The following is a 57,671-nucleotide window of genomic DNA, read 5'->3' on the forward strand; positions in this document are numbered from 1 at the left end:
TTTTTTTATGCGCACTACCAATGACTCATATTTTTGCTTTGACTGCCTGTGGCCTGCTTGGCATGCGCAAGGGCGCCAAATTATTGTTAGTAGCAAATCCTCGTGACATCACTGGCTTTATTAAGCTGCTAATGAAGCACCCAGACATTAATATTTTTCCAGGTGTTAATACCTTATTTCATGCGCTGATCCATCGCCCTGAATTTAGTAAAGTGAAGTTGCCCAATCTCTTAGTCACTATTGGCGGCGGTATGGCAGTTCTAAGAAAAACTGCCGAACTCTGGCAAAAAATGATGGGGGTACCGATTGCTCAGGGTTATGGCCTTTCGGAAACTTCACCAGTGGTGTGCGTCAACACACCTTTTGTTAAAGAATTTACTGGCTCGATTGGTATGCCAGTACCAAGCACAGATGTATTGATATTGGATGACGACGGAAAAGAAGTTCCTTTTGGCACGCCTGGAGAGATCTGTATTAAAGGTCCGCAAGTGATGGCGGGTTACTGGAATAGGCCTGAAGAGACGGTGCAATTTATTACCCCAGAGGGATATTTCAAGTCTGGCGATATTGGCATCATGAGCCCAGAGGGTTATGTGCAAATTGTAGATCGCAAGAAAGATATGATCGTTGTTGCCGGCTTTAAGGTATTTCCCAATGAAGTTGAAGAGGTGATTTCATTAATGCCAGGCGTAAGAGAATGCGCGGTCATTGGATTTCCACACCGCAAGCTTGGTGAGATTGTGAAGGCCTATATTGTTATAGATAAACCTGATCTCACTGAGGCTCAAGTCATTCAGTATTGCAAAGAGCAAATGACGAGTTATAAACGCCCTAGAAAAATTGCCTTTATTGATGAAATGCCAAAGTCGAATGTTGGCAAGATTCTTCGTCGCCACTTGCGAGACTTATAAAGTTACAAACCGCCACCAAAGCGGTATTGCCAAGAAATACCATATAGGTCGTAACTATTATTTGTCCTGGAGTATGCGCCAGTGCTCGCTGATAGCCGGATAGAGTTATGTTTATTTACTGGGTAGGACATCGTGCTACCAAAGCGCCAGTTTTCTTGGTTTCCATTAATCGGATTTCCGTTTAGATAGGATTGCCCACCAGTGAAGTAGGTTGCATCTACAGAGATCCAAGCCGTATTCTGAAAGTAATAGATCGCGTGAGTCTGAGTTGAGTAGACTGGATTTTGGGATAGCGAGTTCCCACCCGTAAAGTCGGTATTGCTGGTGTAAAAGATGCCGGCACCAGCTAACTCTAATCTCCATGGGCCAAGTGCCTTCGATACGCCAAGACCTGGCTGGATAAACCAGCGATTGGCACCTACATTAATCAGTTGATTGTCGTTGTACTTACCCCATGGTACAGATGCCGCAAGACTCACGCCTACAATGAGATCTTGCTGATAGCCTTTAAATTGATCAAGAGTTAACGCTGGAGCGCCATAGAGGTTAATTGCGGCCTTGATAAGCGGGTCAGAGAGACCTTCCGTGCTGGCATTCACTGTTCGCCCGCCAATACTGCTTGATCCACTCAGTTGGCCATAAGGAAGAACTAGGGTGATTTTTCCGGATTGACCGCCGGCATCAAAAATATGGGTGAGACCCATGACCTCGCTAGTGAGCGTGTAATTTCCTGCTTTTGCTTGAGCAACTCCAGCGCTGATGAAGTTAATGCCTACTGGTGCATTGGAATAAGTGCGTGCCTCGATTTCTTGTGCCTGAGGTAATCCAGGTAATAGCGAAATAAATGCTGCAACAAGGCAAGACAATATCCAGCCACTTCTACCTTGAAGAGAGAAGGCTGAATTGAGCATCAAGAATTTCAGACCGTAGTCTTATTTACTTGTTTTTTTGTTTATTGCCAAATAAGATTTCTAAAGTGGCAGGACTTCCAAGCATTAAGCTCATGCCAGTTAATAGAAGATACGGCCAGACAATTAACCAATACACAATTGACATCGCTACTACCCTCAATGGATTTGATTGACCAAATTCAGCCATGGAAGCAAGGAATGCTTTTCCATGAATCAATCCGTGAACGCCAGCCTCTAAATAATTTAATCCCAAAACAACCAGTAGATAAATCACGGACTCTAAAAAAAGTGAGCCAACGATGCCATCCGTTTTGTTCACTTTAATTGGAAAGGCGACCTGAGCTAGCAACATGAACTTGGCACATATAGCTGCTTTAAATAGGGCAAAACCAAAGATGGATAGGGGAATAGGGCTCTCATCTAGTGAGGCAGCTCCTAAAAAAGCAATCGCACAAAACCAAGTCCCGAAGTAAACGGTCAACTGAAATGCCTTTACAAATTCTTCCTTTGCTTTTTGTTTAAAGGTATGCGTGGGAGCTGAATTTGGTGATGTTCCGTTCATGAAAACTTTCTAAGAAAATAGATTAGCAGTTACTGCAAGAGCCGCCAGCCTCAACAGGGGCGGGTTCTTGGGTATAGCGTGCAATAAATGCATGCTTGCTCTTTAGCGGTAATTTAATCCAGACAAAGTGACCCGATCCCGGGGCAACATCAATGGGTTCGCCTTTGAGATTCCACATGGCATCGAGCACCAGATCTTGATTGCCTTCGGGCTCAATGATTTCTAATTTATCGCCGATTGAAAAACGATTTTTTACATCTACCTTGACGCGACCAGAGGCCTCATCAATTTCTAAAGTTTCGCCAACATAGAGGCTTCTGCCGGAGAGGGAGTGACCGCGCATATAGAGTTGATATTCTTTATCGTGGTGACGCTCATAAAAACCATCTGTATAGCCACGATTTGCAAGACCCTCTAGATTACCAATCAGAGACATATTCATGGGGCGACCAGCTACTGCATCATCAATCGCAGTACGGTAGGCTTGGCAGGTACGAGAAACGTAATAGGGTGACTTGGTGCGACCCTCAATCTTGAAGGAGTCCACCCCCATCTTGGTCAAGCGTTCAATATGCTCAATCGCACGTAAATCTTTTGAGTTCATGATGTAGGTGCCATGCTCATCTTCTTCCATGGGCATCAAATCATCTGGACGACGCGCCTCTTGAAGTAGGACTACATCTCCGCTGGTATTTTGTTGGCCTGGCTTGACTTTGTAATCCCAGCGACAGGCATTGGTACAAGCACCTTGGTTAGAGTCGCGATGTGACATATAGCCAGATAGCAAGCAGCGACCTGAGTAGGCAATGCATAAAGCGCCATGAACAAATACTTCCAATTCCATTTCTGGACAGTCTTGACGAACTTCTTCGATTTCATCAAAAGAAAGTTCACGCGACAGAATGACGCGGCTGATGCCAACAGAGCGCCAGAACTTCGCAGAGGCGCCATTCACAGTGTTAGCTTGAACTGATAAATGAATCGGCATATCTGGCCAAGCTTCTCTAGCCATCATGATCAGACCGGGATCCGACATGATCATGGCATCAGGTTTCAATGCAACTACAGGATCCATGTCTTTAATGTAGGTGCGCGTCTTGCCGCCATGAGGAAGTAGGTTAGAGACTAGATAAAACTTTTTACCTAAAGCATGCGCGGTATCAATACCTTCTTTGAGTGTCTCCATTTTTCCGAAGTCGTTATTACGTACTCGGAGTGAATAACGTGGCTGTCCGGCATAAATGGCGTCAGCACCAAAGTCAAAGGCGGTACGCAGCATGGAAAGGCTGCCGGCAGGAGCTAGAAGTTCAGGGATCTTAGTCATGGGGGCTATTTTAGTGAATACAGGCATTCTTGGTAGATTTGCTGTAACACCGAGCTCTAAAGGCGGCTAAGCCCCAATTTATTGAGTTATTCCAGGTAAATAAGCCAGTATGCAGAGTATCCTACGGGGTCTGTGGACAGCATTGCAAAAATTGAACAGGGAGCCTTCCCTTAGATCGTCCACCCGAAATTGAAGGCACTCATTAAAGAATCAGAAAGAACTCCAATGACAAAACTCACATCCAAGTCAATCTTAAAAAAAGCGAGTGGCATTTTGGCGCAAGAGTTTGCTATACCTAAGGACATCGCCTGGGCCTGGGTCACCTTATTGCTATCGCAAGATGAGCAAAAGCGCGATAGCGAAGAAAAACGCTATGCCCGCATTGCAGAATTCGAAGCCTGGATTACGGAACTCAATTTACCAACCGACCCAAAAAATCCTGCAAGTACTGCAGTAAGTCCAGAGTCAGTAAAAAATTTCGCCAGAAATGTATTTGAGTGGCCGCATGAATACATCTTTGAAGAGCCTGTAGCAGCTAAGCATCCAGACTCCAAAGTCACATACAGCGATACGATCACTAAACCCATCTTAGATGCCATTAAAGATGCTGGTGGATCTGATGACCGCCCTCAGCTCATTGCCATATTGGAGGGTTACGCAAAAGAAGGTAAAGAACCATTTGCAAATGTGACAACAGAAGGGATTGAATGGAAGGGCAGCAATTGGTCTGAGGGCGACAAGCTGAATCTGCTCACCATCAAAACCCTTAATAACCGCCTCGCTAATCTAAAAAAGAAGGGGTTGATCTAGGCTAAACCACTTCACCCAAGTCGCGAAAGAAAAAACCACCTAAAAGGTGGTTTTCTTGTATCTGGCTCCTCGACCTGGGCTCGAACCAGGGACCTACGGATTAACAGTCCGGCGCTCTACCAACTGAGCTATCGAGGAATAAGCCGATATTATAGCAAGATGAAATCACTCACCCCAACTTCTATACAGATACCCAAAGTATTGACCATTGCCGGGTCCGATAGCGGTGGTGGCGCGGGTATCCAGGCGGACCTCAAAGTCATTACAGCCCTTGGCGGATATGGGATGACAGTCATCACTGCTATCACTGCCCAGAATACTTTGGGGGTGAGCCGCATTCAGGATATTGACCTTGATGTGGTGGAGGCTCAGATCGATGCCGTATTCATGGATATCGGGGTGGACATCGTCAAAATCGGTATGTTGGCCAGTCCAGAAATTGTTCGTACTGTGGCATCAGGCCTCAAGCGCCATGGCGCCAAAAGAATCGTTTTAGATCCAGTATTAAGAGCTACATCAGGCGCTAGTCTCGGTGGTGACGATACTGCCCAAGCCATGATTGCAGATTTATTCCCAATGGCAACATTAATTACCCCCAATCTTGAAGAGGCCGGCCTACTTTTGGGTCGAGAGCTTGCTGGTGCGGCAGATTTTCAATTGGCGGCAGAAGAGTTGCTCGAGATGGGTCCTCAGGCAGTCTTGATTAAGGGTGGGCACCTCGATAAATCCCATACTCAACTGACCGATTTCCTCATGTGGCGAACGATTGAAGATGGCCTTGAGGTAGTTCAGTCAAAAGAATTCAAACACTACCGAGTTAATACGGCTAATACCCACGGTACTGGCTGCTCCTTGGCTTCAGCCATTGCAACCTATTTAGCGGGTGGCCACGATTTGCCGCACTCTGTGGCGAAGGCAATTTCTTATGTTGAAGCAGGGCTTGAGGCAGGGCGTTTCTTAAGTATTGGTGAGGGACCTGGCCCTTTATGGCACATGCATGATTTTTATAAAACTGCATTGCCGGATGAAGAGGGTAAGTATTAATTAAGCCTAGGTTTAATACTTTAGGTTTTCATTAACTCTTGTAAGTGTTTCACTGCAGACTTTGGATCACTTGCGCCGCTAATTGCTCTGACAACAGCAACTGATCCCACGCCACTTTGTGCCACCGCATGAATACTTCCCTCATCAATGCCGCCAATAGCGACAAGCGGATAGTGATTCATTAATTGAGTATATTTATATAAACGTCCTAAGCCTTGGGGTGCTGTAGCCATCTTTTTAAGATTGGTTGGAAAGACTGCACCCATCGCTATATAGCTTGGGCAGAAGCGATCGGCATAGATCATCTCGGCATAGCCGTGCGTACTGAGACCCAAGCGTAGTCCTGCAGACCGAATGGCATCAAAATCGGCCGTTTCTAAATCTTCTTGGCCTAGATGAATACCATAGGCACCAGCCTCAATTGCCTCTTGCCAGTAGTCGTTAATAAAAAGTAAGGTTCTGCTACCTTTAACCGCTTCAACTGACTCCTTAATTTGCTTTTTAATCAGTTTTTTATCTTCGGATTTAAGACGCAGTTGAACTGTTGGAATCTCAGCCTCAACCATCCGTTTTACCCAATCGGCATCGGGCATCACAGCATATAAACCTAAACGCTTTGGACATTCTGCAAAGGCCTTGGGATTCATATTCCGAGTCCAAGGCAACAGATCGAAATGTTCTGGTCTGGATGGCCACTTAAAGGGATTGAAATTACCATCTTGATGAACCATGCGGGACCAGGCTTTGCCTAAGGCTTTGGCATCACATTCAATGAAGCCCATGTCAATTGCGGCAACTGTACCCGCTAACTCGTAATGATCAGCTGCCTGTTCATTATCAATTTTTGGTGGAGGTGATGACAAGCTGTATGCCGGAATGGGCAAACACAAATCATCCTTGATATGGGCTGCAACAATTTGATCCGCAAGGTCGCGAACTAAGCTCATTAGTTTTGTCTTTTAACTTTGATGCCAGAAAGGTGTGCCAACCAAAGGCGTGCTCGCTTGAGCTGACTGCTGGGCTTTCATAGCGCCAGAGAGGTAGGCAGTGCGACCGGCATCAACTGACATTGCAAACGCTTTAGCCATAGCCACTGGATCATCGGCTAGCGCAACGGCGGTATTGAGTAAAACCCCATCAAAACCCCATTCCATTACGCTACATGCGTGGGAAGGTAAGCCTAAACCAGCATCCACCAGAAGTGGCACTTTCAAACGGTCACGTAGAAGTTTTAACGCATAAGGATTTAATGGGCCTTGACCCGTGCCAATCGGTGCAGCCCAAGGCATCACTGCCTGGCATCCGACATCGACTAAGCGCTGGCACAAAATGAGATCTTCAGTGCAGTAAGGTAGTACCTTAAAGCCATCCTTAATTAAGGTTTCTGCAGTAGAGACTAAACGCAAAGTATCGGGTTGCAGTGTGTAGTCATCACCGATGAGTTCCAACTTAATCCAGTTGGTTTCAAATACTTCGCGCGCCATTTGCGCGGTAGCAATCACTTCTTTAGGACTATGGCAACCTGCAGTATTGGGTAAAACCGGCACAGCCATTTTTTTTAAGAGTTCCCAGAATCCAGAATGTGCTTCAGTTGTTGAGGTGCCTTGCCTGCGAAGACTCACCGTAATCATTCCGGGATTAGATTGCTTCACGGCATTCTCTAAAACTTGTGGAGACGGATAACGTGATGTCCCGAGTAATAAACGGCTAGCAAAAGTCTCCCCATACAGCACTAATGGGTCTGCAGTATTTAAAGGGTTCGGTAAAGGGGCTGTCATCTTAATCAAGTACTTTTTATCTGTTTTTCTATATTCATCTCGGACTTAGCCACCAGTCACAGGAGAAATCACTTCCATTTCATCGCCTTCGCGCAATACTTCTTCGGCATGTTTAGCCTTAGGAACAAATTCATAATTGATCGCAACAGCAAATGGCGGTTGTGCATCAATCATGACCAGCACATCATCAATCGTGCTGTTATCCGGAACCTCTTTAGCAACTTGATTCACCATTATGCGCATGCGCTCAGCTCCAGATGGATCGAACCCGTTAGACCTAAGCCCAGTTTCATAGCGGTAGGACTCGATCCTGAGCCCAGCACCTCTAATGCGCAATCTAAAATAGCCGGCGAGATCATGAAGCCATGACGATAGAGACCATTGATCATCATGAGATTGGCTTGATTTGGTTTGTGATTAACGGATATCTCCGGCAAATTATCTTTCAGCGTAGGGCGACACTGTGTTGCCATCTCTAAAATACGGGCTTCAGCAAACCCACTGTCAACGGTATAGACCGCACTGAGTAATTCCATAGCGGATCGAACACTCATAGGAGATAAATCCTCAGACTCAATTTCTGTTGCGCCAACAACATAGACGTCATCTTCTTTAGGCGCAATGTAAATGGGGTAACGCGGATGGATGAGGCGAGTAGGGCGACGCAGTTTGACTTCAGGCGCATGCAAACGAATAACTTCGCCACGAACGCCACGTAAATTCTTAGCGGCATCTTTGGCACCAAGACCGCGACAATCTATAACCCAATCAAAACCATTCCCTGGATTGCGCAGTTGCTCTGGGTCAGTAGATTGATTCCAGTGACATGGCACCTTCATTAAGGTGAGTTCGACTAATAAAGCCTCCAATAACTGGCGGTTATCGAGTTGACCTTCATTGGGAAGATAGAGGCCTTGAGTAAAACGCTCAGCCACACCGGGCTCTATTTCTGCAAGAGATTGGCTATCTAATTGAATTGGCTTAGCAAGCGCCTGGTTTTGAGCGCAATTGCGCTGTAAATGGGAAGTAAAGCGTTCTGCATCACTAGCATCTTGACGATGCCACAAAATCAAAGTGCCATCTTGCTGAAAGAACACGGGCTTTGCTAACTCATCGATAAGTTGCTTCCAACGAGGCAGGCTATGTATACCCATGCGCACAACCTCATCTTCCGTGATGGCGGATTCTGCGAGTGGAGCCAACATCGCAGCAGCAATACGTGCAGCCGAATTAGCAGCATCTGAACCACCTTTCTCAAACAGGTCTACACGAGCACCGCGCTTAGCAAGTGCGACCGCTAGCAACCGACCCATGAGGCCGGCGCCAACGATGGCATATTTGCCGTTTGAGAACGTGCTCTTCACTTACTGATAAATCTCGCTACCGCGCTTACGGAACTCAGCTGACATCTCTTCCATACCTTTTTGAGGATCGGTAGAGGCTTCCGCGGTGATCGGAATGACTTTCGCTTTCGGATTGCCATCTGCATCCAAAGTTGCTGCGTAATCACGCACTTCTTGAGTGATCTTCATTGAGCAGAACTTCGGTCCACACATGGAGCAGAAGTGCGCAATCTTGGCGCCTTCAGCAGGCAAGGTGGCGTCGTGGTATTCACGGGCACGCTCAGGATCTAAGCCGAGATTAAATTGATCCTCCCAACGGAACTCAAAGCGCGCTTTAGATAAAGCGTTATCGCGTACTTGAGCACCAGGCAAGCCTTTAGCCAAGTCAGCACCATGAGCAGCAATCTTATAAGTGATGATGCCGGTACGAACATCCTCTTTATCTGGCAAACCTAAATGTTCTTTTGGTGTGACATAGCAAAGCATTGCTGTACCGTACCAACCAATTTGCGCAGCACCAATACCGCTGGTGATGTGATCGTAGCCAGGAGCGATGTCGGTAATCAATGGTCCCAGGGTATAGAAGGGCGCTTCTAAGCAGTGCTTTAATTCCTCGGTCATATTTTCTTCAATGCGCTGCATTGGAACGTGACCAGGGCCTTCAATCATGACTTGCACATCATGCTTCCAGGCTTTGGCAGTCAACTCGCCAAGAGTATGGAGTTCGCCAAACTGCGCAGCATCATTGGAGTCAGCGATGCAACCGGGACGCAAACCATCGCCTAAGCTAAATGACACGTCATAGGCTTTCATGATTTCGCAAATCTCATCAAACTTCGTATAGAGGAAGTTTTCTTTATGGTGAGCTAAGCACCACTTGGCCATGATGGAGCCGCCACGAGAGACGATGCCAGTAATACGGTCAGCAGTTAATGGAACATAACGCAGCAATACCCCAGCATGAATAGTGAAGTAGTCCACACCTTGCTCAGCTTGCTCAACTAAGGTATCGCGGAACATTTCCCAGGTGAGGTCTTCTGCAATGCCGCCGGTCTTATCAAGAGCTTGATAAATAGGAACGGTACCAATCGGAACTGGTGAGTTACGAATAATCCACTCACGGGTTTCATGAATATGTTTGCCAGTAGAAAGATCCATGATGGTGTCTGCACCCCAACGAATCGACCACACCATTTTTTCTACTTCCTCATTAATCGAGGAGGTCACGGCAGAGTTACCTAAGTTGCCGTTAATCTTCACGCGGAAGTTGCGACCAATAATCATGGGCTCTAGTTCTGGGTGATTGATATTGGCTGGGATGATTGCGCGACCAGCAGCGATCTCGGAGCGCACAAACTCACCAGTAACAATGTCAGGCAAATTGGCACCATAGCTCTTGCCTGGATGTTGCTTGAGAAGTTGTTTGTATTCAGGGTTCTTGCGCAGTTGCTCCAGACCCATAGACTCACGTAAAGCAACGTATTCCATTTCAGGGGTCACGATGCCTTTGCGGGCGTAATACATTTGACTCACGTTCTGACCTGCTTTAGCAACACGCGGAGGATTAATGTGAGCAAAACGTAAATTCTGTGTCGCTGCATCTTGTGAGCGCGCAACGCCGTACTCAGAACTTGGCCCTGCTAATTGCACTGTGTCACCACGTTCTTCAATCCAGTTCTTGCGCAATAAAGGCAAGCCTTTTTCAAGGTTAATCACAATATCGGGGTCGCTATAAGGCCCTGATGTGTCGTAAACCGGAACGGGTGGGTTAGGGACTATTTCTTCACCTACGCGTGTTGATAACTGCTCAATCATGCGAATCGGTGCTTTGATGTCTGGGCGTGAACCCTCTAAATAGGTTTTTGTGGAGGCGGGATAGGCAAATTTTTGGCCAAAGTCACGCTCCAAGCTCTTAAGGCTGGGAATCTCTTGTTTAGATTTTGTATTGGTATCGCTCATGTCCATCTCCTGACTGTAATTAGATGGACGAAACCGGGTGACGGTCTGATGGAAAACTCCCCACGCCAGCATTACCTGGATCGGGTTAAAGGGTCTTTCTCAGCGCCTCGTAGCAAAAATCACTAGAAGGGCACCCCTGTTTCATCCTTAGGACTAATTTAACCACGAAATCACGCCAAGTTGTGTGACCGAAATCAAGTAGAGAACAGAAGGCAAGTCTAGAGCTGGAAAATCTAAGCCGCTTTTATATTGCGCAAAATGAAATCTGCCGTGACAAATGCGGCATCGCTAGTGAATTCATCGGCCAGAATACGGGCTGCAGCCTCTGAAAGCGAGATTTCAATAAAACCACTGACCTCGCCATCATGATTGGTGGGTATAAAGTTATCCGCAAGCTCTAAGTCATAAATGTAGAGCTGCTCGTCATGAAATCCTCGCCCTGGAATGGGGCGGCGCATATGAATGCGGCCAACCGGCTCTATTTGATCAGCAATCTGCGGTGGAACACCGGCTTCCTCCCATAATTCTCGACGGGCATTAACCCAAGGAGTTTCATCTGCGCCGATGCCGCCTGCTGCCAGGTTATCTAGGCGACCTGGGTCAGTCTGTTTAGTTTCGCTGCGACGGCCAAGCCAGAGATTGCCAGCCTTGGTATAGCCATTAATGTGGGTTGCCATGCTCTGAAAGCCAAAAGTACGGAAGGCTGCACGCTCTAGACGGAAGTATTCGTGTCCATTTTGGCCAATCCAAGCAAAATCTTCATGCCTCCAGCCCGGAATAAACCCACCTTGGTGCATCCGATCGGCCAATTTCGCCAGACTCTGTGAGAGTACTAAAGGCCTTGCATGCTGAATGCTGAGTCGATCATGACCAATCCCGATATGAGGGATTGGGTTTTTAGCCAAGGATTCTTGTAAATAGGCAGTGAATTCAGGGTTAAGGTGCCCAATAATCTGTCCAGCTGAGCTTTCCCCAGAAAAATGGATGGGCAAGAAATCTGGTGGGGCAGATCTTGCAGCATTTTGGAGCATCTCCTCTAAAGCGGCGACGGTGCTGGTGCTGAGTGTATTAGTGAGCCTGTGCATGTTCTCAGTGTAAGAGAAATTAAAAATACTGAAAAAGTAGTCTAAAAATCTATAAATGAATTCGAATTGTCAACAGATCTCGATTTATTTTTTTGTCAGAAACAAATGCTCATAATTTAGGCAAGCTAGATCACTCTATACAAATCTATGACTTACGAAAACTTTTAGGTATTTATCCACAAAACCTGTGGATAAGTTTTATATTTTTTTAAGTGGTCCCGCCGACAGGAATCGAACCTGTATCCCACGCTTAGGAGGCATGTGCACTATCCATTGTGCTACGGCGAGAGTAAAAATAAAAAACTATTTTTGAAAAAAGATGTTAAGCGTAAAACATTATCCACTGATTACCAACCACACATTGCCCACACTGAGTTGGTGATTGCAACCATTGTGTCTGGAGCAAAGTAGGCAGAAAAAATAATTCCCAAAGCAATGCTTGCAAATAGATATAAAAATAATTTTGGGATGGGATATTTTTTTTGCATGAAGTCTTAGGCCATTACAGTGCGTTCAAGTGCTCGCTCTTTTACGGGAAGATTAACTAAGAATGCAAACATTCCTAATGCGATAGCGATATTCCAAACAATCAGATAGGAGCCGGTGCGATCAAATAAGTATCCACCAAAGTAAGCGCCGCAAAAGCTGCCTAGTTGATGAGAAAAGAATACCAAGCCTGAAAGCATGGTGAGGTATTTGACGCCAAAGATTTGCGCCACAATGGCATTCGTCAGGGGGATTGTGGAGAGCCAGAGAAAGCCCATGATTGCAGCGAAGATGTAGGTAGAGACTGGGCTGAGAGGTAGCCAAATAAAGGCTGCAATGGCAATCGATCTACTGATATAGATACCTGAAAGCAGGTAGCGCTTCGGAAATCGTTGTCCCAGAATTCCGGCACTGTAGGTCCCAAAGATATTGAAGAGTCCAATTAAGGCAAGTGCAGTTGTTGCAACTGCAGGTGCGCCCACATCGGGGTAGATTTTGGATAAATCTTTAAGATAAGGTGCTAAGTGAACAGCTATAAATACCACCTGAAATCCACACACAAAATATCCCAAGGTAAGTAACTTGAAACTCGGGTTGCGGATTGCTTCTTTTAAAGCTTGCTTGATAGTTTGATCGTTGCCTTGATGTTGATTGATTGCCTTGGGTTCACGCAACATAAATGCAATCGGAATCATGAGGCTGGCCATGAGTGCCAACATCAGCAGCGCATCATTAGCACCAAAGCTACTGAGTAATCCTTGCTCAACCGGAATCATGAGGAACTGTCCAAATGATCCTGCAGCTGCAGCAATGCCCATTGCCCACACTCTTTTTTCTGCAGCAACGTTGCGACCTAAGATTCCATAGATCACACTGTATGTTGTTGCAGTTTGCGCAAGACCAATGAGTAATCCACCAGCTAGTGAAAAATTCAAGGCATCTGTGGAGATGGCCATGCCAGCTAAACCGAGTGCATAAAGTGCACCACCAGCGACCATGATTTTGAATGCACCATAGCGATCTGCTAATGCGCCTGTAATAGGTTGAACTGCACCCCAAATCAAATTCTGTAATGCGATAGTTAGCGCGAAAGTTTCACGGCCCCAACCGTTTTCCATTGTGATTGGTAAATTAAAGAGACCAAATCCATGGCGTATCCCCATGGAAAAAGTTACCATCAGGCCGCCAAAAATCAGTACCTGCGTCAGAGATAGTTTTTGGCTTGTCGTGCTCAGTGACATTGGGTTTAAGTAATCCCTTTTTCTTTCAGCGTGGCAATAGCCTGAGAATCAAGACTAAGGCGCTCCCGAAGTATTTCATCGGTATGCTGACCCAAGGTGGGTGGAGCCATACGAACCTCTACCGGGGTCTCTGATAGACGCATTGGGCTACCAACGAGCTTCATAGTGCCTGCCGTAGGGTGCGGAACATGGATTTGGACGCCACGGGCCTTTACTTGCTCGTTATCAAACACTTCTTCAAAGTTGTTGATTGGCCCACAGGGTACGTTTGCCGCCTCTAAGAGGCTAATCCATTCAGCCTTTGTTTTACGGCGAGTCATCACTTCTAGCAATGGAATCAATGACTTACGATTCTCAACGCGGATTGGATTATTAATATAGAGGGGGTTTTCAGCCAAATGGGCCTCGCCACCAGCTGTGACAAAGTGCTTGAACTGCCCATCGTTGCCAACTGCCACAATCATCCAACCATCTGAGGTCGGAAAGGTTTGATAAGGAACAATGATGGGCGAGGCATTGCCCCAGCGACGAGGTACTTTATCTGAGCATAAATAGGCGCTGGAGACATTGGCCATTACTGCAATCTGGGTATCAAGGAGAGCCATATCAATATATTGACCCTGTCCCGTTTTATCTCGATGGACGACCGCAGCCAAAATAGCGGTGCTGGCATACATACCGGTAAAGATATCGGCAATGGCGACCCCCGCTTTTTGTGGGCTAGCCCCCGGAAAGTCATCTGCTTCCCCGGTAACACTCATAAAACCACCCATTCCTTGGATGATGAAGTCGTAACCAGGGCGATGCGCATAAGGACCATCTTGACCAAAACCAGTAATAGAACAGTAAATCAGGTCAGATTTGATCTTTTTGAGGCTTTCATAGTCCAGACCGTATTTGGCTAGATCACCCACTTTGTAGTTTTCAATGACGACATCTGACTCTTTGGCCAGTTGGCGAATGATTTCTTGACCCTCAGGCTTACTAATATCTACCGTAATAGAGCGTTTATTGCGATTAATACAGATGAAATAGGCTGTTTCTGAGGTGTCATTGCCCTGGGCATCCTTCACAAATGGAGGACCCCAGTGCCGGGTGTCATCTCCAACGCCTGGGCGCTCCACTTTAATGACATCTGCACCGAGATCGGCGAGGTTTTGTGCGCACCACGGGCCGGCAAGAACACGGCTGAGGTCTAAAACACGAATATGACTTAAGGCTCCCATCCATCAATTTTGGCATGAATATAGGGGTAATTGATGAAAATTCGGGTTTTGTTTCAGACATGACTACAATTTCCGCGCATGGCTACACGTAAAACTTCCGAATACAGCGAATCATCCATTCAGGTTCTAAAAGGTCTTGAACCCGTCCGTCAGCGGCCGGGAATGTACACCCGCACCGATAATCCCTTGCACATCATCCAAGAGGTACTTGATAACGCTTCTGATGAGGCTTTAGGCGGATTTGGTAAGCAAATCATCGTGACTTTGCATACCGATAGCAGTGTGAGCGTGGAAGACGACGGTCGTGGAATCCCCGTTGGTATGCATCCAACTGAGAAATTACCCGTTGTAGAAATTGTCTTTACCCAACTTCATGCTGGCGGTAAGTTTGAAAAAGGTACTGGTGGCGCCTATGCTTTCTCTGGTGGTTTGCATGGTGTCGGTGTTTCTGTAACAAACGCCTTATCGAAGCGCCTAGAGGTCACTGTCTGGCGTGAAGGCCAAATTTCTACTTTGACCTTTGCTGATGGCAAGGTCATCGAAAAGCTCAAAACTAGCGCTGCTGGTAAAGAAGATAAATCTCACGGCACCCGTGTGCGTGCATGGCCAGATGGCAAGTACTTTGATAGTGCGGCCATCCCGATGCCAGAACTCATTCGGCTCTTGCGTTCTAAAGCGGTATTGCTGCCAGGCGTCAAAGTCACCCTCATTCAAGAGAAGTCTGGCGAGAGTCAAACTTGGCAATATGCCCAAGGCTTACGCGGTTATTTAAATGAAGCAATAGCTCAAGCTGGCCATGGCCCAGAAGTTATTCCACCATTTGAGGGGGAGCAATACGCCACCGGCAATGGTGATGATGATTCCTTTGCTGAAGGCGAGGGTGCAGCCTGGGTTGTGACCTGGACTGAAGATGGACCACCGGTGCGTGAGAGTTACGTGAACTTAATTCCGACTCCAGCAGGCGGAACCCATGAGAGCGGATTGCGTGAAGGTCTCTTTAATGCCGTCAAAGGTTTTATTGAGATGCATGCTTTGCAGCCTAAGGGTGTGAAGCTCATGCCTGAGGACGTGTTTGCCCGCGCCTCATTTATTTTGTCTGCCAAAGTATTGGACCCACAATTCCAGGGTCAAATCAAAGAGCGTTTGAACTCCAGAGATGCGGTACGCTTAGTTTCTGGTTACGCCAAATCGGCACTTGAGCTTTGGCTGAATGAGCATGTGGATTACGGTCGTAAATTAGCAGACTTAGTAATCAAGCAGGCGCAGGCACGAACCCGCGCCGGTCAAAAAGTCGAGAAGAAAAAATCCTCTGGTGTAGCAGTTCTACCTGGAAAACTGACCGACTGTGAGAGTCAAGACATTGGCCTTAATGAAATCTTCCTTGTTGAGGGTGATTCAGCTGGCGGCTCAGCCAAGATGGGTCGTAATAAAGAGTATCAAGCGATTTTGCCTCTGCGCGGTAAGGTTCTTAATACTTGGGAAGCGGAGCGTGATCGCTTATTTGCAAACAATGAAGTGCACGACATCGCTGTTGCGATTGGCGTAGATCCCCATGGCGCTAACGACAGTCCTGATTTGTCGAATTTGCGTTATGGCAAAGTCTGCATCTTGTCGGATGCGGACGTCGATGGAGCCCATATTCAGGTATTGCTATTAACTTTGTTCTACAAGCATTTCCCGAAACTAATCGAATTAGGTCATGTGCATATTTCTAGGCCACCATTGTTTAGGGTGGATGCACCAGCACGTGGCAAAAAGCCTGCACAAAAAATCTATGCGCTAGATGCAAATGAACTCCAAGCTATTGAAGATAAGTTGCGCAAAGATGGCGTAAAAGAATCTGCTTGGCAGATTTCTCGCTTCAAAGGTTTGGGTGAGATGAGTGCTGAGCAATTGTGGGATACGACTTTAAATCCAGATACCCGTCGCCTCTTGCCGGTGACCTTGGGCACCTGGACGGAAGATGAAACAATTAAAACAATGGATATGTTGATGGGTAAATCCGAATCCGGGGCGCGTCGTGATTGGTTAGAAGAGCGCGGTAACGAAGTGGAGGCGGATATCTAATGGCGATTAAAAAAACTCCAGGCGGTAACAAACCAGTAGAGCAAGCGGACTTGTTTGCAGGTGAACCTATTGAAATGAATGTTGTTGAAGTTGACGAGCCAATTACTGCTGAAGCAGGCGGCCCGAAAGATCCTCATGATCCAAAAAAGATTGAGCTCAATGAAGATGACAAAGACAGCCTCACCTTGGCAGTCTATGCTGAGCGGGCTTACTTAGATTACGCAATCAGCGTTGTTAAGGGCCGCGCCTTACCCGATGTATCGGATGGTCAAAAGCCAGTACAGCGCCGTATTCTGTTCTCAATGAGTGAGATGGGTTTACGCGCTGACGCTAAACCTGTGAAGAGTGCTCGCGTGGTTGGTGATGTTCTCGGTAAGTTTCATCCCCATGGCGACCAATCTGCCTACGACGCATTAGTGCGTCTTGCCCAAAGCTTTTCACTGCGATATCCGCTGATCGATGGTCAGGGTAACTTTGGTTCACGTGATGGCGATGGTGCGGCAGCAATGCGTTACACCGAAGCGCGTTTAACCAAGATTGCTGGACTCTTACTCAGTGAGATTGATGAAGGCACGGTGGACTTTGCACCGAACTACGACGGATCTTTTCAGGAGCCTAAGTTATTACCAGCACGCTTACCCTTTGTTCTATTGAACGGAGCATCCGGTATTGCGGTAGGTATGGCAACAGAAATCCCTTCACATAACTTACGTGAAGTCGCTAGCGCGGCGATTGCTTTAATGAAGTCTCCGAAGATGAGTACTTCAGAACTATTGGAGATCATGCCTGGCCCAGACTATCCAGGTGGTGGTCAAATCATTTCTTCCTCGGCTGAAATTGCACAGATTTATGAAGCAGGTCGTGGTAGCCTCAAAGTTCGTGCTCGCTGGTCTATTGAAGAGCTAGCTCGTGGCCAATGGCAAGTTGTGGTGAATGAGTTACCGCCATCCACATCATCTCAACGTGTATTACAAGAGATTGAAGAAATTACCAATCCAAAAGTGAAGGTTGGTAAAAAGACATTAACTCCTGAGCAAAACAATCTCAAATCCACCATTTTGAATGTTCTCGATGGTGTACGTGACGAGTCGAGCAAAGATGCCGCTGTGCGTTTGGTATTTGAGCCTAAGAGTAAAAATATTGACGTTAATGAGTTCGTCAACTTATTACTGGCGCATACATCCTTGGAATCCAATGCGCCAATGAACTTGGTGATGATTGGTACCGATGGTCGCCCACGTCAAAAAGGTCTCAAAGAGATTATTGCTGAGTGGATTTCTTTCAGAGTTGGAACTGTTACACGACGTACTCAGCATCGCTTGGGTAAAGTCAACGATCGGATGCATATTTTGGAAGGACGCCTCATTGTTCTTCTCAATATTGACAAGGTCATTAAGATCATTCGTAATAGCGACGAGCCTAAGGCTGACCTCATTAAAGAATTTAAGCTGAGCGATCGTCAAGCCGAAGATATTTTGGATATCCGTTTGCGTCAGTTGGCTCGACTGGAAGGCATCAAGATTGAGCAAGAGTTAAAAGAGCTCAAGTCTGAGCGTGATGATCTTGAAGGTTTATTGCAGAGCGATACCGTATTACGCAAGCGCATTATCAAAGAAATCGAGTCTGACATGAAGGATTTTGGCGATGATCGCCGTACCTTGATTCAGGAAGATAAGCGCGCTGTTGCCGAGACTAAGGTATTGGATGAACCAGTAACTGTGATCGTGTCTCAAAAGGGTTGGGTACGTGTACGCCAGGGTCACGAGCATGATGCAACGCAGTTTGGCTTCAAAGCGGGTGATGCTCTCTACGGCACGTTTGAGTGCCGCACAGTTGATGTGATGCAAGGCTTTGGTAGTGATGGCCGTGTCTATACAGTTCCCGTCAGTGAATTGCCAGGCGCTCGTGGAGATGGTTCGCCATTAACAAGCTTTGTGAACTTGGCAGCTGGATCGCAGATGGTGGCCTACTATGCCGGTCAATCTGATGATCTTGTACTGATCTCAACTCGATCTGGTAATGGCTTCCTAGCAAACGTTGCAGACATGACTACCCGTAATAAGGCTGGTAAGTCATTCGTTGGCATCGATAGCAAATTCCCAGGCGGTGATGCACCGCTCGGAGCTGCTAAGGTGACTGCTGGCATGAAGCAAGTTGCCTGCTTATCTGAAAGCTCTAAGTTGCTAGTTTTCCCGCTCGATGAACTCAAGCGTTTACCTACTGGTGGTAAAGGTGTGATTTTGATGGGCTTGGACGATAAGGAGAAACTGGCTTCTGCAATTGCGGTGGGTGCTGATGGGGCGACTTATTCTGGTGCTGGTCGTGCAGGCAAGCCAACAGAGTTGAGTCTCGACGCAAAAACTCTGAAGTCTTTTGCAGGTAATCGCGCTCGTAAGGGACACTTTGTAGAGCCAAGACTCAAGGATGGAAAGCTAAAAGCGAACTAAGATTCTTCGCTCAGCTTCTCAGAACTTAAAAAATCCGGTCATTATCTGATCGAATTTTTTATTATCAACTCAGACTTTCTTGGGGATTGGTAGGCCGTACTTAACTGAAATCACTTCAGCCAAAATAGATACAGCGATTTCTGGTGGGGTTAAGGCGCCAATAAATAGGCCAACAGGACCATGGAGGCGTTCAACCTGTTCCTGTGTCACATCAAACTCGAGCAAGCGGGCTTTACGTTTCTGAGTATTGATTCTGCTACCCAGCGCACCAACATAAAAAGCGGGAGACTTTAATGCCTCCATTAAGGCCATGTCATCCAGCTTCGGATCGTGCGTTAACGCAACTACAGCTGTATGAGAGTCAACCCCGATTTCTAGGAGGACGTCATCCGGCATGCCCTTGATAAATTGAATGTGCTCGCGATTAATTCCTTCTGCATACTCCTCACGTGGATCAATCACAATGACTTCAAAGTCAGAGGCGAGCGCAAAATCAGCGGTATAAATCGAGAGTTGGCCTGCGCCAATGATGACCATGCGCCAGCGTGGACCATAAGTAGTTTTCATCAGTCGCTCATCACAGATGAAAGCCTCATTACGATCACCAGCATTTAGCGTCGATTTTCCTGTTGAGAGATCAACCGTGCGCGAAGTGATTTGGTGATTAGAGATGGATGTCAAAATGGATTCCAGAATCGCTAATTCCGGTTTTGGTTCTACCAATAAGCGTAGCGTTCCACCGCAAGGTAGGCCAAAGCGGGCAGCTTCTTGTTGGCTAACCCCGTAGATCACCATTTCAGGCAAATCCTTTGTGAGGATTTCAGTTTGGACACGTCGAATCAAGTCATCTTCTACACACCCGCCAGAAACCGATCCAGTAACTTGTCCATCGCCACGAATAGCCAACCAAGAGCCTATGGGCCTTGGAGCAGAGCCCCATGTTTGAACAACTGTAGCGATGGCGACAGGATGGCCGGATTTGAGCCAATCAACGGCAGCTTTTAATACGCTTAAATCGGTGCTATTCATCTCTTATCTTTAATATTTTTTTGTATTTATTATTTTTTACTAGCAATCTAATTATTATCACCTTAATGACAAGTTCTAGCCCATCCACTCAAACCTCGCCATTACGCTTGGCTGTGCTGTTATTGGCAGCAGGTGAGGGTAGTCGGCTGGGAGCGTACCCTAAAGCCTTGCTTTGTAAAGATGGTCAGACTCTTTTGCAGCGCTTTTCGAGTGCAATCCAAGAATTTAGTCCAATTGAGTATCTAGTGGTGACAGGCTTTCATGCGGAGGCGATCCATTCGGAGCTTACTAAGTTGAATGCCTTGCTAGCTTGCCCCATTAAGGCTATTCAAAATCCTATCCCTGAAAGAGGTCAACCCTCATCTGTTCGCCTAGGACTTGAGTCTCTCCATGGAAACTTTGACGTTTTGTTAATTGCACTATCCGATCAGCCAGAAGTGGGGGCAAAGGAAGTTCAAGAGTTATTGGATGAGTATGACAAGCGTGAGAGTGGTCAAGAAATCATTCTCCCGGTAGTAAAAGGGAGGCGTGGCAACCCCGTTCTATTTTCACGTAAAGCAGTAATGGATGTGTTAGCAAGTCCAGACATGGTTTGCCGAAAATATATGGATATCCATCCTGACCTCGTCAGACTGATGGCCACAAGTAATGAAGCATTCATAATGGATGTCGACACGCCGGAAGACATCCATCGGCACAATTTGAGTCTATTGAGTTTTTAAATCTCAGCAATCAACTCAATTTCAACGCAAGCGCCTAGAGGGATTTGCGCGACACCAAATGCGCTACGAGCATGTTTACCTGCATCACCAAACACCTCAAAGAGTAATTCCGAGCAACCATTCACAACCAAGTGTTGCTCAGTAAATTCAGAGGTGGAATTCACAAGACCCATGACTTTCACAATGCGCTTCACTTTATCAAGAGAGCCCAAGTGATTTTGTAATGTCGAAATTAAATCAATCGCAATTGACTTAGCTGCTGCTTTACCAGTCTCCGTATCCATGTCTAAACCCAGCTTACCAACCCAGGGTTTGCCATCTTTCTTGGCAATATGTCCGGATAGGAAAACGATGTTGCCAGTCGTTGCAGCCATGACATAGGCAGCAGCAGGGGGTCCAGGTGGTGGTAAATCGATGCCCAGGGTTTTCAGGCGATCGCTAATGTGATTTGTCATAGGGTGTCAAAAAAATAAAAAATGAAAAAAGAAATTGATGGGCGGTTTGGTATGAGTAAATACTACTAGATTACTTGGAAAGTTGACGCATGGCATTTTCAAGACCATTTAATGTAACGGGATACATGCGGTCCTTCATTAAGCCCTTCATGATGTCGATTGATTGTCGATACTGCCAAACTGATTCAGGCTCAGGATTAAGCCATGCAAAGTGGGGAAAGTGATCAATGAGGCGATTAATCCACGATGCACCCGTTTCTCGGTTGTTGTATTCCACTGCACCATTTGGGCTCAGAATCTCATAAGGGGACATGGTGGCATCCCCAATAAAAATGAGCTTGTAGTCAGGGCCATATTTATTAATGATGTCTTGTGTAGCAGTGACCTGATCACGTCTGCGGCGATTGCTCTGCCAGAGATGCTCATAGACGCAATTATGGAAGTAGTAATACTCCAAGTGCTTAAATTCAGTTTTGACAGCGGTGAACAATTCAGAGATACGTTGAATATGATCATCCATAGATCCGCCAACATCCATTAGCAACAATACTTTGACTTGGTTATGGCGTTCGGGCCGCATTTGAATATCGAGCATGCCTGCATTTGCAGCTGTGGAATGAATGGTTTTATCTAGATCTAACTCAAGGCTAGAGCCTTCTCTAGCAAAACGACGTAAGCGGCGCAGTGCCATTTTGATATTGCGCGTACCTAGACTGAGGTCGCTGTCGTAATCCTTAAATTCTCGCGCTTCCCAGACTTTAATAGCAGTTCGATTGCCAGCACTTTCGCCGCCAATACGAATGCCCTCTGGGTGATAGCCACTGTGACCAAAAGGCGATGAACCTCCTGCACCAATCCATTTATTACCGCCACCATGCCACTCTTTCTGCTCCTTCAGCAGTTCCTGAAGGCGCTTTTGTAGTGCTTCAGGACCACCTAACTTTTTGAGTGCTGCTTTTTCTTCCTCGCTCAATACGCGTTGTAATTTTTTCTCAAGCCAGTCCAGCGGAATATCCGGAGCTAATGCAATGATTTGCTCTACACCATTAAAGTAAGAGCCGAAGACTTGATCAAAGCGATCAAAGTGCTGCTCATCCTTTACCAATGTTATGCGCGCTAGTTGGTAAAACTCATCAATCGAAGGATTAATGACGCCGCCTCTTAAAGCCTCAAGAAGCGTTAAAAATTCTCGAACTGAAACAGGTACCTTAGCCTCCTTGAGCTTGAGAAAAAATTGAATCAGCATGATTCAGCTATCGCCATATAAAAGTGGGTGAGACTAGCGGTGATTCCGGTTCATCATCACGAGTCGCTCGAATAGATGGATATCTTGCTCATTTTTGAGCAGTGCGCCATGTAGCGGTGGAATCGTAATTTTCTCTTCACTGCTATAGAGCGCATCTGCTGGAATATCCTCTGCCAGTAGAAGTTTTAACCAGTCAATAAGCTCTGAGGTTGAGGGTTTCTTCTTTAAACCAGGTAATGATCGGATCTGGTAAAAAGATTTAAGGGCTGCTTCAAGCAATTCTTGTTTGATATTGGGGTGATGCACATCAACAATGCTTTGCATAGTTGCAGCATCTGGAAATGAGATGTAATGAAAAAAGCAGCGACGCAAAAATGCATCGGGTAATTCTTTTTCATTATTTGAAGTGATGATGACAAGAGGGCGGTGCTTGGCCTTAATCAGTTCACGGGTTTCATATACATAGAATTCCATGCGATCAATCTCCCTCAGGAGGTCATTGGGAAACTCAATATCTGCTTTATCTATTTCGTCAATCAGGAGAACGACAGGTTCATCCGCTTCAAACGCCTGCCAAAGAACCCCTTTCACAATGTAGTTACGAATGTCGTTTACTTTCTCATCGCCAAGCTGAGAGTCCCTTAGTCGGCTAACAGCATCGTATTCATATAAGCCTTGTTGAGCCTTTGTGGTGGATTTAATATGCCACTGCATGAGTGGCATATTTAGGGCTGCAGCGACTTCCTCGGCTAACATGGTTTTACCCGTCCCTGGCTCACCCTTAATCAACAGAGGGCGCTGAAGTTGAAAGGCGGCATTTACTGCCAATTTCAAGTCATCGGTAGCAACATAGCTTTTGGAGCCATCAAAACGGGATTTGGTCTTTGTCATGGTTGTAGCAATCAATTTGTCTGAAACAGCATTCAAGTATAGGTAAAAGGGTGCTTATTTTCAGTGTTTTTACTGATTTCAGGGCTTGAATCGAGGCAATGCGCTCTGTCTCCGCTATACTCTTCCCAAATTGATTTAAATCAAACCCGTTAATGATGATTTCTATGAAAAAACACCTCATTCTTTCCCAATTGACCCTCTGCGCTGCTTTGGCTTTTGCTGGATTTTCTGCCCAGGCTCAAGATGTCAAAGGTTCTGCCCAAGCTGGACAAGGCAAGGTTTGGCTTTGCATTGGTTGCCACTCCATCCCAGACTACCGTGCTGACTATCCTTTGGTTTACAGAGTTCCAATGTTAGGTGGCCAAAATGCTGCTTACATTTCTAGCTCTTTAGCTGCCTACAAAAAAGGCGAAAGAAAGCATCCAACGATGCGTTCTATTGCTGCCAGCTTGTCTGATCAAGACATGGCTGACCTTGGCGAATACTATGCTGCGCAAACTGCCAGCTCACCAAATAACCCATTGAAGTGATATTTAGAGGCACGTTTATGAAATTCGCACTAATTACCGCCATTTTGTTATCCAGTATTGGCATTGCTCAAGCAGCTAGCGCCGATAAAGGCAAAGCCCTAGTTGAGAAGGCCAACTGTGCCTCTTGCCATGGTGCTGGCCTGAACGCTCCAATCTTGCCTGCTTACCCAAAGTTAGCCGGTCAGTACCCTGATTACCTTTACTACGCTTTGCGTGCTTATCAAGTTGGCGGTAATAACGCTCAATTTGGTCGCAATAACGCTGTAATGTCTTCACAAGTACAGTCATTCTCGGATGCAGACCTTCAAGATATGGCTGCCTATATTTCTAAATTACCTGGAAATTTCGTAATTAAGAAGTAATCCAAAGGTTTGGGCTGCACAAACAAAAAGGCTTAGGTTAATTACCTAAGCCTTTGTTCTATTTGAGTTCCCTCTTACAAACTTATTTAGTAGCTTCAAGACCTCTAGCCAGATGCTTGCGCATGGCTTGCTCTGCAGCGAGAGGATCTCTTTTGAGGATTGCCTGCAGTATCTCTCGATGCTCTACCAGGGAGCTCAATAGTCTTCCACTCCTACTGAGAGAATCTCGTCTTTGCAATTTCAGCACTTTGCGTAAGTCATCTATGACGCCATTCATCCACTTATTACCAGCAATTTCTTGGATTAACTCATGAAATTTGACGTTAATTTCAAAGAACTGCTCCAAATCTCGGTCTGCAGCCGCCTTTTCTAGGCGGTGATGAAGGTTATCGAGTTGAGTTAGCTGGGCCTCTGAGGCCTTAATAGCAGTCTCTTTTGCTGCTTGACCCTCTAGGAGCGAGAGTACGGTAAAGATTTGCTCAAGATCGCGCCTATCTACCTCGGTGACATAGGCGCCTTTATTCATTTTGGTCGTTACTAGGCCTTCAGAAGCAAGGACTTTGATTGCCTCGCGCATTGGAGTTCTGCTGATTCCAAAGGCCATCGCCAGGCTTTGTTCATCTAGCCAGCTGCCTGGAGCTAGTTCATGGGAGAAGATTTGCTCACGCAGTCGCTCAGCAACGTCTTCGTATAAGGGTCGATTAATTAGTTTTGTATTCATAATTATGTATACAGTATCTAGACAAATTCAAAAATGTCAAGCAAAATAACCCCACAAATTTAGTAACAATGTAATAAAGCCAACCAGGAGTGCTTTATGAGTGCGAGTGAAAAAAAGTCAGCAACGAATGCATCTAATACTTGGCCAAATGTGCCGGACAGTAATTTAGATGCTTGGAAAAAATCAGCCCAAAAGTCAGCGCCGAATGGTGATGTCGATAAATTAGGTTGGCAAACTCCGGACGGGATACATCTCAAGGCCTTGTATACCGCTGAAGATACCGAAGGGCTTCAGTACACACATTCCTTACCTGGTTTCGAGCCATTTGTTCGTGGACCTCAGGCAACAATGTACTCAGTTCGCCCTTGGACGATTCGTCAATACGCTGGCTTTTCAACTGCAGAAGAATCCAATGCTTTTTATCGCAAAGCTTTAGATGCAGGCGGTCAAGGTGTTTCTGTAGCTTTTGACTTAGCAACCCATCGTGGCTACGACTCTGATCATCCTCGGGTAACTGGTGATGTTGGTAAGGCTGGTGTAGCCATAGATTCAGTGGAAGATATGAAGATCTTGTTTGATGGTATTCCATTGGATAAGGTATCAGTGTCGATGACGATGAATGGTGCTGTATTGCCTGTATTGGCTGGTTACATTGTTGCTGGTGAAGAGCAGGGTGTGAAGCAGGAATTGTTATCAGGCACGATTCAGAATGACATTCTGAAAGAGTTCATGGTGCGTAACACTTATATATACCCACCAGAGCCCTCAATGCGCATCATCGGTGACATCATTGAATATACCGCGAAGCACATGCCGAAATTTAACTCGATCTCTATCTCGGGTTATCACATGCAAGAGGCGGGAGCAAACCAAGTTCTCGAACTCGCTTTCACATTAGCTGATGGTAAAGAGTACGTCAAAACTGCTCTGGCTAAGGGCTTAGATGTCGATGGTTTTGCGGGTCGCCTTTCATTCTTCTTTGCTATTGGCATGAACTTTTACCTTGAAGTTGCCAAGTTACGCGCTGCTCGTCTCTTGTGGTGGCGCATTATGAAGTCCTTTGAGCCAAAGAATCCAAAGTCCTTGATGTTGCGTACACATTGCCAAACATCGGGATGGTCTTTAACAGAACAGGACCCATATAACAACGTGGTTCGTACAACAGTTGAAGCTATGGCCGCAGTTTTTGGTGGCACTCAATCTTTGCATACGAATTCCTTTGATGAAGCGATTGCTTTGCCATCTGAATTCTCAAGCCGTATTGCTCGCAATACCCAGTTAATTCTGCAAGAAGAGACCCATATCACTAGTGTGATCGATCCCTGGGCTGGTTCTTACATGATGGAGAACCTCACCCAAGAGATGGCTGATAAGGCCTGGGAAATCATTCAAGAAGTTGATGCCATGGGTGGCATGACTAAGGCAGTGGAGAGTGGTTGGGCTAAGCTCAAGATTGAAGCTGCTGCTGCTGAGAAACAAGCCAAGATTGATTCCGGTTCCGATGTCATTGTTGGCGTGAATAAATATAAGCTCGGCAAAGAAGACTTGGTTGACGTCTTGATGATTGACAACGACAAAGTTCGCGAAAGCCAGGTTGCGCGCTTAAAAGATATTAGAGCTAAGCGTGATTCCAAAAAAGTTGAAGCCGCATTAGAGTCATTAACCAAAGCTGCAGAAGAAAATACCGGTAACTTATTAGAGTTGGCCGTGCAGGCAATTCGTTTGCGGGCAACCGTTGGTGAGGTTTCTGATGCATTAGAAAAAGTTTACGGGCGCCATCGCGCCGATACTCAAAAGGTGACCGGTGTGTATGCAGCTGCTTACGACTCAGCAGAGGGCTGGGAAAAATTGAAAGTTGAGATTGCGGATTTTGCAAAAGACTTTGGTCGTCGCCCACGTGTGATGATTGCCAAGCTTGGACAAGATGGTCATGATCGCGGTGCCAAAGTCGTTGCCACTGCGTTTGCTGATTTGGGGTTTGACGTTGATATTGGCCCCTTATTCCAAACGCCAGAAGAGTGCGCTCGTCAGGCGATTGAGAATGACGTTCACGCTTTAGGCATCTCTACTCTTGCAGCAGGACATAAAACTTTAGTGCCAGCAATTATTGCTGAGCTGAAGAAGCAGGGTGCTGACGACATTATTGTCTTCGTTGGCGGCGTCATTCCAAGACAGGATTACGACTTCTTATATGAGGCTGGCGTAAAAGGTATTTATGGCCCAGGCACTCCAATTCCGGCATCGGCAAAGGATGTGCTTGAGCAGATTCGTAAATCTGTAAAGCCTGATTAACTTACGGATCGTCGATATCAGCATGCTCAATGCAGTTGACCAAGCCTTGGTGAATGATCTCACCGGTGCGCCTTCATCGGCGCAGCGTCGAGCCTTGGCGAAGATCATCACTTTGCTTGAGTCCACTCGTATGGATCATCGCAAACGTGCTGATGAGGTACTGAATACCTTATTACCAAAGACAGGCAAGTCATTTCGTTTGGGCATCTCAGGCGTGCCAGGTGTTGGTAAGTCCACATTAATTGAAACTTTGGGTTTGTATCTGATTGAGAAGGGTCATCGTGTTGCCGTTTTGGCTATTGATCCTTCTTCAAGCTTATCTGGAGGCTCCATTTTGGGTGATAAGACCCGCATGGAGAGATTGTCAGTTTTAGACAATGCATTTATTCGGCCGAGCCCCTCATCCTGCACATTGGGTGGCGTAGCTGAGAAAACACGAGAGGCCATGTTGGTCGCTGAGGCAGCGGGTTTTGACATTGTGATTGTTGAAACTGTGGGTGTGGGTCAAAGCGAAATTGCAGTTGCCGGTATGACGGACATGTTCTTGCTACTGCAGTTGCCTAATGCTGGAGACGATCTTCAGGCAATTAAAAAAGGTGTCATGGAAATTGCTGATTTGATTGTGATCAACAAGGTAGATATCGATCCAGATGCAGCAATGCGCGCGCAATTATTTATTACCAGCTCCTTGCGTCTTTTAGGCTTCCAGGGCAACCCCGATCATGCTTCACATAATCAGGAGTATTGGCATCCCCAGGTCATGACCCTCAGCGCCTTAGAAGGCAATGGCGTGCCTGAGTTATGGGAAAAAATTCTACATTTTCAGAAACTGCAAAACGCAAATGGCCAGTTACAGTCACGCCGTAAGCAACAGGCAGGTGCCTGGATGTGGGATCGAATTGATGCAGGTCTCAAGAATGCCTTTCAGAATCATCCAGCAGTACAAGCACTATTACCCGGCCTGAGTGCCGAGGTAAATCAAGGAACCATGGCCGCTTCTGTTGCTGCGAGACGTTTGCTCGAAGCAATGGGACACGAATTTTTCTAAGGGAGTAGTTATGAAGGAAATCATTCAACAGCTTGAAGCAAAGCGCGAGCTTGCCAGATTAGGTGGCGGGCAAAAGCGTATTGCTGCACAACATTCCAAGGGTAAATTGACTGCACGTGAGCGTATTGAGCTCTTGTTAGATGCTGGCACCTTTGAAGAGTGGGATATGTTCGTTGAGCATCGTTGCCATGACTTTGGTATGGCCGATCAAACTGTTCCAGGGGACGGTGTTGTCACTGGTTATGGAATGATCAATGGCCGCTTGGTTTTCGTATTCTCACAAGACTTTACTGTCTTGGGCGGCTCTCTCTCAGAGGCGCATGCCGAGAAGATTTGCAAGATCATGGATCAAGCTCTCAAGGTGGGTGCTCCTGTGATTGGTTTAAATGATTCTGGTGGTGCGCGTATTCAGGAAGGCGTTGCCTCTTTGGGTGGCTATGCTGAGATTTTCCAGCGTAATGTGACTGCTTCTGGAGTCATTCCGCAAATCTCTTTAATTATGGGACCATCCGCAGGTGGCGCTGTGTATTCACCAGCGCTAACGGATTTCATCTTCATGGTGAAAGACAGCTCTTACATGTTCGTTACTGGCCCAGAAGTGGTAAAGACTGTGACTCATGAGGATGTCACCGCTGAAGAGTTGGGTGGCGCTATTACACACTCGACTATTTCAGGTGTTTGTGACTTAGCTTTTGATAATGATGTTGACGCCATCATGATGCTACGTCGTTTCTTTAACTATCTCCCCTTATCGAACCGTGAAAAGCCGCCAACTATCAATGGCGCACAACGCACTGAAGAGCCTGATTTCTCTCTCGATACTTTGGTGCCAAGCAATCCGAATCAACCTTACGATATGAAAGAGTTAATCGAGAAGATTGTGGATGATGGTGAGTTTTTTGAACTTCAGCCTGATTATGCAAAGAACATCTTGATCGGTTTTGCGCGCATGGAAGGTCGCTCCATTGGTATCGTGGCTAACCAGCCATTAGTACTGGCAGGCTGCTTAGATATCAAAGCATCCATTAAAGCGGCTCGCTTTGTTCGCTTCTGCGATGCCTTTAATATTCCGGTTGTGACCTTGGTTGACGTACCTGGATTTATGCCTGGTACATCACAAGAATATGGCGGCATTATTAAACACGGTGCCAAGTTGCTCTATGCCTATGCAGACTGCACAGTACCTAAGGTCACTCTGATTACCCGTAAAGCTTACGGCGGTGCTTATGACGTGATGGCTTCCAAACACTTGCGTGGCGACGTTAACTTTGCTTGGCCTTCAGCTGAAATTGCAGTGATGGGACCAAAGGGTGCTGTGGAAATTATCTTCCGCGAAGAAAAATCGGATCCAGCAAAAATTGCGGCTCGCGAAGCTGAATACAAAGCTAAGTTTGCAAATCCATTTGTAGCGGGGCGACGTGGCTATATTGATGATGTGATCTTGCCGCATGAGACACGTAAGCGTATCTCACGTTCTTTGGCCATGCTTAAAGACAAAGAGCTGACAAACCCACCGCGTAAACACGGCAATATTCCTCTCTAAGGCGCCGATAAATCATGACTACGAAAATGTTTAAGAAAATATTGATTGCTAACCGCGGCGAGATTGCTTGCCGTGTAATGAAAACTGCCAAGAAGATGGGCATTAAGACGGTCGCCGTATATTCTGAGGCAGACAAAGAGGCACGTCACGTGCAGATGGCCGATGAAGCGGTTTGCATCGGGCCTGCACCTTCGCGCGAATCCTATTTAGTAATGGATCGTATTATTCAGGCCTGTAAAGATACGGGTGCAGAAGCGGTTCACCCAGGCTACGGCTTTCTTTCTGAGAATGAGCAATTTGCAAAGCGCTGCGAAGAAGAGGGCATTGTATTTATTGGACCTAAGCATCAGTCCATTGCTGCCATGGGCGATAAGATTGCATCCAAAAAGCTTGCCTTAGAAGCCAAGGTTAATACCATTCCCGGCTACAACGAAGCGATTGATACCAATGAAGAAGCGGTCAAGATTGCTCAAGGCATTGGTTACCCAGTCATGATCAAAGCATCTGCAGGTGGCGGCGGCAAAGGTTTGCGTGTTGCATTTAATGATAAAGAGGCGTCCGAAGGTTTTGCTGCTTGCAAAACAGAGGCGATGAATAGCTTTGGTGATGATCGTATTTTCATTGAGAAGTTTGTTGAAGGTCCACGTCATATTGAGATTCAGGTTCTGGGCGATTCACATGGCAATGTAGTCTATCTAGGTGAGCGTGATTGCTCTATTCAACGACGCCATCAAAAGGTTATTGAGGAAGCGCCATCCCCATTTATTGACCCTGCGACTCGTAAGGCGATGGGTGAGCAAGCTGTTGCACTAGCAAAGGCTGTGAACTATCAGTCTGCCGGTACCGTAGAGTTTGTTGTCGGCAAAGATAAGTCTTTCTACTTCCTGGAGATGAATACCCGCTTGCAAGTGGAGCATCCAGTGACTGAGGGTATTACTGGTCTTGATTTAGTTGAGCAGATGATTCGTGTTGCTGCGGGTGAGAAGCTAGCATTTAAGCAAGAGGATATTAAATTAGACGGTTGGTCTATGGAGTGCCGGATTAATGCGGATGACCCATTCCGTAACTTCTTGCCATCGACAGGTCGCCTAGTCAAATACCGCCCACCAGAAGAGTTAGATGGTGTGCGTGTTGATACTGGTGTCTTTGAGGGCGGCGAGATCCCGATGTATTACGACTCCATGATTGCCAAGTTGATTGTGCATGGCAAAGATCGTACTGAGGCGATTGAAAAGATGCGTGCCGCATTAAATGACTTTGTCATTCGTGGTATTCATTCAAATATCCCTTTCCAGGCAGCGCTTTTGCAGCATCCCCGCTTTGTCTCTGGTGATTTCACTACAGGTTTTATTGCTGAAGAGTATCCAGATGGGTTCAAAAAGGATTCCGTGCAGCCAGCAGATCCAAAGCGTTTGGCTGCGCTATCGGCATTTATGCGCTACCGCTATCTTGAGCATATCCAAATGATTGACGGCCAATTGGCCGGTCATGAGATGACGATTGCCAAGAAGTTTGTAGTCGTTACTGGTTCACGGGTTGGTTCGAATGAAGACATCAAAGAGATCCCTGTTCGTGTAGATCTGAAAGATGGCATTTACTCAGTCTACATTGAAGAAGAGGGCGATGTCAGCCGCTACAACATCGTTAGCAACTGGCGTCCTGGCGAGCTGTGCTTACGTGCAACCATCAACGGCACACATAAGATTACTGCTCAAGTTGAGCGCAAGGGTGTGAAATACGCACTTGTCTTGGATGGTGCACATTATGAGTGTATGGTCCTAAGCCCTCTAGGTGCTGAGCTTCAGCGTCGTATGTTGGTGAAGGTGCCACCAGATACCTCTAAGCTCGTGATGTCTCCAATGCCTGGCTTATTAACTAATATTTCCGTAAAAGTTGGCGAGGCGGTCACTGCAGGTCAAAAATTAGCTGCTATTGAAGCCATGAAAATGGAAAATACATTGGTTGCTGCGCAAGATGGTGTGGTTGCTGAGATTTGCGCCAATGTTGGTGAAAGCTTAGCGGTTGATCAATTAATCATTCGCTTCGAGTAAGTAAGCCATGACTAAACCATTCAAGATATTGGGTATTCAGCAAGTTGCGATTGGCGGCGAAAATAAAGATCGTCTCCGCAAGCTTTGGGTTGACTTATTAGGCTTTGAGTTCAAGAGCACATTTGTCTCTGAGCGTGAGAACGTGGATGAGGATATTTGCGCTATCGGTAAAGGAGCTCATGAGATTGAGATTGATCTCATGCAACCCTTTGATATCGAAAAGAAGCCAGCTGTTCATCAAACTCCTTTAAATCACATTGGTCTATGGGTGGACGATCTACCAAAGGCAGTGGAGTGGTTATCTAGCCAAGGCTTACGCTTTGCTCCGGGGGGCATTCGTAAGGGTGCAGCTGGGTATGACATTACCTTTGTGCACCCCAAAGGTAATGAAGAGTTTCCGTTCTGTGGTGAGGGTGTTTTGATTGAGCTTGTCCAAGCTCCACCAGATATCATTGCAGGCTTGAGTTCTTAAGTATCAGAGAGTCCATATTTTGACCCGTATATTGGCCATCGACACCTCATCGGCTTGGTGTTCGGTGGCTTTATCTTTAGGTGATGTTGCACCCTTAGTTCGCCACCAAAAGGTGTCGGCTGGCGCTAGCCAACTCTTATTGCCCTGGGTTGAAGAGTTGTTATCTGAGGCTTCAATCGAACTGAGCTCTCTAGATGCTATTGCCATTGGGGTTGGCCCAGGTGCATTCACGGGAGTTCGCCTTGGGGTTGCTGCTGTCCAGGGTTTAGCGATTGCGGCAAGACTGCCAGTCTTGCCCGTAGCAAGTCTAGATGCAATTGCAAGTCAACTGGTTCTCACCCCAGCGTTTACTTCTTCGGGAGCCCAGTCATTTGTGATTGCTGTTGATGCTCGCATGGAAGAGGTCTATTGGGCTCGTTATCGAATGACAGCAAATGATTTGCCCCAGCGGCAGGGCGATATTCATTTGACTGCCCCTGAGGGTGTTGATCTGACAAATATCGACTTTCTTGCAGGAAGTGCGATTGCAGAGTTTGGCGATCGCATCTTTTCTAGTATTCCCAAGCCCCTTGCCAATAGCCAAATTGATTCAAGCATTGGGGTTAACGGATCGGGTGTTTTAGCTTGTGCTCAGGATATGTGGAGCAAAGCTCTTCAACAAGACGTCCATTTACTTGAACCACTCTATATCCGCAATAAAGTTGCATTGACCTCTGCTGAGCGGAGTCAGATTCATGGTTGATGCTGTCAACGGCTTGCGGTCAAGCACGGAGGGCATAACAGAGCTTTCTTTTCTTCCAATGACTGTCACGGATTTAGATTCAGTCCTTGCTATTGAATCGGTTTCACACATACATCCTTGGACGAGAGGCAATTTCTCAGATTCCCTTGCTGCTGGGCATTGGGCTTATTGTGTCAGACCGCAATTATCAGATGCAGTTAAAGGCAGTTATTTAGACCCAGAGATTCTGTGGGCTTATTGCATCCTTTTTCCTGCGGTAGATGAATTGCATCTACTCAACATTACGGTTTCGCCAAAATTGCGTCGTTTGGGTATCGGCGTAAAAATGATGAATGCAATCGAGGGTGTCGCTGCACAGCAAAATATGCCCCGAATTATTTTAGAGGTCAGACCAAGTAATGAGTCAGCCTTAAAGCTCTACCAAAGACTGGGGTACGAGCAAATTGGCATACGTAAAAATTATTACCCGGTTGATGCCGCCAGTGGATTGCGTGAGGATGCTCTGGTTTTGGCTAAATCGATTAAGCTTGAGGCATGAACACAAGCACGAATTCCACCTTCCTTAAAGAGATGGGCATTACTGAATGGACATCACGTGATGCTATTTCTGATCAGCCCCAAGCTGTAGCAACCATGTCGCCTGTTGCTGAAGAAACTCAGGAAAGAAGATCTTTAGGAATATGGTGGTTTTTTGGCAATAAACCTCAAGGGGATGCAGAAGTGCTTTTTCAAAATATCATTCGTGTACTTGGCTTAAGTGCACACGAGTGGTCCTGGAAAAATCCTGCAGAAGTGTTCAATCCTGAACTATTGCCATCAGACGGATCCCCCATTGTTGCAATTGCGTTTGGTGGTTCTGCCGCTCAAAAATTATCTGGTGAACGCGATGGATTGCCAGAGCTGCGTGAAACTGTTTTGGCAATCAATGCAGATGGCGCGGAGGATTTACCGCTCATCGCAACCTTTGAATTAAATCAGTTGATTGCTAGGCCTAAGGATAAGGCGCTATTTTGGCAGGACCTATTGCTTGCTAAATCTGTCCTGCAAAATATTTAATCATTTTGCTTAGTGCTTATGCTCGCCAATTAAATGCATCGAGTCATATTCAGCCTGATTGGCTTTATGACGTTTGATAACTAGCCACATGATCGCGCTGACCGCGACACCAAAGCCAATAATCACAGCTTGGATCGGTGCATCCAGCCAAATTAATCCCGAGTAGATTAATAACATCATGAGTACGGAAATGTTCTCATTAAAGTTTTGTACGGCAATGGAATGACCTGCAGACATTAGGACGTGCCCGCGATGCTGAAGTAGTGCATTCATTGGCACCACAAAGTAGCCCGCTAACCAGCCTACCAGTATTAACAAGAAATATGCTGGCAGTAAATTGAGTGAGATCTCAAACTTGCCAATGGTCCAAATAGTTGTATTTGGCAGCATGTCTGAGTTGTAGATTGCCATGATGCAAACCACTAGACCCATGGCAATGCCATAAGGAAGGACTTTCAGGGAGCTACGGAGCGGTATGCGCCAAGCAGCCCAAACTGCACCTCCAGCAACGCCGACAGCGGAGATCGCCTGCAGGATGGCTCCTTGAGATAGAGTCATATGCAGGGCAACTTGAGCCCACTTAATGACAATAAATTGCAGCGTGGCGCCGGCACCCCAAAATAGCGTGGTGACCGCCAAAGAGATCTGCCCTAAGCGATCAGCCCAGAGGGTTTTGAAGCAGATGGAGAAGTCCTTTACCAGCTCGATTGGATTGGTTTTTTGGGACTCGTAACGTGCCCCAGTGTCAGGAATACGCAAATTAATAAGTGCAGCTAGCACATAAATCATCATGATGATGAGAATGGCAGACTCTGCAGCCGTATCAATGCTAGTTTCTAGAATCGGCATATCAAAACCTAAAAGGCTCTGCGACACGGATTTGCTAATCAGAACACCGCCTAGCACTGTCCCCAAAATGATGGAGCCTACAGTAAGCCCCTCAATCCAGCCATTGGCTGCAACCAGTTTTTCTGGGGGTAGCAGCTCGGTCAAAATGCCGTATTTTGCTGGTGAGTAGGCTGCAGCACCTAAGCCAACGATCGCATAAGCCAATAGTGGGTGGCTGCCAAACAGCATCACCACGCAGCCGATGAATTTAATCGTATTGGTAATAAACATGACATTGCCCTTGGGGCGGGAGTCTGCAAAGGCCCCCACAAAGGCTGCCAGCAATACATAGGAAAGAACGAAGAATAATTTGAGTAAGGGAGTCATCCAGGCCGGAGCGCTAAGCTGGACCAAGAGGGCGATTGCTGCAATCAGCAAAGCGTTATCAGCAAGCGACGAAAAAAATTGCGCCGCCATAATGATGTAAAAACTACGGTTCATTCGTACAATCTAGTCATTAATGTAATTAAAACATGAAAGGAGGGGTGGATATGTGCTCATCAGCTAGTCGGTTGATAAATAGACCAATTTTGGCAACTATACACACTGAGGCCTTTCATCATAATTTAAGTCGGATTCGAGAGCTCGCCCCTGAGTCAAAGATCTGGTCGGTAGTAAAGGCTAAAGCCTATGGCCATACTTTAGAGGCCGCATTTAAAGGGCTGGAATCGACCGATGGTTTTGCCTTGCTGGATATTGCAGATGCACAATGGCTAAGGGATCGTGGCTGGGAAGGACGCATTCTCTTGCTAGAGGGTATTTTTAATCAGCAGGAGCTGGATTTAGTGGCCGAGCTTCAATGTGACTTGGTAGTTCACAGTGAGAAGCAGGTCATCTGGCTTGAGGCCTTTAAGAATCATTCGGGCCACCCAATCAGCGTATTTTTAAAGCTCAATTCTGGGATGAACCGCCTTGGTTTTAGGCCTGATCAGTACCGCACCGCTTTTCATCGCCTTCATTCGGCCGGATATCACCTACATCACATGACCCATTTTGCCAATGCCGATCAGGTAGATCATGCACCATCCGTTGGTGAGCAAATGGAGTGTTTCGAGGAAACTATTGAAGGTCTGGAAGCGCCCACCTCTCTGGCTAATTCAGCTGCAATTTTATGGCACCGCAATGCACTGGGTGATTGGGTTCGACCTGGAATCATGTTGTACGGTGTTTCTCCAACCGGGGTTCATGCAGACATTATTCGAACGGAACTCCAGGCGGTCATGCAACTGCGGAGTGAAATCATCGATATTCAGGAATTAAAAAAGGGTGATCACGTTGGCTATGGTGGTCGCTATCAAGCTCCAGAGGATATGCGTATTGGTGTGATTGCCTGTGGCTATGCTGATGGTTATCCACGTCATGCGGAAGATGGCACGCCAGTTTGGGTTGATGGCGCTGATCCACAGGGTGATGGTGTGATTTGTCCAATCGTTGGTCGAGTTTCTATGGACATGTTGACGATTGACTTGCGTGAAGCACCTAATGCCAAGATTGGTAGCGTTGTAGAGCTATGGGGTAATGAAGTCCCGGTAGATGATGTAGCTCAGATGAGTGGAACTATTGGCTACGAGCTTATTTGTGCATTGGCGCAAAGGGTGCCGGTGGTCATCAAGTAATGCAGTGCTACTTGATGAAACCCACTTTCGTTTTTTACTTATTCCAGATTTGCCACCAACGACGTTCTTTTTGAACGCGTTGGCCAGTAATCATCATTTGGCTGTCTGGGAAATTGAGCTTAAATACACGCAGAGAATCATTACTCAGATCAGTCATGCCTAATTTCTCGTAAGACTTCGTAAGTAGATAGAGCGCTTCTTCAACGGCTGGCGCACGATCGTAATCACGAATCACAAGCTGCGCTCGATTGGCTGACGCTAGATATGCACCACGCTGATAGTAATAACGAGCCACGATCACATCTGCTTCGGCTAGTGAGTTCACGATGTAGCGCATTCGATCTAAAGAGTCAGGCGCATATTTACTGTCAGGGAAACGCTCAACCACCACTTTGAAAGACTCAAATGCTTCTTTGGCTGCTTTTGGATCGCGCTCACTCAAGTCTTGCCCGGTAAATTTACCGAGCCAACCTAAATCATCATTAAAACTAATCAAGCCCTTTAGGTAGTAGCCGTAGTCTAAGTTAGGGCTACCTTGATGCAGTTTGATGAAGCGATCAATCGCGACTTGAGCCTGAGCTTGTTCTTGGCCTTTCCAATAGCAATAGGCTGCATTGATTTGTGCTTGCTGAGAATAGGGGCCAAATGGGAAGCGACCCTCTAGTTTTTCAAAGTACTTGCCGCACTTTGCATAATCAGCATCTTTTAATTTGTCGGTTGCTTCCGAATACAGTTTTGTCTCAGACCAAATATCAGAATCATCTTTTGATCCATCGCTGCCTGCACACCCACCGAGGACCAGGCAGGCTGCACTAGCCCCAACAAATAGTGAAATGAGGGATTTTCTGGAAGATGCCCTAATAGTGGCAGCAAGCCTTAAACTGGCGTCTGTAATAACGTCCGACATAACTAAAAGGCTCTTTAAGCGTGGCATTGCCGCATACTCCCGATTCGAATCCCATTGATTATATCGATGATGAGGATTTCATTGCCCTAGAAGTTCCTGCTGAGGTCAGCGGAGAGCGCTTAGATAAGTTTCTTGGGGGTGCTTTACCTGATTACTCCCGCAATCGACTCAAAGCTTGGGTTGAGGCTGGGGCAGTCACGGTGGATGGAAAAGTCACCAAAGTACGCCATTTACTGCGCGGAAGCGAGAGTATTAAGGTGTTTCCACAGGAAATGCCCGAACAATTTGCCTTTGCCCCGGAAGATATTCCCCTCGATGTTGTCTATGAGGATGATTCCATCATTGTGCTTAATAAACCCGCTGGACTTGTCGTACATCCAGCCGCTGGAAATTGGACGGGAACCCTATTAAATGGCCTGTTATATCGTTTCCCAGAGCTAAAAAATTTACCAAGGGCTGGAATTGTCCATCGCTTAGATAAAGATACGTCTGGACTGATGGTCGTAGCTCGCACGGATGTTGCGCAAACCTCACTAGTAAGACAGCTTCAGGAGCGAACTGTTGGGCGGCGCTACCTTTCTTTAGTTTGGGGTGATGCGCCTTCTCAGGGCAAGGTATTGGCAACCGTAGGTCGTGATCAGCGTGATCGCCTCAAAATGGCTGCTGGCTCCGCCCAAGGTAAACCGGCTGCCACTCTGTTCCGACGCTTGGCCAAAGGGACTTTTTTAGAATGTCCAGTTGCCTTGCTGGAATGCCGCCTGGAAACTGGCCGCACCCATCAAATCCGTGTACACCTCGAATCCTTGGGTTTTCCACTCTTGGGTGACCCGGTTTATCGCAAAAGAACGCCTGGAGCAGCAAAAACATTACCCTTTAGTCGTCAGGCTCTGCATGCTTATGCCCTCAGTTTGCAGCATCCATCGACACAGGATGTGATGACCTGGTTTAGATTGCCCCCTCAAGATTTAATGAATTTGCTGCCTCTGCTTGGAATGAGTGAGGCAGACCTACCTAAAGAAGATGCCTTAATGACATCCATCAAAAATGATCAGCGCAATTCAGCAGATTGAGCCAACTTGGCTTGTACCCAAGCAAATTCAAGCTTTTTGTACGACTCGGAATGGTGGGGTTAGTAAACCTCCTTTTAATAGCCTTAATCTCGGGCTGAATGCTGGCGATGATGTGGACGATGTGGTGCAAAACCGCAGAGCCTTACGATCACACCTTCCTGCCGAGCCAGCTTGGCTTAAGCAGATTCATGGCACTACAGTGAGCACTCCGGCCTCAAGAAGTGCTTTGCTTAGTGAGCCATTTGAAGCGGATGCCTCTGTTACCAATATTCCAAACGAGGTACTGGCCATTCTAACGGCCGATTGCATGCCGGTATTGTTCTCAAGCAAGAATGGTGATGTTGTTGGGGCAGCTCATGCTGGCTGGCGAGGTCTCAGTGGCGGAGTTTTAGAAAATACCATTCGGGAAATGCGTCATTTATCCCCGGACCTGCTACCAAAAGATATTGTGGTGTGGATGGGTCCTGCAATCGGACCTACTGCATTTGAGGTCGGCGAAGATGTGCTGCAAGCGTTTGCCGGCCAATCTCATGCTATTTTGTCCGAGGCATTTAAATCTATTGCTGGTAGTCCTGGAAAGTATTTAGCCAATTTATATCTACTCGCTCAGGACCGTTTACGTTCTGCTGGCATTGAGAGGGTATATGGCGGCGACTTTTGCACATCCAGTGATTCAGTAAATTTCTTTTCCTATCGGAGGGATAAAGTAACCGGTCGATTCGCTTCCTTAATTTGGATCGCGGGCAAGACTCCATCTTCGGGTTATTACTAGCTTAGCCCTAGGGCTAGGGTTAGTGCGTATAACCCTTACAGCCTGATAGTTGGAGAATGAACTTAATTAATTAACGAGATCATTATGTTTGCAGGTATGAATACGGGTGTTGCGCCATCATTGGCACCGCACCACATGGCATTAATTCCACCAGAACGTTTGGCGGAAATTCAAAAGGAATATTTTTCGGAGTTTTCTCAACTCGCAACGAATCCCGAGGCAATTGAAGTAAAAGATCGTCGCTTCTCTGGTAAAGCGTGGCATTCATCTTGGAGCAAGATGATTGCAGCAACCTATTTGCTGAACTCTAAACATCTCATGGCCCTTGCTGAGGCTGTGGATACTGATGAAAAAATGAAGGCAAAAATTTTGTTCACTACAGAACAAATGATTGATGCTTTATCCCCTTCAAACTTTATTGCTACCAATCCTGAGGTTCTTGAAAATATTATTAACACCCAAGGGCAATCTATTCAAAACGGAATAGTGAACTTGTTGGGCGATTTAAAAAAAGGCAAAGTATCGCTGACTGATGAAAGCGCTTTTGAAGTTGGTAAGAATATTGCAACCACTGAAGGCCAGGTGGTTTTTCGCAATGATCTCTTTGAGTTAATTCAGTACACACCCTTAACTGAAACAGTGTATGAGCGCCCATACTTAATGGTGCCTCCTTGTATTAACAAATACTATATTTTGGATTTGCAGCCAGATAACTCCGTGGTCCGTTACATGGTGGAGCAGGGTCACACTGTTTTCTTGGTCTCCTGGAGAAACCCCGACGCATCGATGTCCAAAGTAACTTGGGATGACTATGTTGGCGATGGCGTCATCAAGGCGATTGAGGTTGTTAAGGATATTGGCGCTGCAGATCAGATTAATGTTCTCGGATTTTGTGTCGGCGGCACTTTAACCTCTACCGCATTAGCAGTATTGGCAGCACGTAAAAAAGATTATGTTGCAAGCTTAACTTTGCTCACCACTTTATTGGATTTCACTGACACCGGAATTCTGGATGTGTTCATCGACGAAGGTATGGTCAAGTTGCGCGAGACCACCATTGGTGGTGAGGGCGGCCACTTTGGGATGATGTCTGGTCTGGATTTAGGAAATACATTCTCTTTCCTGCGTCCAAATGATTTGGTTTGGAATTATGTTGTTGAAAATTATTTAAAAGGTAATTCACCACCCCCATTTGATTTGCTCTATTGGAATGGCGACTCAACTAATCTACCTGGCCCAATGTATTGCTGGTATCTACGGCATACCTATCTACAAAATGAATTAGTTAAACCAGGCAAGCTTACCGTTTGTGGTGAAAAAGTTGACCTAGGCAAGATTACAGCTCCAGCGTATATCTACGCATCGCATGATGACCACATTGTGCCGTGGAAATCTGCCTATGAATCTACCCACATCCTGAAGGGTAAGAATCGATTTGTCTTGGGTGCATCAGGCCATATTGCTGGCGTGATTAACCCACCAGCAAAGAACAAGCGCCATTATTTTGAAAATAATAAATTGGCAACGACTGCAGATGAGTGGTTAGCTGCAGCAAAAGAGATCAAGGGTAGTTGGTGGCCTAACTACGCTCAATGGTTAGAACAGTTTGGTGGCAAGAAAATTAAAGCCAGCAAAACGTTCGGTAATGCACAGTACAAAAAACTAGAAGCAGCGCCTGGTAAGTACGTGAAAGAAAAAGTATCCGCTGCTCAATAATATTTTCATAAGGGGTAAGACATGTCTCAAAAGATTGCATACGTAACTGGTGGTATGGGTGGTATTGGTACCGCTATTTGTCAGCGCCTCTCCAAGGACGGCTTTAAGGTTATCGCAGGTTGTGGCCCAAATTCACCGCGTAAAGATCGCTGGCTTGGCGAGCAAAAAGCTTTGGGTTATGACTTCATCGCCTCTGAAGGTAACGTTTCTGACTGGGACAGCACTGTTGCTGCTTTTGATAAGGTAAAGGCTGAAGTAGGTCGTGTTGACGTTCTCGTAAATAACGCTGGTATTACTAAGGACAGCGTATTCCGCAAAATGACTCCTGAGCAATGGAAAGCGGTGATTGATACCAACCTCAATTCTTTATTTAATGTGACTAAGCAAGTGGTCGATGGTATGGCTGATAACGGTTGGGGCCGGATTATCAATATTTCTTCTGTAAACGGCCAGAAGGGACAGTTTGGTCAATCCAACTACTCCACTGCAAAAGCAGGCTTGCATGGATTTACGATGGCCTTGTCACAAGAACTAGCCTCTAAAGGGGTAACTGTAAATACAGTGTCTCCTGGTTATATCGGTACTGATATGGTGAAGGCTATTCGTGAAGATGTTCTCGAGAAGATTGTTGCTGGGGTTCCTGTTAAGCGCTTGGGCACTCCGGAAGAGATTGCTTCGATTTGCTGCTGGATTGCCTCTGATGATGGCGGTTATGCAACTGGCGCTGACTTCTCCTTGAATGGTGGCCTGCATACTGGTTAAACCCATCAAAAATGCAGTTTTAGTGGTCTGCTCATCGGCATATTTACCTTTAGGTCAAACTAGGGATAAACTATGCCGATGTTGCATTGCAGTAATGAGAGTTAGGAAAAAATACATGGCCACACGTTCCAAAAAAGCCGGCGACAGCCGCTTGATCAAGAAGTATCCCAATCGTCGTTTATATGACACCCAAACCAGCACCTACGTCACGCTGGCCGATATCAAAAATTTAGTAATGGCAGGCGATGCATTTAGCGTTGTTGATGCAAAAACTGAAGATGATTTAACTCGCAATATCTTGCTGCAAATTATCTTGGAAGAGGAGGCTGGTGGTGCCCCGGTTTTTTCAACTCAAATGCTTTCTCAAATCATTCGCTTCTATGGCAACTCCATGCAAGGCTTGATGGGTAGCTATCTTGAAAAGACCATGCAATCTTTCGTGGATATTCACAATAAGCTAGGTGACCAAACTCAGGGCTTAGGTGCAGGTAGCACGCCCGAAGCATGGGCCAAGATGATGAATTTACAAAACCCGATGATGCAAGGCTTGATGGGCAACTACATGGAGCAGAGCAAAGACTTATTTGTGAAGATGCAAGAGCAAATGCAAAACTCCCCAACGATATTTAGTGGCTTCCCATTTCCAGGTCAGCCTAATAAGACAGAAAAAGAATAGTTGTGGCGGGTAAAGTTGGTTTTGTTTCCTTGGGATGCCCCAAGGCATTGGTTGATTCTGAACTCATTCTCACTCAATTAAGTGCTGAGGGTTACGAGACTGCTAAGGATTATTCCGGCGCCGATCTTGTTGTTGTTAACACCTGCGGCTTTATCGATTCTGCTGTTGAGGAGAGCCTTGCTGCAATTGGCGAAGCTTTATCAGAAAATGGCAAGGTGATCGTTACTGGGTGCTTAGGTGCTCGTAAAAATGCCGATGGTAGCGACCTTATTCAGAGCATCCACCCCAAGGTTCTAGCCGTTACAGGCCCGCATGCCACTCAAGAAGTAATGCAGGCGATTCATCTGCACCTACCAAAACCGCACGACCCGTTTACTGATTTGCTTCCGCCAATAGGTGTGAAGCTCACACCAAAGCATTATGCATACCTCAAGATCTCCGAGGGCTGTAATCACCGTTGCACCTTCTGCATTATCCCAAGCATGCGTGGCGATCTGGTTTCACGTCCTATTGGTGAAGTGCTGCTTGAGGCTAAAAAATTATTTGAGTCCGGCGTAAAAGAATTATTGGTTGTTTCTCAAGATACGAGTGCCTATGGTGTTGATATTCAATATCGCACTGGTTTTTGGGATGGCAAACCTGTTAAGACTCGTATGTTTGATTTAGTAAATGCTTTAAATCAAATTGCCAGAGAGCATCAGGCTTGGGTTCGCCTGCATTACGTGTATCCCTATCCGCATGTTGATGATGTTTTGCCATTAATGGCAGAGTTTTCTGATCATGGCTATGGCGTGTTGCCTTATTTAGATATTCCTTTGCAACATGCGCACCCAGATGTGCTCAAACGCATGAAGCGTCCTGCAAGTGGAGAAAAGAATCTAGAGCGCATACAAGCATGGCGGGCTGCATGCCCAGATTTAGTTATTCGCAGTACATTTATTGCAGGCTTCCCAGGCGAAACCGAGGAAGAGTTTGAGTACTTGTTGAATTTCCTCGATGAGGCTCAAATTGATCGTGCCGGTTGTTTTGCCTATTCACCTGTTGATGGTGCAACAGCCAATACCTTGGATAACCCAGTTCCGGAATCCTTGCGCGAAGATCGTCGCGCTCGTTTTATGGCTAAGGCTGAAGAAATCTCCATAAAACGCCTTGCTAAAAAAATAGGCAAGCGTATTCAGGTCATCATTGACCGAGTAGATGAATCCGGTGGAATTGGTCGAACCATCGGTGATGCCCCTGAAATTGATGGTTTAGTGCGGGTTTTACCCCCAAGCAAGCCCTCTAAGCGTTACCGTACCGGTGAAATCATCAAAGTGACGGTGATTAGCTCCCAAGGGCATGACCTAATAGCCGAAACTTGACTATTAGAATAAAAATAGTGTTTTGGCTTTTTATTTGGGTCAATATTTTGCCTATTTAGGCACCGTAAAGGGGATTAATATGAGTCGTGATGTCGTTGTTTTGAGTGCTGTCCGTTCAGCAATTGGTACTTTTAATGGATCACTGAGTAGCCTTGAGCCATCAGAGCTCGGCGGTATGGTGATGAAAGAAGCGGTAGCCCGATCTGGAGTTGATCCAGCCTTAATTAATTACGTTACTGTAGGAAATACCATTCCTACAGATAACCGTTATGCCTATGTTGCACGCGTTGCCTCAATCCAGGCTGGTCTACCAATGGAATCTGTTGCGATGGCCTTGAATCGTTTATGCAGCTCAGGCTTGCAAGCGATTGTGACAACTGCCCAACAAATTATGCTGGGTGACTGCGATTACGGTATTGGTGGCGGTGTTGAAGTGATGTCACGCGGTATGTATGGCTCACCAGCAATGCGTAGCGGTGCTCGCATGGGCGATACCAAAATGATTGACTTGATGGTTTCTGTCTTGACCGATCCATTTGGCGTTGGACATATGGGTGTTACTGCTGAGAACCTCGTTGAAAAATGGAAGCTGACTCGTGAAGAGCAAGATGCTCTAGCCGTCGAGTCACATCGTCGCGCAGCTAATGCAATTAAAGAGGGTCGCTTTAAGTCTCAAATCGTTCCAATTACTATTAAAACTCGCAAGGGTGATGTGGTGTTTGATACTGATGAGCATGTCAAGCCAGACACCACGATGGAAACTTTGGCGAAGATGAAAGCAGTCTTCAAAAAAGAAGGTGGTAGCGTTACTGCAGGTAATGCTTCAGGTATTAATGATGGCGCAGCATTCTTTGTATTGGCTGATGCTGATACGGCGAAGAAGGCTGGTCATAAACCAATCGCTCGCTTAGTGTCATATGCTGTTGCTGGCGTACCGAACCACATTATGGGCGAAGGCCCAATTCCAGCAACCAAGATTGCTCTCGAGCGTGCTGGCCTGAAATTAGATCAAATTGATGTGATTGAATCTAATGAAGCATTTGCTGCACAAGCCTTGGCTGTTACTAAAGGCTTGGGCTTAGATCCAGCTAAGACCAACGTGAATGGTGGCGCGATTGCATTAGGTCACCCAATCGGTTGTTCTGGCGCTGCAATTGCCACTAAAGCTATCCATGAATTACATCGTGTTCAGGGCAAATATGCTCTGGTCACAATGTGTATTGGCGGTGGTCAGGGTATCGCAACTATTTTTGAGCGCCTGTAATCAGCGTTCATTTACTGCCCTAGCTTAAGCAAGTGCTTTAGTTAATTAGCAGTAAAGCAGCATCCAAGCCGACTCGGTCAAAAGCCGCGTCGGCTTTTTCTTTGACAATCGGTTTTGCGCGATAGGCGATGCTAATACCTGAGCCATGCATCATTGGTAAATCGTTAGATCCATCACCCATGGTGATGGAATGTTGCTTTAGGCAATTCATGAGCGTGCAGGCTTGCTCTAGATAGGCGCTCTTAGCTGCGCCATCAACGATATCGCCAATCACTTTACCGGTGAGCTTGCCATCAATAATTTCCAGGGTGTTAGCTTGGGTTTGTTTGAAGCCCAATTCCTTTTGGAGTTTTTCAGTAAAGAAGGTAAAGCCACCAGAAACTAGGAGCGTATAAAGACCCTTTGCATTTGCTCCAGCTAATAATTCAGCGGCGCCAGGGTTAGGGCGCAAGCGTTCTTTATAGACTGAATCCAATACATCAGCGGATACGCCTGCTAACAAAGCAACACGTCTACGCAAACTTTCTTTAAAGTCTTTGATTTCGCCACGCATTGTGGCTTCAGTGATTTCAGAGACCGCAGCCTTTTTACCTGTGAAGTCAGCAATCTCATCAATACACTCAATATTAATCAGGGTAGAGTCCATATCCATGGCCAACACCTTTACCGCATCAGCCTTAAATCCCGGTGATAGAAAAGCCAAATCTGTATTGTATGTGGCGGCGATATCGCGCATTGCAACTCTTGCCTCAGGCAATAAGTTTTGAGAGCAAGTCCAGCGCGCAGTGAAATATTTTGATGGTGATGGTTCTAGCGTGAGCTGAGAAATTTCTAGCCCTAGAACTTTGGCATGCGCATTGAATGCAGCATTTAAATCTGTTGGTATTTGGGTATTCGCAAGCGCTACAAGAGTAAGGTGGCTAGACATGGGTATTAAGTAATCAGAAATTAGTTAACGTGAGCAGTATTGAGTACTGCGGATTCATTGAGGCTTCGGAGAATTTTCCGGATTTGGTCTAGACGTTGCTCTAGTTTCTCAAAATCTTTTTCTTTCTGGGGAAGAATTTTTAACTTATCTTGACCATTTAGTTGAATGTATTTTGATGACTGAATTAACTGAATGATCTTCATTGGGTCAATTGGCGGATTAGGAATAAATTGAATCTGAATTGAGCTTGGGCTCGCATCAATCTTCTTAATGCCAAAGCCACTCATCTCCAATCGTAGGCGGTGAGTTTCATAAAGTGATTTAGCTTGGTCTGGTAAATCACCATAGCGGTCAACTAGCTCTTCACGCAATCCCATGAGCTCGGAGAAGTCGTTTGTGCCAGCAAAGCGCTTGTACATCGAGAGACGCTCATGGACATCAGGGCAGTAGTCATTTGGGAAGAGGGCAGGCACGCCTAGATTGACGTCAGTTGTAGCTTGAAGTGGCGATAGGAGATCAGGCTCTTTACCGCTGCGGAGGGATTTAACGGCGCGATTGAGCATCTCGGTATAGAGCTGAAAGCCAATTTCATGAATCTCACCAGACTGTTTGTCGCCCAATACTTCTCCTGCTCCCCGAATCTCTAAATCATGCATTGCTAAATAGAAGCCCGAGCCTAATTCTTCCATTGCCTGAATGGCATTCAAACGTAATTGCGCTTGCTTACTGAGTGCCTCAGGGTCTGGCACGAGCAGATAGGCATATGCTTGGTGATGAGATCGACCAACACGACCACGTAATTGGTGTAACTGCGCCAAACCAAACTTATCTGCGCGATGCATGATGATGGTATTAGCAGTGGGAACGTCAATACCAGTTTCAATAATGGTGGTGCATAACAGGATATTGGTTCGTTGAGTCACAAACTCACGCATGACGGATTCCAATTCGCGCTCGTGCATTTGACCATGCGCTACGCTGATGCTTGCTTCTGGTATTAGCTCTTGTAAAGCATGCTTACGGTTCTGAATCGTTTCAACTTCGTTATGTAGGAAATAAACTTGGCCACCACGCTTAATTTCGCGAAGTACTGCCTCACGAATGACGCCGTCACCTTCGCGACGCACAAAGGTTTTGATAGCCAAACGCTTCTGGGGTGCTGTAGCAATAACAGAAAACTCACGTAGGCCTTCCATCGCCATACCCAGTGTTCTTGGAATCGGCGTAGCAGTCAGAGTCAGAATATCCACTTCGGCGCGCAATGCTTTAAGCGCATCCTTTTGACGTACACCAAAACGATGCTCCTCATCGACAATCACTAATCCCAAATTGGCAAATTGAGTTTCTTTTGATAGCAGCTTATGTGTGCCAATGATGATGTCAGCCTCGCCTTTAGCAATGGCTTCAAGTGCTGCATTAATTTCTTTAGTAGTTTTAAAGCGTGAAAGCTCAACAATGCGTACTGGCCAATCGGCAAAGCGATCTTTCCAGGTGGCAACATGCTGTTCTGCGAGGAGGGTGGTCGGCGCTAGGATGGCTACTTGCTTACCACCCATTACTGCAACAAAACTGGCGCGAAGAGCAACCTCGGTTTTGCCAAAACCCACATCTCCACACACCAGTCGATCCATTGGAGTGCCACTGGTCATATCGCCGATGACTGCTGCAATGGCATTAGCCTGATCTGGTGTTTCTTCGAAGCCAAAGCTTTCTGCAAAAGCAGCGTAATCATGGGCCGAGAATTCAAAGGCATGACCTTTACGTATCGCTCTTGCAGCATACAAGCTCAGTAGTTCGGCAGCGGTATCTCGAATTTGTTGCGCAGCCTTACGTCGTGCTTTATCCCACTGTCCAGACCCTAATTGATGCAGTGGCGCCGAGTCGGGATCAGAGCCTGCGTAACGGGTGACCATTTGCAGCTGTTGTACCGGTACATACAGAGTCGCATCTTTGGCGTAAACCAAGTGCAAGAACTCTTCAAAAATGGGCTCTTCTTTGGGTGGCGCTAAATTGAGTAGTACCAATCCTTGATAGCGACCAATGCCATGATCAGAATGCACCACAGGATCACCAATCTTGAGCTCGGATAAATCCTTAAAGAGCATATCCGGATCGGCGCTCTCACTTTCTTTTCCTTTACGTCGTTGACGCGCAGTAGTGGTAAAGAGCTCTGCTTCGGTAACAACAATGAGGTTTGCAGCTGGCCAAGTAAAGCCGTTAAAGAGTTGGGCTGTAACTAATCCAAAAAGTGAATCACTCTTAATGAAATCAGCTATGCCTTCAAAGCCCTCTGGCTTTAATGGGTAGAGTGGTTTGCCATTTAGTCCTGCAACAGAATTACTCTCTTCAAAGAGTTGGCGTATAGATTCTTTTCGACCATTGCTATCACTACAAATGACTATGCGCACTTTCTCTTGAGAGACTAAAGCGCGCAGACGATTAATAGGGTCGGCATCACGGCGGTGCACTGCTAAATCTGGTACGGCTAAAAATTGCGGCGCTTCTTTGCTTTCTTTGTCCGCCTCTTTCTCTAATGCCAAACGTGCGTTGGGTTTAGCCGCTGTAAAGAATTGATCGACATCCAGAAATAATTCTGCGGGCGGAAGAATGGGGCGATCAAGATCATGCTTTAAGAATTCATATCTAGAAAGCGTATCTTTCCAAAAACCCTTGATAGATTCTTCAACATCACCAATATTCACCAACCAAACAGGATCACCTGAGCGGGGGAAATAATCAAAGACGGTAGAGCACTCATCAAAAAAGAGAGGGAGATAGGATTCAATACCTGCGCTGGGAATACCCAGGTTGGCATCTTTATAAATCGAGCAACGCGTTGGATCACCCTCAAATACTTCGCGCCATCTGCCACGGAAGGCCGTACGTGAAGCATCATCAAATGGAAACTCATGCCCAGGTAAAAGACGAACCTCCTTAACGGGATAGAGGCTGCGCTGGGTATCAGGATCAAAAGCCCGAATTTGCTCAATCTCATCACCAAAGAGATCTAGGCGATAAGGCAGGCTTGAACCCATCGGAAATAAATCAATCAAGCCACCGCGAATACTGTATTCACCTGGGCGCATCACGGAGCTGACAGGGTCGTAACCAGCCTGTTGTAACTGAAGTTTTAGTGCAGCCTCATTGAGCTTGTCACCTTGTCTAAAAAAGAAGGTGTGGCCCGATAGGAAATTTGGCGGACCTAATTTTTGCAGTGCTGTAGTAATAGGCACCAAGACAATGTCGCAGCTACCATTGAGTAATTCATAAAGGGTGGCTAAACGTTCGGAGACTAAATCCTGATGCGGTGAAAAATGGTCATAGGGCAGGATTTCCCAGTCGGGCAACAGGCGCGTCTTCAGTTGCGGCGCAAAAGCGGGGATTTCTTCTAAGAGACGCTGTGCTTCCTGTGCTTGAGCACAGAAAATTACCATGACTGAGAATTCAGATCGATATCGAAGGGCAGATTGGGCAATTAATGCAGCATCAGAAGACCCAACCAAGCCTGAAAAGGTAAAGCGCTGCCCAGCCCGCGGTGCAGGTATGGGGGGTGCTAGTTTTAATGCATCAGACATCTGACCTCATTATAGAATCAGGTGTGCACGCTGGAAACCTATCTTCTCAGGCTTTACCGCAATGCCACGCTGTGTTACCCACGGCCGGCACAGGATCAAGGCTTGGTGGATCTTTACCAAAACAGTTTCAGGAGTTGGCAGGCAAACCCATGCTGGCTTATGCCTTAAATGCCTTTGCTGCTACCCCAGAGATTGCCTCCATTTGGGTGGGGGTTAGCCCGGGTTTCATCGATAACCCCATCTTGGGCTCACTTTCGAATAAATCCGCATCTATTCAATTTCTTGCAACTGGTGGTCCAACTCGCCAAGAAACCGTCAGAAATACCCTTGCAGCTATGCTCAAGGCAGGCGTTCCAGAGAATGACTGGGTTTTAGTCCACGATGCAGCACGACCTGGAATTTCTCCTGAACTCATTCAAAAACTGATTCACGCTGTCACTGTAGCTGGTGAGGGTGGCCTCTTGGCAATGCCGCTGGCCGACACCTTAAAGATGGCCGATGCCAATTCAGCAATTGCTGGCAATCCCAATAGATCGATGAAGACGATTTCTAGAGATCACCTTTGGCAGGCTCAAACACCGCAGATGTTTGGTTTAAAGCGCCTGCATGATGCAATTGATGAGGGTATTCGTCTGGAGGCCGACATCACGGATGAGGCGAGTGCAATGGAGCTCTCTGGCTCTAGTCCATTATTAATAGAGGGTGCCACTCGCAACTTCAAAGTAACCCACCCAGCAGATTGGGATTTGATGCAAACCATTTTGCGGGCAAGCACTAAATAAGCTCTCAGAACCTATCAAGACAACTTAATGACTTCAAGCACACCCCAAATCCCTCAGTTCCGTATTGGTCAAGGTTATGACGTTCATGCCCTTGTTGAAGGTCGAAAACTTATCTTGGGTGGTGTGCATGTCCCCAACGAAAAAGGCTTACTTGGTCATTCCGATGCAGACGCTTTGTTGCATGCCTTAACCGATGCACTACTAGGAGCTGCTGGCTTGAATGACATTGGCCAGCTATTTCCAGATACCGATCCTCAATTTAAGGACATGGATAGCCGTATTCTGCTGAGAGCTGCCCTCCAGAAGATTCAGGCTGCTGGATTTCAGGTTGGGAATGTCGATGCGACGATTATTTGCCAAAAGCCCAAATTGGCCACTTTTTTGCCCGAGATGGTACGCAATATTGCGTCAGATTTGGCCGTTACACCAAGCCATGTCAACCTGAAGGCCAAAACCAATGAATCCCTTGGGCACTTAGGCAGAGGTGAGGGTATTGCAGTCCATGCTGTGGCTTTGCTCTATAAGGCTTAAATATCTTCTAAAACCGCTAAGCATTGTAGAATTACGGTCTTTAGAGTGAAGCTTCAGCTCGGTAGTGTTTGCGGAATTCGCGCGAGGATGGCGAAATTGGTAGACGCACCAGGTTTAGGTCCTGACGCCAGAAATGGTGTGGGGGTTCGAGTCCCCCTCCTCGCACCACAAGATTGCTACTTGGCTTGGGCTTCACATATCCGATTTTCAATTAAGAGACGAGAATGGCTGTGCAGATAGAAAATTTAGGTCAGTTAGACCGCAAAGTGACCTTAGAGTTCGCTCGTGCCGATTTGGCTAAGGCAAGAGAAACCCAATTGGCTAAATTGGGTAAGACTATGAAAGCTCCAGGCTTCCGTCCAGGCAAAGTGCCTAAGAATATGGTTGAAAAGCAATACGGTATGCAAGTGGATTTTGAGCTGCAGTTCGATAAAGCTCAAGAACTCTTCTTTGAGTTGGCTAAAAAGGAAAATATCCTTTTAGCCGGCCAACCACGCCTTGACCCAAAATCAGAATTAGACGCAGACAACATTGTGTTTGATGCCTACTTTGAAGTGTTGCCAGAAGTGAAGATTGGTGACTTCAGTACAGCAGAAGTGACTAAGTACACAACCGATATTTCTGATGCAGAAATTGATCGCGCATTAGATGTATTACGTAAGCAGCAAGTTCATTACCACCCACGTGGTGAAGCCGGTGCACATGGTGATGGCGGTGCAAATACTGCCGCCCAAGCTGGCGACCAGGTTGTAATCGACTTCGTTGGCAAGATCGATGGCGTTGAATTTGCTGGTGGCAAAGCTGAAAACTTTGAATACGTTCTTGGTGAAGGCCGTATGCTCCCAGAGTTTGAGGCTGCTACATTGGGCCTCAAGGCAGGTGAGAGCAAGACTTTCCCATTAAGCTTCCCAGCGGATTACCACGGCAAAGATGTCGCTGGTAAGACTGCCGATTTCACTATCACTGTAAAGTCAGTCAATTGGGCGCACCTGCCAGCAGTTGATGATGCTTTCGCATTGTCCATGGGCGTTGCTGAAGGTGGCGTTGCCAAGATGCGCGAAGAAGTAAAAGAAAATTTAGAGCGCGAAACCAAACGTCGCATTACTTCCTTGTTAAAAGGTGAAGTAATGGAAAAGCTCAACAGCCTTTGCGAGCTCGATGCACCAAAGTCTTTGGTTGCTCAAGAGCAAGAGCGTTTAGTTGAGTCTGCCCGTCAAGACTTGATGCAGCGTGGCATTCCAAATGCTAAAGATGCTCCAATTCCTGCTGAGATGTTTGCTGAGCAAGCTATCAAGCGTGTACGCCTTGGATTGATATTGAGCGACTTGGTTAAGCAGCAAAACTTGGCTGCTACAGCTGATCAAATTAAAGCTGAGATTGATGAGCAAGCTGCTACTTACGAAGATCCAAAAGAAGTGGTGCGTTGGTTCTATAGCAACCCAAGCCGCCTCAAAGATATCGAGAACTTGGTATTGGAAGATAACGTGATTAAGTATTTCACTTCGCAAGCTAAAGTGATTGATAAAGCGGTTACTTTCGAAGAACTCAGCAAGCTCAATTAAGTATTTAACAAATAAAGGCCTGATCACATGAACCAGAATCATTTCCAGTCTGAGAATCTAGAACCCCAAGGTTTGGGTTTAGTTCCCATGGTGATTGAAACCTCTGGTAGAGGTGAGAGGGCCTATGACATTTACTCTCGTTTACTAAGAGAACGGGTTGTGTTCTTGGTTGGCGAAGTAAATGATCAAACTGCAAACTTAGTGATTGCCCAGTTGCTATTCCTTGAGAGCGAGAACCCAGATAAAGAAATCTCTCTGTACATCAACTCTCCTGGTGGTTCTGTATCTGCTGGATTGGCGATCTATGACACCATGCAGTTCATCAAGCCACACGTAAGTACTTTGTGTATGGGTATGGCTGCCAGCATGGGTGCATTCTTATTATGCGCAGGTGAGAAGGGCAAACGTTACGCATTGCCAAATTCACGAGTCATGATTCATCAGCCATTAGGTGGCGCACGTGGCCAAGCTTCTGATATTGAAATTCAAGCTCGTGAAATTCTTTACTTGCGTGAGCGTTTGAATAAGATTCTCTCTGAACGCACTGGCCAATCTATTGAAACAATTGCTAAAGACACAGATCGCGATAACTTCATGTCTGCAGATCAAGCTCAAGAGTATGGCTTGATCGATAAAGTTATCGACAAACGTCCTTAATCACTACTTCTCATTTAGACGGCCATCTTGAGCGATATCAATACCACCAATAGCGCAGATAAAGTTTTGTATTGCTCTTTCTGCGGCAAGAGCCAACATGAAGTGAAGAAGTTGATTGCTGGCCCGTCTGTTTTCATTTGTGATGAGTGCATCGATCTCTGTACTGACATCATTCAAGAAGAGCTTTCTAAACTTCCCAAAGTTGAGGGCGATGACTCTTTGCCAACACCGCATCAGATTCGTGAAAATTTGGATCAGTACGTTATTGGCCAAGATCATGCCAAGAAGACATTGGCGGTTGCGGTCTACAACCATTACAAGCGTTTGCAGTACTTGCCAAAACCTAAAAAAGAGAAGCTCGATAAAGACGGCAAAGCTGTCGAATCAACCGATAAGAAAGAGTCTAAAGTTCCTGCCAAGGCTATGGTTGATGGTGTTGAACTAGCAAAGAGCAATATTTTGCTAATTGGTCCGACTGGCTCCGGCAAAACTTTATTGGCTCAGACTTTGGCTCGAATGCTTGATGTGCCCTTTGTCATGGCTGACGCAACCACACTAACTGAAGCAGGCTATGTTGGTGAAGACGTTGAAAATATTATTCAGAAGTTGTTGCAGGCTTGTGATTACAACGTTGAAAAAGCCCAGCGTGGCATTGTTTACATTGATGAGATCGATAAGATCTCCCGCAAATCAGATAACCCATCCATTACTCGTGACGTATCAGGCGAGGGTGTTCAGCAGGCCCTGTTAAAGCTGGTGGAAGGCACAATGGCCTCTGTTCCGCCTCAAGGTGGCCGTAAGCACCCAAATCAAGATTTCTTACAAGTTGATACAACCAACATCTTATTTATCTGTGGCGGTGCTTTTGACGGCCTGGAAAAGGTCATTCAGCAGCGTACCGCTAAGACTGGCATTGGATTTAATGCCACGGTCCCCGGTAAAGATGATCGTGGCGTTAGTGACCTCTTAATTGAGGTTGAGCCAGAAGATTTAATTAAGTTTGGTCTGATACCTGAATTGATTGGTCGTCTGCCGGTTGTAGCAACTCTAGCCCAATTGGATGAAACAGCCTTAATTCAGATCCTGACAGAGCCTAAGAATGCCTTGGTTAAGCAATATCAAGCGCTATTGACAATGGAAGGCTCTGAGCTTGAGGTTCGCCCAGCAGCATTGTCAGCAATTGCCAAGAAGGCTATTGCACGCAAAACTGGTGCACGTGGACTGCGTTCTATTCTTGAGGGTTCCCTCATGGATGTGATGTATGACCTGCCATCTTTAAAGAATGTTCAAAAGGTGGTCATCGATGAGAGCACTATTTCGGAGGGCGGAAAGCCCATTCTGGTCTACAAGCAGGGTGACGAATCTACAGAAATGAGCAAAAAAGCCTAATTTTTAGTCTTTTTTGCTGTTTTCACAGGGTTTTTGCTCACTTTTTGCATATTTCCCCCTTGTTTTTCGCTTGGCGACACCCATATAGGTAGTATCCTATTCCTAAATTATGTCCGTATGTAGTGGTGCGGCATTTTTAGAGATTTTTACGGAATGACTATTTTGGAGGATTTGCCCCATGCCTGGCCACTTATTACTACCCTCTGAACCTATTCAACTTCCACTTCTCCCATTGAGGGATGTCGTGGTGTTCCCGCACATGGTTATCCCGTTGTTTGTAGGGCGACCAAAATCAATCAAAGCCCTAGAAGCCGCCATGGAAACTGGCAAAAATGTGCTTTTAGTTGCTCAAAAGACAGCTGCCAAGGATGAGCCTTGCGTTGAGGACCTCTACGAGGTCGGCTGTATTGCCAACATTCTGCAAATGCTGAAGTTGCCAGATGGCACTGTTAAGGTCTTGGTTGAGGGTGTACAACGCGCTGAAGTAAGTCAAGTCGAAGATAGCTTGGGCTACTTTGCCTGTGAGGCAACCCCAACTCCTATGTCAGCGTTAGATGCACATGAAACTGAAGCATTGCGTCGTGCCATCATGGCGCAGTTTGATCAGTATGTAAAACTGAATAAGAAAGTTCCTCAAGAAATTCTCTCTTCATTGGGCGGCATTGATGACCCAAGTCGTTTAGCAGATACGATTTGCGCTCATCTTCCAGTCAAGCTTGAGCAGAAGCAGCGCTTGCTAGAGATGACTGACGTGATTCAGCGTTTAGAAAGTCTCTTGGCTGATCTTGAGAGCGAGATCGACATCCTTCAAGTTGAGAAACGTATTCGTGGACGCGTAAAGCGCCAGATGGAAAAGAGTCAGCGCGAGTACTACCTGAATGAACAAGTTAAGGCTATTCAAAAAGAATTAGGCGAGGGCGAAGAGGGCGCTGATCTCGAGGAGCTCGAGAAGCGCATTAAAGCCGCGCGTATGCCTAAGGAAGCATTGAAGAAGGCTGAGTCTGAGTTGAAGAAACTTAAGCTGATGTCACCAATGTCTGCTGAAGCGACAGTGATTCGCAATTTCATTGATACATTGGTAACGCTTCCTTGGAAGAAGAAAACCAAGATTAATAATGATTTAACTAATGCTGAAAAAGTATTAGATGAGGATCATTATGGTCTGGATAAAGTTAAAGAACGTATTTTGGAGTACCTTGCGGTTCAACAACGTGTAGATCGCGTCAAGGCTCCCATCCTGTGTTTAGTTGGCCCTCCAGGAGTTGGTAAAACCTCTCTGGGTCAATCTATTGCCCGCGCAACTAACCGTAAGTTTGTCCGTATGGCCCTGGGTGGCGTGCGTGATGAGTCCGAGATTCGTGGTCATCGTCGTACCTATATCGGCTCTATGCCCGGCAAAATTCTTTCTAGCTTGACTAAGGTAGGCGTACGCAATCCCTTGTTCCTCTTGGATGAAGTAGATAAGATGGGCATGGACTTCCGCGGTGATCCCGCGAGTGCCTTGCTGGAAGTGTTAGATCCAGAGCAAAACCACACATTCCAAGATCACTATGTTGAAGTCGACTTTGATCTGTCCGATGTGATGTTTGTTGCGACGTCGAACTCGTTGAATATTCCCGGTCCTTTATTGGATCGCTTGGAGATTATTCGTCTTGCAGGCTATACCGAAGATGAGAAGACTAGTATTGCGATCAACTATTTAATCCCTAAACAGATTAAAAATAATGGCCTCAAGAAAGACGAGTTGAAGATTGAGGAATCCGCTGTTCGCAGCATGATTCGCTACTACACACGTGAAGCTGGTGTGCGTTCTTTGGAGCGAGAGATTAGTAAGATTTGCCGCAAGGTAGTCAAGTTATTGCTACTGAAGAAAGAGGCTGCCCCAGTTACTGTGGATGCTGACAATCTCGAGAAATTCCTCTCAGTCAAGATGTATGACTTTGGTTTGGCGGCAAAGGAGAATCAAGTCGGCCAAGTTACAGGTTTAGCCTGGACTGAGGTTGGCGGAGATCTTCTGACAATCGAAGCAGCGGTAATGCCTGGTAAAGGTGTTATTACTCGCACCGGTTCGATCGGTGACGTTATGAAGGAGTCTGTGGAAGCGGCAAAAACTGTGGTGCGCTCGAGAGCAAGAGCTTTGGGAATTGCAGATGAAGCCTTCGAGAAGAAAGATATTCATATTCACTTCCCGGATGGCGCAACACCAAAAGATGGCCCGTCTGCCGGCATTGCAATCACAACAGCCCTCGTATCCGTATTTACTGGGATTCCAATTCGTTCTGATGTGGCGATGACCGGGGAAATTACCTTGCGCGGCGAAGTGCTTCCGATTGGTGGCCTCAAAGAGAAGTTATTAGCGGCACATCGCGGTGGCATTAAGTTGGCCTTAATTCCCGAGGAAAATGTCAAAGATTTGATCGACATACCGGATAACGTCAAGAATGCAATTGAAATTGTGCCGGTACGTTGGATTGATAAAGTTCTTGAATTAGCATTAGAGAGAAAACCAGTTGCTTTGCCTGATCCAACGCCAGAAGAACTAGCTAAACAGGCTGCTGAAGCTAGCAAGGCCAATGAAAAGATTTCTTCTGGAGAGGCTTTAAAGCATTGATGTCTAGGGGATATTTGAGGGATTTTGAGTCAAATTAAGTGGCTTATTTAAGTTCATTTTGATGAAGAATCTCTCTTATGTCCCCACACTAGGTTACAATCTCGTCTGTATTAAATTGGGGCGCTTAGCTCAGATGGTAGAGCGTCTGCCTTACACGCAGAATGTCGGCGGTTCGATCCCGTCAGCGCCCACCAGTTCCCCAAACCACCCTTCAGTTTCCTTTCTTAGGCTTTCTAGTTCCTCTAGACAC

At 46.3% G+C, this 57,671-nt stretch carries 51 protein-coding genes, 4 tRNA genes and 1 riboswitch (1 of these 56 only partly in view); of the genes, 32 read left to right on the forward strand and 23 right to left on the reverse strand.

The window, feature by feature from the left end:
* Positions 1 to 911, forward strand: the 3' portion of a protein-coding gene (locus FD975_RS04795) for an AMP-binding protein (protein WP_215303550.1). Its footprint begins 757 nt before the window's first position; the window shows 911 of its 1,668 coding nt (coding positions 758-1,668); the start codon falls outside the window, past its left edge; the stop codon is at positions 909 to 911.
* Between the two features lie 2 nt (positions 912 to 913).
* On the opposite strand, the gene FD975_RS04800 is transcribed toward FD975_RS04795, so the two are convergent.
* The 3 genes from FD975_RS04800 to FD975_RS04810 are packed head-to-tail and all read right to left on the reverse strand — an operon-like array spanning position 914 to position 3,708.
* A complete protein-coding gene (locus FD975_RS04800) occupies positions 914 to 1,822 on the reverse strand; it encodes a transporter (RefSeq protein WP_215303552.1) in 909 nt (302 codons plus the stop codon).
* A 25-nt stretch (positions 1,823 to 1,847) separates the two neighbouring features.
* Entirely contained in the window at positions 1,848 to 2,384 is a 537-nt protein-coding gene (locus tag FD975_RS04805) for a hypothetical protein (RefSeq protein ID WP_215303554.1), read from the reverse strand.
* Between the two features lie 22 nt (positions 2,385 to 2,406).
* Positions 2,407 to 3,708 (reverse strand): U32 family peptidase, encoded by a 1,302-nt coding sequence (locus tag FD975_RS04810; protein WP_215303556.1) that lies wholly within the window; start codon positions 3,706 to 3,708, stop codon positions 2,407 to 2,409.
* A 225-nt stretch (positions 3,709 to 3,933) separates the two neighbouring features.
* Between FD975_RS04810 and FD975_RS04815 the strand changes: the two genes are divergently transcribed.
* Positions 3,934 to 4,518, forward strand: a complete 585-nt coding sequence (locus FD975_RS04815; protein WP_215303558.1) for a hypothetical protein — start codon at positions 3,934 to 3,936, stop codon at positions 4,516 to 4,518.
* Between the two features lie 62 nt (positions 4,519 to 4,580).
* Here the strand turns inward: FD975_RS04815 and FD975_RS04820 are convergent.
* Positions 4,581 to 4,656, reverse strand: a tRNA-Asn gene (locus FD975_RS04820).
* A gap of 21 nt (positions 4,657 to 4,677) precedes the next feature.
* On the opposite strand from FD975_RS04820, the gene thiD reads away from it, so the two are divergent.
* Entirely contained in the window at positions 4,678 to 5,562 is an 885-nt protein-coding gene (thiD, locus tag FD975_RS04825) for a bifunctional hydroxymethylpyrimidine kinase/phosphomethylpyrimidine kinase (RefSeq protein WP_215303560.1), read from the forward strand.
* A gap of 20 nt (positions 5,563 to 5,582) precedes the next feature.
* Here the strand turns inward: thiD and FD975_RS04830 are convergent, their stop codons facing one another.
* The 10 genes from FD975_RS04830 to FD975_RS04875 form a co-directional block, all read right to left on the reverse strand.
* On the reverse strand, positions 5,583 to 6,509 hold the full coding sequence (locus FD975_RS04830; RefSeq protein WP_215303562.1) for a thiamine phosphate synthase: 927 nt from the start codon (positions 6,507 to 6,509) through the stop codon (positions 5,583 to 5,585).
* 12 nt (positions 6,510 to 6,521) lie between these two features.
* Complete coding sequence (locus FD975_RS04835) at positions 6,522 to 7,340, reverse strand: thiazole synthase (protein ID WP_215303563.1); 819 nt, start codon at positions 7,338 to 7,340, stop codon at positions 6,522 to 6,524.
* Positions 7,341 to 7,385: 45 nt separating this feature from the next.
* Complete coding sequence (gene thiS / locus FD975_RS04840; protein WP_215303564.1) at positions 7,386 to 7,583, reverse strand: sulfur carrier protein ThiS; 198 nt, start codon at positions 7,581 to 7,583, stop codon at positions 7,386 to 7,388.
* Positions 7,574 to 8,704: an FAD-dependent oxidoreductase gene (locus FD975_RS04845; protein WP_256443843.1), complete on the reverse strand. Its 1,131-nt coding sequence runs from the start codon at positions 8,702 to 8,704 to the stop codon at positions 7,574 to 7,576. The genes thiS and FD975_RS04845 overlap by 10 nt, the downstream gene beginning before the upstream one ends.
* Complete coding sequence (gene thiC, locus FD975_RS04850; protein ID WP_251371426.1) at positions 8,705 to 10,642, reverse strand: phosphomethylpyrimidine synthase ThiC; 1,938 nt, start codon at positions 10,640 to 10,642, stop codon at positions 8,705 to 8,707.
* Positions 10,643 to 10,682: 40 nt separating this feature from the next.
* Positions 10,683 to 10,790: riboswitch (TPP riboswitch) on the reverse strand.
* An 85-nt stretch (positions 10,791 to 10,875) separates the two neighbouring features.
* A complete protein-coding gene (locus FD975_RS04855) occupies positions 10,876 to 11,727 on the reverse strand; it encodes an NUDIX domain-containing protein (RefSeq protein WP_215303566.1) in 852 nt (283 codons plus the stop codon).
* A gap of 213 nt (positions 11,728 to 11,940) precedes the next feature.
* Positions 11,941 to 12,015 (reverse strand) — tRNA-Arg (locus FD975_RS04860).
* A 59-nt stretch (positions 12,016 to 12,074) separates the two neighbouring features.
* Positions 12,075 to 12,215 carry a hypothetical protein gene (locus FD975_RS04865; protein ID WP_215303568.1) on the reverse strand — a complete coding sequence of 47 codons (141 nt, stop codon included), beginning with the start codon at positions 12,213 to 12,215 and terminating at the stop codon, positions 12,075 to 12,077.
* Between the two features lie 6 nt (positions 12,216 to 12,221).
* Complete coding sequence (locus FD975_RS04870; RefSeq protein WP_215303569.1) at positions 12,222 to 13,454, reverse strand: MFS transporter; 1,233 nt, start codon at positions 13,452 to 13,454, stop codon at positions 12,222 to 12,224.
* Positions 13,455 to 13,459: 5 nt separating this feature from the next.
* A complete protein-coding gene (locus FD975_RS04875) occupies positions 13,460 to 14,680 on the reverse strand; it encodes a CaiB/BaiF CoA-transferase family protein (RefSeq protein WP_215303571.1) in 1,221 nt (406 codons plus the stop codon).
* 78 nt (positions 14,681 to 14,758) lie between these two features.
* Here FD975_RS04875 and FD975_RS04880 point away from each other — a divergent pair, with 78 nt between their 5' ends.
* Together FD975_RS04880 and parC are read left to right on the forward strand one after the other, a co-directional pair.
* Positions 14,759 to 16,747 (forward strand): DNA topoisomerase IV subunit B, encoded by a 1,989-nt coding sequence (locus tag FD975_RS04880; protein WP_215303573.1) that lies wholly within the window; start codon positions 14,759 to 14,761, stop codon positions 16,745 to 16,747.
* Between the two features lie 74 nt (positions 16,748 to 16,821).
* Positions 16,822 to 19,194: a DNA topoisomerase IV subunit A gene (gene parC, locus FD975_RS04885; RefSeq protein ID WP_251371446.1), complete on the forward strand. Its 2,373-nt coding sequence runs from the start codon at positions 16,822 to 16,824 to the stop codon at positions 19,192 to 19,194.
* A gap of 69 nt (positions 19,195 to 19,263) precedes the next feature.
* Here parC and FD975_RS04890 read toward each other — a convergent pair whose 3' ends face one another.
* Entirely contained in the window at positions 19,264 to 20,223 is a 960-nt protein-coding gene (locus tag FD975_RS04890; protein ID WP_215303575.1) for an XdhC family protein, read from the reverse strand.
* Positions 20,224 to 20,288: 65 nt separating this feature from the next.
* On the opposite strand from FD975_RS04890, the gene FD975_RS04895 reads away from it, so the two are divergent.
* Positions 20,289 to 20,945 carry an NTP transferase domain-containing protein gene (locus FD975_RS04895; protein WP_215303577.1) on the forward strand — a complete coding sequence of 219 codons (657 nt, stop codon included), beginning with the start codon at positions 20,289 to 20,291 and terminating at the stop codon, positions 20,943 to 20,945.
* Here FD975_RS04895 and FD975_RS04900 read toward each other — a convergent pair.
* From FD975_RS04900 to FD975_RS04910, 3 genes are all read right to left on the reverse strand, one after another.
* Positions 20,942 to 21,400, reverse strand: coding sequence for a RidA family protein (locus FD975_RS04900; protein WP_215303579.1), 459 nt, complete (start codon positions 21,398 to 21,400; stop codon positions 20,942 to 20,944). The two genes, FD975_RS04895 and FD975_RS04900, sit on opposite strands and share 4 nt — an antisense overlap.
* Positions 21,401 to 21,470: 70 nt before the next feature.
* Complete coding sequence (locus FD975_RS04905; protein WP_215303581.1) at positions 21,471 to 22,646, reverse strand: VWA domain-containing protein; 1,176 nt, start codon at positions 22,644 to 22,646, stop codon at positions 21,471 to 21,473.
* A gap of 33 nt (positions 22,647 to 22,679) precedes the next feature.
* Positions 22,680 to 23,537 carry a MoxR family ATPase gene (locus FD975_RS04910; protein ID WP_215303583.1) on the reverse strand — a complete coding sequence of 286 codons (858 nt, stop codon included), beginning with the start codon at positions 23,535 to 23,537 and terminating at the stop codon, positions 22,680 to 22,682.
* Positions 23,538 to 23,701: 164 nt separating this feature from the next.
* Here FD975_RS04910 and FD975_RS04915 point away from each other — a divergent pair, with 164 nt between their 5' ends.
* Both FD975_RS04915 and FD975_RS04920 read left to right on the forward strand, forming a co-directional pair.
* On the forward strand, positions 23,702 to 24,067 hold the full coding sequence (locus tag FD975_RS04915) for a cytochrome c (RefSeq protein ID WP_215303852.1): 366 nt from the start codon (positions 23,702 to 23,704) through the stop codon (positions 24,065 to 24,067).
* Positions 24,068 to 24,084: 17 nt separating this feature from the next.
* Complete coding sequence (locus FD975_RS04920; RefSeq protein ID WP_215303585.1) at positions 24,085 to 24,429, forward strand: cytochrome c; 345 nt, start codon at positions 24,085 to 24,087, stop codon at positions 24,427 to 24,429.
* Positions 24,430 to 24,511: 82 nt separating this feature from the next.
* Here FD975_RS04920 and FD975_RS04925 read toward each other — a convergent pair whose 3' ends face one another.
* Positions 24,512 to 25,150: a GntR family transcriptional regulator gene (locus FD975_RS04925; RefSeq protein WP_215303586.1), complete on the reverse strand. Its 639-nt coding sequence runs from the start codon at positions 25,148 to 25,150 to the stop codon at positions 24,512 to 24,514.
* 96 nt (positions 25,151 to 25,246) lie between these two features.
* Between FD975_RS04925 and scpA the strand changes: the two genes are divergently transcribed.
* From scpA to FD975_RS04965, 8 genes are read left to right on the forward strand one after another with little or no spacing between them, the layout of a single operon-like run.
* Positions 25,247 to 27,442 carry a methylmalonyl-CoA mutase gene (gene scpA / locus FD975_RS04930; RefSeq protein ID WP_251371427.1) on the forward strand — a complete coding sequence of 732 codons (2,196 nt, stop codon included), beginning with the start codon at positions 25,247 to 25,249 and terminating at the stop codon, positions 27,440 to 27,442.
* Between the two features lie 22 nt (positions 27,443 to 27,464).
* Entirely contained in the window at positions 27,465 to 28,490 is a 1,026-nt protein-coding gene (meaB, locus tag FD975_RS04935; protein ID WP_215303588.1) for a methylmalonyl Co-A mutase-associated GTPase MeaB, read from the forward strand.
* 10 nt (positions 28,491 to 28,500) lie between these two features.
* Positions 28,501 to 30,033: an acyl-CoA carboxylase subunit beta gene (locus tag FD975_RS04940; protein ID WP_215303590.1), complete on the forward strand. Its 1,533-nt coding sequence runs from the start codon at positions 28,501 to 28,503 to the stop codon at positions 30,031 to 30,033.
* Between the two features lie 26 nt (positions 30,034 to 30,059).
* Positions 30,060 to 32,084, forward strand: a complete 2,025-nt coding sequence (gene accC, locus FD975_RS04945; RefSeq protein ID WP_215303856.1) for an acetyl-CoA carboxylase biotin carboxylase subunit — start codon at positions 30,060 to 30,062, stop codon at positions 32,082 to 32,084.
* Positions 32,085 to 32,091: 7 nt separating this feature from the next.
* Positions 32,092 to 32,556: a VOC family protein gene (locus FD975_RS04950; RefSeq protein WP_215303592.1), complete on the forward strand. Its 465-nt coding sequence runs from the start codon at positions 32,092 to 32,094 to the stop codon at positions 32,554 to 32,556.
* A gap of 19 nt (positions 32,557 to 32,575) precedes the next feature.
* On the forward strand, positions 32,576 to 33,298 hold the full coding sequence (tsaB, locus tag FD975_RS04955; protein ID WP_251371428.1) for a tRNA (adenosine(37)-N6)-threonylcarbamoyltransferase complex dimerization subunit type 1 TsaB: 723 nt from the start codon (positions 32,576 to 32,578) through the stop codon (positions 33,296 to 33,298).
* Positions 33,291 to 33,836, forward strand: coding sequence for a ribosomal protein S18-alanine N-acetyltransferase (gene rimI / locus FD975_RS04960; RefSeq protein ID WP_215303594.1), 546 nt, complete (start codon positions 33,291 to 33,293; stop codon positions 33,834 to 33,836). The genes tsaB and rimI overlap by 8 nt, the downstream gene beginning before the upstream one ends.
* Positions 33,833 to 34,354 carry a hypothetical protein gene (locus tag FD975_RS04965; protein ID WP_215303596.1) on the forward strand — a complete coding sequence of 174 codons (522 nt, stop codon included), beginning with the start codon at positions 33,833 to 33,835 and terminating at the stop codon, positions 34,352 to 34,354. Before rimI ends, FD975_RS04965 begins: the two co-directional genes overlap by 4 nt.
* A gap of 9 nt (positions 34,355 to 34,363) precedes the next feature.
* Here the strand turns inward: FD975_RS04965 and lplT are convergent, their stop codons facing one another.
* Positions 34,364 to 35,683 (reverse strand): lysophospholipid transporter LplT, encoded by a 1,320-nt coding sequence (gene lplT / locus FD975_RS04970; protein WP_215303597.1) that lies wholly within the window; start codon positions 35,681 to 35,683, stop codon positions 34,364 to 34,366.
* 74 nt (positions 35,684 to 35,757) lie between these two features.
* Here lplT and alr point away from each other — a divergent pair, with 74 nt between their 5' ends.
* On the forward strand, positions 35,758 to 36,858 hold the full coding sequence (alr, locus tag FD975_RS04975) for an alanine racemase (protein WP_215303860.1): 1,101 nt from the start codon (positions 35,758 to 35,760) through the stop codon (positions 36,856 to 36,858).
* 34 nt (positions 36,859 to 36,892) lie between these two features.
* Here the strand turns inward: alr and FD975_RS04980 are convergent, their stop codons facing one another.
* Complete coding sequence (locus FD975_RS04980) at positions 36,893 to 37,765, reverse strand: outer membrane protein assembly factor BamD (RefSeq protein WP_215303599.1); 873 nt, start codon at positions 37,763 to 37,765, stop codon at positions 36,893 to 36,895.
* Positions 37,766 to 37,785: 20 nt separating this feature from the next.
* Here FD975_RS04980 and FD975_RS04985 point away from each other — a divergent pair, with 20 nt between their 5' ends.
* From FD975_RS04985 to FD975_RS05015, 7 genes are all read left to right on the forward strand, one after another.
* Positions 37,786 to 38,835 (forward strand): RluA family pseudouridine synthase, encoded by a 1,050-nt coding sequence (locus FD975_RS04985; RefSeq protein WP_215303601.1) that lies wholly within the window; start codon positions 37,786 to 37,788, stop codon positions 38,833 to 38,835.
* Complete coding sequence (pgeF, locus tag FD975_RS04990; protein WP_215303602.1) at positions 38,810 to 39,607, forward strand: peptidoglycan editing factor PgeF; 798 nt, start codon at positions 38,810 to 38,812, stop codon at positions 39,605 to 39,607. The genes FD975_RS04985 and pgeF overlap by 26 nt, the downstream gene beginning before the upstream one ends.
* Positions 39,608 to 39,691: 84 nt before the next feature.
* Complete coding sequence (gene phaC, locus FD975_RS04995) at positions 39,692 to 41,323, forward strand: class I poly(R)-hydroxyalkanoic acid synthase (RefSeq protein WP_215303604.1); 1,632 nt, start codon at positions 39,692 to 39,694, stop codon at positions 41,321 to 41,323.
* A 21-nt stretch (positions 41,324 to 41,344) separates the two neighbouring features.
* Entirely contained in the window at positions 41,345 to 42,085 is a 741-nt protein-coding gene (locus tag FD975_RS05000) for a 3-ketoacyl-ACP reductase (protein ID WP_215303606.1), read from the forward strand.
* A 115-nt stretch (positions 42,086 to 42,200) separates the two neighbouring features.
* A complete protein-coding gene (gene phaR / locus FD975_RS05005) occupies positions 42,201 to 42,761 on the forward strand; it encodes a polyhydroxyalkanoate synthesis repressor PhaR (protein WP_215303608.1) in 561 nt (186 codons plus the stop codon).
* Between the two features lie 2 nt (positions 42,762 to 42,763).
* Positions 42,764 to 44,122, forward strand: coding sequence for a 30S ribosomal protein S12 methylthiotransferase RimO (gene rimO, locus FD975_RS05010; RefSeq protein ID WP_215303610.1), 1,359 nt, complete (start codon positions 42,764 to 42,766; stop codon positions 44,120 to 44,122).
* 79 nt (positions 44,123 to 44,201) lie between these two features.
* Positions 44,202 to 45,386: an acetyl-CoA C-acyltransferase family protein gene (locus tag FD975_RS05015; RefSeq protein WP_215303611.1), complete on the forward strand. Its 1,185-nt coding sequence runs from the start codon at positions 44,202 to 44,204 to the stop codon at positions 45,384 to 45,386.
* Between the two features lie 37 nt (positions 45,387 to 45,423).
* Here the strand turns inward: FD975_RS05015 and serB are convergent, their stop codons facing one another.
* Both serB and mfd read right to left on the reverse strand, forming a co-directional pair.
* Positions 45,424 to 46,314: a phosphoserine phosphatase SerB gene (serB, locus tag FD975_RS05020; RefSeq protein WP_215303613.1), complete on the reverse strand. Its 891-nt coding sequence runs from the start codon at positions 46,312 to 46,314 to the stop codon at positions 45,424 to 45,426.
* 20 nt (positions 46,315 to 46,334) lie between these two features.
* Positions 46,335 to 49,889: a transcription-repair coupling factor gene (gene mfd / locus FD975_RS05025; RefSeq protein ID WP_215303615.1), complete on the reverse strand. Its 3,555-nt coding sequence runs from the start codon at positions 49,887 to 49,889 to the stop codon at positions 46,335 to 46,337.
* On the opposite strand from mfd, the gene ispD reads away from it, so the two are divergent.
* The 8 genes from ispD to FD975_RS05065 all read left to right on the forward strand — a co-directional run bounded on the left by ispD (position 49,877) and on the right by FD975_RS05065 (position 57,615).
* The gene (gene ispD, locus FD975_RS05030) at positions 49,877 to 50,671 is read left to right on the forward strand and encodes a 2-C-methyl-D-erythritol 4-phosphate cytidylyltransferase (RefSeq protein WP_215303617.1); all 795 of its coding nucleotides are present in this window, start codon (positions 49,877 to 49,879) and stop codon (positions 50,669 to 50,671) included. The genes mfd and ispD overlap by 13 nt on opposite strands.
* Before the next feature lie 27 nt (positions 50,672 to 50,698).
* Positions 50,699 to 51,202: a 2-C-methyl-D-erythritol 2,4-cyclodiphosphate synthase gene (gene ispF, locus FD975_RS05035; protein WP_215303619.1), complete on the forward strand. Its 504-nt coding sequence runs from the start codon at positions 50,699 to 50,701 to the stop codon at positions 51,200 to 51,202.
* A gap of 81 nt (positions 51,203 to 51,283) precedes the next feature.
* Positions 51,284 to 51,370 (forward strand) — tRNA-Leu (locus tag FD975_RS05040).
* Between the two features lie 56 nt (positions 51,371 to 51,426).
* A complete protein-coding gene (gene tig, locus FD975_RS05045) occupies positions 51,427 to 52,764 on the forward strand; it encodes a trigger factor (RefSeq protein ID WP_215303621.1) in 1,338 nt (445 codons plus the stop codon).
* 27 nt (positions 52,765 to 52,791) lie between these two features.
* Entirely contained in the window at positions 52,792 to 53,421 is a 630-nt protein-coding gene (gene clpP / locus FD975_RS05050) for an ATP-dependent Clp endopeptidase proteolytic subunit ClpP (RefSeq protein ID WP_215303623.1), read from the forward strand.
* A 36-nt stretch (positions 53,422 to 53,457) separates the two neighbouring features.
* Positions 53,458 to 54,810 (forward strand): ATP-dependent Clp protease ATP-binding subunit ClpX, encoded by a 1,353-nt coding sequence (clpX, locus tag FD975_RS05055; RefSeq protein ID WP_371743401.1) that lies wholly within the window; start codon positions 53,458 to 53,460, stop codon positions 54,808 to 54,810.
* Between the two features lie 178 nt (positions 54,811 to 54,988).
* The gene (gene lon, locus FD975_RS05060) at positions 54,989 to 57,421 is read left to right on the forward strand and encodes an endopeptidase La (protein WP_215303627.1); all 2,433 of its coding nucleotides are present in this window, start codon (positions 54,989 to 54,991) and stop codon (positions 57,419 to 57,421) included.
* Between the two features lie 118 nt (positions 57,422 to 57,539).
* A tRNA-Val gene (locus FD975_RS05065) sits at positions 57,540 to 57,615 on the forward strand.
* Positions 57,616 to 57,671 lie beyond the last annotated feature (56 nt).

Origin of the sequence: Polynucleobacter sp. AP-Jannik-300A-C4, from assembly GCF_018688335.1 — a bacterium.
Lineage (GTDB): Bacteria > Pseudomonadota > Gammaproteobacteria > Burkholderiales > Burkholderiaceae > Polynucleobacter.

Coding starts and splice junctions, on each gene's coding strand:
- FD975_RS04800 (WP_215303552.1), bottom strand. CDS start 1,822: ATGCTCAATTCAGCCTTCTCTCTTCAAGGTAGAAGTGGCTGGATATTG.
- FD975_RS04805 (WP_215303554.1), bottom strand. CDS start 2,384: ATGAACGGAACATCACCAAATTCAGCTCCCACGCATACCTTTAAACAA.
- FD975_RS04810 (WP_215303556.1), bottom strand. CDS start 3,708: ATGACTAAGATCCCTGAACTTCTAGCTCCTGCCGGCAGCCTTTCCATG.
- FD975_RS04815 (WP_215303558.1), top strand. CDS start 3,934: ATGACAAAACTCACATCCAAGTCAATCTTAAAAAAAGCGAGTGGCATT.
- thiD (WP_215303560.1), top strand. CDS start 4,678: ATGAAATCACTCACCCCAACTTCTATACAGATACCCAAAGTATTGACC.
- FD975_RS04830 (WP_215303562.1), bottom strand. CDS start 6,509: ATGAGCTTAGTTCGCGACCTTGCGGATCAAATTGTTGCAGCCCATATC.
- FD975_RS04835 (WP_215303563.1), bottom strand. CDS start 7,340: ATGACAGCCCCTTTACCGAACCCTTTAAATACTGCAGACCCATTAGTG.
- thiS (WP_215303564.1), bottom strand. CDS start 7,583: ATGCGCATAATGGTGAATCAAGTTGCTAAAGAGGTTCCGGATAACAGC.
- thiC (WP_251371426.1), bottom strand. CDS start 10,642: ATGAGCGATACCAATACAAAATCTAAACAAGAGATTCCCAGCCTTAAG.
- FD975_RS04855 (WP_215303566.1), bottom strand. CDS start 11,727: ATGCACAGGCTCACTAATACACTCAGCACCAGCACCGTCGCCGCTTTA.
- FD975_RS04865 (WP_215303568.1), bottom strand. CDS start 12,215: ATGCAAAAAAAATATCCCATCCCAAAATTATTTTTATATCTATTTGCA.
- FD975_RS04870 (WP_215303569.1), bottom strand. CDS start 13,454: ATGTCACTGAGCACGACAAGCCAAAAACTATCTCTGACGCAGGTACTG.
- FD975_RS04875 (WP_215303571.1), bottom strand. CDS start 14,680: ATGGGAGCCTTAAGTCATATTCGTGTTTTAGACCTCAGCCGTGTTCTT.
- FD975_RS04880 (WP_215303573.1), top strand. CDS start 14,759: ATGGCTACACGTAAAACTTCCGAATACAGCGAATCATCCATTCAGGTT.
- parC (WP_251371446.1), top strand. CDS start 16,822: ATGAATGTTGTTGAAGTTGACGAGCCAATTACTGCTGAAGCAGGCGGC.
- FD975_RS04890 (WP_215303575.1), bottom strand. CDS start 20,223: ATGAATAGCACCGATTTAAGCGTATTAAAAGCTGCCGTTGATTGGCTC.
- FD975_RS04895 (WP_215303577.1), top strand. CDS start 20,289: ATGACAAGTTCTAGCCCATCCACTCAAACCTCGCCATTACGCTTGGCT.
- FD975_RS04900 (WP_215303579.1), bottom strand. CDS start 21,400: ATGACAAATCACATTAGCGATCGCCTGAAAACCCTGGGCATCGATTTA.
- FD975_RS04905 (WP_215303581.1), bottom strand. CDS start 22,646: ATGCTGATTCAATTTTTTCTCAAGCTCAAGGAGGCTAAGGTACCTGTT.
- FD975_RS04910 (WP_215303583.1), bottom strand. CDS start 23,537: ATGACAAAGACCAAATCCCGTTTTGATGGCTCCAAAAGCTATGTTGCT.
- FD975_RS04915 (WP_215303852.1), top strand. CDS start 23,702: ATGAAAAAACACCTCATTCTTTCCCAATTGACCCTCTGCGCTGCTTTG.
- FD975_RS04920 (WP_215303585.1), top strand. CDS start 24,085: ATGAAATTCGCACTAATTACCGCCATTTTGTTATCCAGTATTGGCATT.
- FD975_RS04925 (WP_215303586.1), bottom strand. CDS start 25,150: ATGAATACAAAACTAATTAATCGACCCTTATACGAAGACGTTGCTGAG.
- scpA (WP_251371427.1), top strand. CDS start 25,247: ATGAGTGCGAGTGAAAAAAAGTCAGCAACGAATGCATCTAATACTTGG.
- meaB (WP_215303588.1), top strand. CDS start 27,465: ATGCTCAATGCAGTTGACCAAGCCTTGGTGAATGATCTCACCGGTGCG.
- FD975_RS04940 (WP_215303590.1), top strand. CDS start 28,501: ATGAAGGAAATCATTCAACAGCTTGAAGCAAAGCGCGAGCTTGCCAGA.
- accC (WP_215303856.1), top strand. CDS start 30,060: ATGTTTAAGAAAATATTGATTGCTAACCGCGGCGAGATTGCTTGCCGT.
- FD975_RS04950 (WP_215303592.1), top strand. CDS start 32,092: ATGACTAAACCATTCAAGATATTGGGTATTCAGCAAGTTGCGATTGGC.
- rimI (WP_215303594.1), top strand. CDS start 33,291: ATGGTTGATGCTGTCAACGGCTTGCGGTCAAGCACGGAGGGCATAACA.
- FD975_RS04965 (WP_215303596.1), top strand. CDS start 33,833: ATGAACACAAGCACGAATTCCACCTTCCTTAAAGAGATGGGCATTACT.
- lplT (WP_215303597.1), bottom strand. CDS start 35,683: ATGAACCGTAGTTTTTACATCATTATGGCGGCGCAATTTTTTTCGTCG.
- FD975_RS04980 (WP_215303599.1), bottom strand. CDS start 37,765: ATGTCGGACGTTATTACAGACGCCAGTTTAAGGCTTGCTGCCACTATT.
- pgeF (WP_215303602.1), top strand. CDS start 38,810: ATGATCAGCGCAATTCAGCAGATTGAGCCAACTTGGCTTGTACCCAAG.
- phaC (WP_215303604.1), top strand. CDS start 39,692: ATGTTTGCAGGTATGAATACGGGTGTTGCGCCATCATTGGCACCGCAC.
- FD975_RS05000 (WP_215303606.1), top strand. CDS start 41,345: ATGTCTCAAAAGATTGCATACGTAACTGGTGGTATGGGTGGTATTGGT.
- phaR (WP_215303608.1), top strand. CDS start 42,201: ATGGCCACACGTTCCAAAAAAGCCGGCGACAGCCGCTTGATCAAGAAG.
- FD975_RS05015 (WP_215303611.1), top strand. CDS start 44,202: ATGAGTCGTGATGTCGTTGTTTTGAGTGCTGTCCGTTCAGCAATTGGT.
- serB (WP_215303613.1), bottom strand. CDS start 46,314: ATGTCTAGCCACCTTACTCTTGTAGCGCTTGCGAATACCCAAATACCA.
- ispD (WP_215303617.1), top strand. CDS start 49,877: ATGCATCAGACATCTGACCTCATTATAGAATCAGGTGTGCACGCTGGA.
- mfd (WP_215303615.1), bottom strand. CDS start 49,889: ATGTCTGATGCATTAAAACTAGCACCCCCCATACCTGCACCGCGGGCT.
- ispF (WP_215303619.1), top strand. CDS start 50,699: ATGACTTCAAGCACACCCCAAATCCCTCAGTTCCGTATTGGTCAAGGT.
- tig (WP_215303621.1), top strand. CDS start 51,427: ATGGCTGTGCAGATAGAAAATTTAGGTCAGTTAGACCGCAAAGTGACC.
- clpP (WP_215303623.1), top strand. CDS start 52,792: ATGAACCAGAATCATTTCCAGTCTGAGAATCTAGAACCCCAAGGTTTG.
- lon (WP_215303627.1), top strand. CDS start 54,989: ATGCCTGGCCACTTATTACTACCCTCTGAACCTATTCAACTTCCACTT.